Raw genomic sequence first — 53,692 nt, 5'->3', positions numbered from 1 at the left:
TTAAATTCCCTACACAAAAAAAAAAACAACCTCTACTATAATTGACGTTGTATTTTCTTAGCTTGATAGCGATGTGGTGCTACCCCTCAATGAACAAAAAAAATTAGCATAGTAAAATAGTATTCGTCGGATAGGAGTCCAATATATTATTAAAATTAAGATGGTTCAAGTTGAAGGAAGGCACTTTAGGGGGTCTTTTCGTTATTTTTAAAAGGACCTGCTCCATTCATTCTTAAAAACATAAAGTAAAGTGAACCCGTTAAAATACATGAATGAACCTTAGTTTTAATCCTCTTACCTAAAGGAGGAACTATTATGGGCTATGGTGGTAGTTGCGGAGAAGGCTGTGGTTTTGCTGGAGGATTTGCTTTGCTTGTTGTACTCTTTATACTATTAATCATTATCGGATGCAGTTGCTTCTGCTAAAAAACTATTAGAAAGGACACTCTTATATGGGTGTCTTTTCTTTATGAAAAATATCTAACTATCAACCTTTTCCTTATGACTTCTAACATCAACAAAGGGTGATACAAACTATTACATATGTTTGTACCACCCTTTATTGATGCGTTTAGACTTCACAGTTGTTAAAGTTTTAGACTTCTCCCTTAGTGTACCCATATTATTAGAACATCCTGTAATCTGTAGACAAAATGTAGCTAATAAAAACAATATTAATAATTTCTTCAATAAATCCTCCTACATGCATAAAACACCATATGTTACAAAACAAACATAACATCAACTCTTTATAAAAACAATATAATCCTCGGTCCTTAAGCTATCTCTTAACATAGGAGTACCGCTACATATTCATACAGCCAAAATTTTAAAATATCCTCTACTTAAGGAATTTGTAAGTATCAAGTAAGAAAAACGAGAGCTTTGCTTCGTATAATCAAAATATAAAGTGAAGGAAAAAAGATTATTTCTGGGATTAATATGCATGTAACAAGAGAAGAAATCTACATTTTTTTAGAATAATAATATTAGTATGTCCAAGCTTTGGAGATTGCTTGCAAATATTTTGAAGTTTTCGTACCAGAATTCTAATTACCATACCTGTTTTTTACCATCACATATTGGAGGTTAAAACATGAATAAAAAAAAGAAAATACAAAAATCAGTCCTTACATTTACCCTACTCTTTTCTTTAGGTGTTTCATCTTTCCCGCTTACAACAACTATTCACGCAGATACACATGAGGAACAATCTGCTGAAAAGAAACTAGTCTCTTTAACGGAGCGTACATCATTATTTTTTGAATATCTCCAGCAAGGTAAGTATGCAGAGGCAATACAGTTGACGTCTGCTGCTTTTCAATCCAAGTTTACAGCAACCACATTACAAAACTGGTGGACACAAAGTGGCTGGAGCAGGATAAAAAGCATGGGAACCCCCGTGATAAAAGAACGAAACTTGGTCCATCAGACGGTGGAAATTCCAGCAGCTACCGAAGGAACTACCATACCGCTACTCCTTAAATTCACACCTGGCGGGAAAGTAGATGAAGTTGGAGAAAGGTCACCCGAGGAATATTTTACCATCCCCCATCCTAGCTATGATCAACCTGATTCCTATCAAGAACGTGAAATCGTCATTGGAAATTCTACCTATCCGTTACCAGCCACATTAACAATTCCGAAACATAAGCGTGGTGAAAAGCTGCCCGTAGTTGTTCTTGTTCATGGTGCTGGCATCCATGATCGCGATAGCACATATATGGGAACAAAAATCTTACGAGACATTGCAGTGGGCCTTTCATCCAACGGAATTGCAGTGTTGCGCTATGAAAAACGCACCTTAGAACATGCATTAAAGATGAGTACAGAACCTGTTACGTTAGACCGTGATACTACAGATGATGCTATATTTGCAGCAAAATCAGCAGCGCAGCAGGAAGGCATTGATCCAAATAATATTTTCATTCTTGGACATAGCCTAGGAGCTGGCACAATGCCACGTATACTAAGCAAAGCACCTTCCTCACTTGTCCGAGGAAGCATCTTACTCGCACCACCTGCACGCCCTTTGACTGAAATTGCCATTGATCAGTATCAATACCTTGGGAAACCAAAGGAAGAAATCGATGAACTAAAAAGACAGGCTGCTTTTATTCAGGATCCTACTTTCAATCCTGACCATCCTCCAGCTGGCTACAATTTTGGGTCACCTCATTTTATGTATGATGTTTCTAGGTGGCGTCCAGTTGAAGAGGCAAAATTAAGAAAAGAGCCTTTACTCATTCTGCAAGGAGCACGTGATTATCAAGTAACAGTAAAAGATGAATATACAAAATGGCAGAAAGGACTTTCAAACCGCGGGAATGCTCAGTTCAAAAAATATCCGAAATTGAATCATTTCTTCACGGAGGGTGACGGGAAATTAAGCCTCCCTAGTGAATATGAAATCCCTGCTAACGTTCCCGAATACGTCATCCAGGACATTATTACATGGGTTAACGAGACAAAAAAATAAGCAAACATCAAAAGCCTTCATGCAATCATTATTGCGTGAAGGCTTTTTGAAACTAGTGATTCAGAGATAGCTATTATAATGCACCAAAACGAGAATTATATTTTTCTACGTACTAAATAAAACGCTAAGGAACCCATAATAACAGGTGCAACGAAGTCAAAGAAATGTGAAAAAGTAAAAGTAAAAAGAAAAAGAAATGGTATAAGTGTATAGATAACTGCTAGTCCTATAAATAAAGGAATTCCAAATTGAAACTCTCGACATCGTTTAATTTTCCTATATAAAACTTCCCCAAGTAAACAAACTATGAGAGCTGGTATACTACCATAAGTGACGATAGTTTTTATGAATCCATGTAAAACGTCCGGGTGAATAAAGCTAGGATTAAAAATATATGAAATTAAGAACCATCCAAAAATAAAAGCAAACAGACTTGCAACATAACTAACTACAAATTTTATCAAAGTAAGCAACGTAATCATCCCCATAATTCCCCAATATTATCTTCATTGTATCATTTTCTCTTAAAAAGATTCCAAAAGGATTACTTGCCCTTCAGCTTTCTTTTTTAACACTTGTTCAAGACGTATTTTTTGATGTTATTTTGTATAAAAAACTTTTGCTATCAACCTGTTCTGTTAGGTTGATAGCAATGGGATGCCGCCACATCGCCATCAACCTTAGGGCGCTAAGAGGTTATATGTGAGGATTATTCCTTTAAATTTCTACGACTGTTCTAAAGATAGGCATAACAAATAAACCTATTAACTAGGCATTTTAAAAAATATTATGCAACCTTGAAACTTTTTGACAATATATAATCATACACAACACCTAAAATATCAAAAACGGTTTTCTTTTCATACCGATGAGATTTTCTCCCGTTTTTCTCTAAAAGGTAAAACAAACGCAGCAAAACTTTTAATAATTCATGGATGCTCTTTTGTAGTCCCTCATAAAACAATTGATAATAATTCTTTATCATATAGATGGATTTGTATTCACTTAACTCTTTCTTTTTCTTATCCAAGAGTAACTGACGCATTTTGAACATCGTCGATGAACAGAGTAAAATACTAATGAGTTGCCCATATAAATGGCATTCTAAGCGTTCTTTCTTAATTTCTTTGCACCTGTCAATTTTAAAAAAAGATTTCCATGTTTTGAACAAAATTTCAATTTGCCAGCGTAATGAATACAAGTCATGGATATGTTCCGTTGGAACATTTTCTGTAGAAAGACTCGTAATATACACGTTGATCCCACTCAACCGTTTACTTCGTTCTTTGTAGGTAATACCTTTCTTCTTTTCTTTTTTTGCTTGTTCCTTCAACCTTTTCTCTGTTTGTTCTTTTGTTAATCGATGAATAATAACACGAGCTGGTAATTTTTGGCGCTGTCCAATGTGTGCCTCTGAAATCTCCATTGTTTGACCAGGGGACAATTGATTCATGAGTTCTTCCATATCTAACTGAATATAGAGTGTCCCTTTCTTCTTTCCAAAATCAAATCCACTCACATGTGCTGATTCACATAAAAATGCTGGTTAAATTCATTAATAAAACTTCATTAATAATGACTGTTACTGATATCGGAAGATTAATGGGTATCTTCCGTAAAGATAAAGCTACTGTATCTGAATAAAATAGGCACTCGAAAGAGTGCTTTTATTTTTTCTCAATGATCAATATTAATTAACGTAGTAAAATACTATTTTGATGGGATTCCAATACATATTATTAAAATTAAAGCGGTTCAAGTCGGAGGAAGGCACCTTTGGGTGTCTTTTTTATGATTAGCAATAAGTTTCAAATTTTGCAACGACATCCAACGAGCTTATGAGGGGCTAGACGGACGGCAGCAAGGCCGTTTTGCAAAACATTACCAATTTATCCAATGAGGGCTTCGGCTCTCTTTTTTTTTTACTCTTTTTAAACTAGAACCTTTTTATACAACCTTCATAATATAATATGGGACAACCTTAAACTCTTTTTTGAGAGGAATGATTAGATATGGCAGATTATTTCTGTAAAGATGGAAAGAAATATTACAAGAAAAAAGATAAATCATGTAACTCTTCAAACTCCAGTAACTGTTTCATAGAGACATTTACAATTTTCGGCTCTGAAACTACCCCTACAAGTCTTGAAATCCCACCCGGTTCTACAATTACCCTATTTGAAAATTTTACAACTAATCACAATAAAACTCTAATTCGTTTTAGTTTTAGCCCTGTATTTGCTGCGTTTGTTACATTGACTATTAGAACATTTAATTCCACAACCCCACAAATAATTACATTAACACCAGGAGATAGAAAAACTTTCTTATTTGAGGATGTTCAAAGTATTACTTTCTCAAATGCCACTACAGCTAACGCTGAACTTAGTCCATTATTTATCCAACAAACAACATGTATTTGTTGTGGTAAATCAAATTCATATTACTATGAGAGTAGTGACTATGGTTATTAGTAGTTATTATAGAGGGCTTCGGCTCTCTTTTTTTATTCACAATTTCTAGTACAATTAAAATAATTAAGAAACGTATAGGGTACCCCGTCCAATCTCAACCGCTGAAGAAAAAGAACTGATTGAGAACATGTTGTTATGTTCCTTATTATCTGAAGAAGAAATACTAATTACATATTATGAAGATGGCTATTTACTCTCTAGCTATATGACTGTTGTTGGTATTGACCAGCAAAATAGTGCTGTTATATGTACCGATGCCTTTTGTAATAAAATGAAACTGCAATTTTCTAATATAATAGATGTGAAATAACTTATCAAAAAAAGCCCCCCCTCTAAAGGAAGTGGCTTTTTATTTTCTTCTATATCCACAATTTAATTGATAAATAAAAATGAGAATATTAAAATAATTAAATTGTAATTATCTTGAAACTGCGGTTTTAAAGGGATTAATCATTGAATTCTATCATTTTTACACTTTCTGAAAGGTATATATTTTTATAGACTTATGTATTAAGATAGAAATGTTCTAGAAAATACCGGTAAAAAAGCATAAATAAGGAAAAAGGGATGGGATTAAAAATGAAGGCTATATTAAGAAATATTGTATCAATGGCTCTCGTACTCGCTTTGTTTACAACTTCTTTCGCTGGGATTTCCAAAGCTCAAGAGATTAATAGTGAAGAAGAAAAATTAGTACAAGAAGTAGCTGCTCAATTGAAGTTTGTTATGGAAGAGGCTGCAATTAAAGATAAACACGGAAGAGTAGTAGATATTAATATTGATATGATAGAAAACAAATATGGTAAAACTGAAGAATTAGAACAATTGAGACAAGAAATCCAACGTGTAAATACACCGCCTGGCTATGAGGATCCATTCAAACAAGAAACAGAAGCTGTAGATAGATGTATAGAAAGAAAACTTATAGCAAATTATGTAGAATTTCTATCAGTAGGTTTTTTAGGTTCTATTATTGCTAATATTACTAACAAAGAATATGAATTAGCAGCTAGAAAAATGATAAAATTAGGCGTCAAAGGTAATTTAGTTAGTTTAGCTGGTCAACTTGCATGTTATTTTGGTACATGTTTATATGAAGAAGAAGGCTAGACTGGAAAAACTTGGTGATTGATAAAAAACAACCTCTTATTTTCTAGAGGTTGTTTTTTTTGAAGAAAATAACCACATCATAATTTCAAAAAACACTACTATAAATAGTGTTTTTATAAGGTTTTCAAACCAATTAAATTGATTATGATTTGCATAGTTAAAAGCTAGCAATAGAATATACAGTAGGACTATAAAAATTAACGGTCTCTTATATGTGAAACTCAAATTATTCACCCCTTAAATACTTACTTAGGAAAGTTACCTTAATACTATGTTAACTCAAAGCACAATCATTTTCAGTGATTTTCTATATTTCTCCACATTTGTAACAGCCTCCCTTTTTTAATAACGCGTTCTCATAATAAATTCTAAAACACATTTATCGGAAGTTAAACTGAACATGGCTCCAATGAATTCTAATATTTAATTATAAATTTTTTTCTAAACCTTAAATCATTTCATACCTTAACACTTCAAAAGGTACACCTTTTGAAACACACTCCTTCCTCCCCACATTAAAACCACATCTCCCTATAGATTTGACAAAAACCATTACTCAATATTAGTAAAAAATAGAGGATATTTCTCTATTATCCATCGGTAAATTCTTATCATTTTCCCATTGAGAGTTATGACTCTCTCTTTTTTATTTTCATTTGACACAATATTACAATATATAGATGTTTGTTTTGATAAGATTGTCCAGAAATATTACATTTTATATATCTTGGAGGAATTAAATTATGAGCAAAAAATTATTAATGGCTTTAGCATGCAGCGTGTTACTTATGGGATTGGCTGCTTGTGGTTCAAATGATAAAGCAAGTACATCAGAAGAACCAAAACAAGAAACTAAAAAAGAAGATGAACAAAAGAAAATAGAAGAACAGAAAAAAGCCGAAGAACAAAAACAAGCTGAAGAGCAAAAGAAGTTAGAAGAACAGAAAAAGGCTGAAGAACAAAAGAAACAACAAGAAGTAGCTAGAGCAAAAGAACAGGAACAACAAAAAGCTGCAGCTAATACAGCACCTCAGCAACAAGCTGCACCTAAACAAGAGAAAGTTCACTTTGCAAACTGTACAGATGCAAATAATGCTGGTTACTACGATATAACTCCAGATAGCCCAGCTTATGCTTCGCATTTAGATCGTGATGGCGATGGTGTAGCTTGTGAACGAAATAAAGGACATAAAAAATCTAGTAAAAAACATTAGATTTAAGGATAAACACTCTTATGAGTGCTTTTTTGTTTCCGTTCGACATAATATGACAATATTAGAATTGATTGTTTGCTATGATAAGCTCGGAAATCTTACATTTTACATAATTAAAGAGATTATAATGAAACGAACAACTGAATTTGTATTAGGTCTTATTGATGGTATTTTTGGTCTTATTTTCGCGTTTATAGCTTTAATGATCGGTGGATTAATGGGTATCTTCCGTAAAGGTTAAGGTAAAGCTACTGTATCTGCTTAAAATAGGCACTCAAAAGAGTACTTTTATTTTTTTATTAAATTATCTAATACATCTAAGATTTACAGGAGGAATAGCTTTGACACTATTTAAAAGATTTTTAATTGTCGTCTTAATATTGACGATAATGTATGCTGCAATTTTGATGGTTACATATGGTGCGCTTTATGAAACAATTGGAGAATTCCCAAGCCTCACATCTAGAACGATTTTCCATACCATGTTTATGACGTTCACTTACACTATAATTATCGGGATTTATTATTTAATTAAAGGATTTATTAAACTCTTATTAAAAAAAACAGCAAAAAATCATTTCGTTTTTTCAGGATTACTAATGTTAATGGCAATTATTATAGTAGGTATATCACCAGAAAAAGAACCTATGAACCGACTAAACTTTAATGAACAAATCGTTGAAGAAAATGAGGTACTTCACAAAAACATAAAAACATTAGAAACAGAAAATAAAGCTCTTGATGATCAAGTGAAAAAGTTAGAAGAAGAGTTAACAAAGCAAAACAGGTCTAAAACAGAGGGATCTCCTGCATCTCAAGTTATAACACACGAGAACCCTAATAAATCTGTTCCGCCATCTACAAATGAGCCAAAAACTAACACAGCCGACTACGATAAAAACGGTAATTATAAACCAGTGGACCAGATGACACCTGAAGAAATTAGAAAAGAAGCTGAAGGAATGCTAAAAGAAGCATTAGAAGGAGATGGAGTAAAATAACAAAATATAGATTTTGTTCACTTTTACGATACATTTATGAAACATTCATACGTTACGTTATATAAGTCCTTTTTTGAATCATTTTCATTCTGTCAAAAAGTCCTAGCTCCTCTAGGGCTTTTTACGTTCAAATAAAGAGGTATACCAAATTTCTCAATGTACAATACAACTTAACATGGTAAAATAATATTTGGATTGGCGTCCAATACATATTATTAAAATTAAAGTGGTTCAAGTCGGAGAAAGGCACCTTTGGGTGTCTTTTCTTTATGCATAAAAAAGCCTTATCTTCCTATAAAAAAGATAAGACCTTTATATACTACCTATTATCCGGTTCATCAGTTTCATAACACATTTAGCTTCTCCAAAAAGACCACCAGTGTCCTATTCTCCACCATAATACGCATACTTCCCAGGTGAACCATTATCTCGTATACTTGGATATGATTTTAGTTTATATTCATAAACCTAAAACATAAAAATATAACCAGATTACCATGATTAGAATTCCCATAACAGTAACTAATAGGAGTTTACCATCCGCACCTGTAATAACTTCTTTTAGATTTTCTTTTGCTTGTTGTTTCTTTTCTCCACTTGAAAAAAGATAAATAATGAAATAAGTAACCACTAAGAAGAATGAGAATATTATATCTATCATTACTTATGTACCTCCCTAATGCGTGCTATTAATTTCCTTATACGTTTTAAACTAAGGTATCTGAAATCATAATGTTAATAAATATATCCCCCCGATTAAAAGTGCCGCAGCAAAGACTAATATTATTATTCCATCAGGACTATTAAGAATTTCTTTTATATGTTTTTTTGCTATTTGCTTAGTTTCTCCACTTGAAAAGAGATAAACAATGGAATGGAGAATTAGTAAGAAAAACGCCGTAACTAACTCTATCATGGTTTATGTACCTCCTAATATATATGTACCTTTAATTATCTAGTAATTTTCTTGCACCTTGTATCAGCCTGAGTAACTGGAATGTTTAGTTCAATAAAAACCAAATGATAAAAATTACTCCTATAACTGCTAAAGTTCCAAAAAAACCTACCAACATTTTTCCCTCAGGACCATTAATAAGCTCTTTTAAAACTTCTTTTGCTATTCACTGACCTTTACCACTTAAAGTTATTGAAAGAATAAAGAATATTACCACTAATACAAATGAAAAAATTATTAGTTCCATGACTTGTATACCTCCCTAATATATGTTCGTTATTAATTAACCAATAATTGCCTTATACATTATACCAACTAGGGTACATAGAAGTATAACAAATTATTTTTATAATTTAATTTATTAATTGGTACCGTAGTAATAAAGGATAGTCCAAGGAGGAGTAAAGCGCCTTAGGGTGTCCTTTCTTTATTTCCAAAAAGGGTATCGAGGGACTAGCCTTTTCTAATTTGAAAGTAAACTTTTGAATATAAATTCAAAAAAAAGTTTGAGTTCTATACTTCTTACCCCATAAATAATTTAGTTTTCTTCCAATCATTGACTTGAGATTCACTACTAATAGAACTAATTATTTTTAAATCTTTTCATATTGATTGTATAGTTTGAATATTCAATTAAATATTTATAAATAAATTCAAATGTTAGAAAATACAAATAATATGGTATTGTTATTTATGTAATATTCATTCCAAAAAAGGGGGATTTTTCATGTTCAAGAAAGTAATAATTGGAACATTAGCAACTGGAATTATGTTATCTGGTGCTGGAGGAGTATTTGCGGAAACACCTACTGATACAGGTGTAAAATTAAAAACGATTGATAATAAAAAAAGTTTTGTTAAGAAAAAAGAAAAACAAGACTTTCCTGGTTACAAATCAAAAGGGGAAATACCTACTGTAAAAGAGTGGGATGGAGTGACTTGGTATTTAAAAGGAGCAACTGAAGTAAGTAAAAATTCATGGACAGGACATTATGAAGGATGGCGAACAAGTAATAATTAAGAAACTTTAATTAAGTTTTCCAAGAAAACAAGTAAACAAATAAAAAGAAGACCATTATTAACATCCCTAATATAGTTATAAATAAAGAAATTCCTTCAATGCCATTTTTCAAAATTAAGATGGTTCAAGTCCCAGGAAGGCACCTTTAGGGGTCTTTTTTTATGAATTTAAAGCCCACCTATTTCCTTAGGTGGACTACTTGTGATTTTACACAATTAAGTTATAGCAAAAGCATTTATATCGAAAGTAATTAATATTAACTTTGTAACCCTAATACCCTAATAATCTCAATTGTTTTATTATCTTTTATTTTAAAATAAAGCCTTTTCCCTATACGTTCACTAATTACAATATTTCCAGAGGCTAATTTACGCAAATGTTGTACAATCAAATCTTCTGTAATTTTTGTTTGCTTACTTAAATCAGAAACTGACAACGATCCATATGTAGTCAATTTACAAACAATTGATAATCGAGTAGAATTCCCTAATAAGCCTAAAACTTTTATACTTTCGGTATAGAAACTAAAATCCATCTGAAAAACATGTAACAGATCTTCCAACCTCCTAAAATAAGATGAATATCAACCAAAATATCTTAACATAAAAATAGTAAAAAACACCCTAAAATATACCAATTATTCATTGAGAAAAATGATACTTGAATGGAAATCCAATACATATTATTAAAATTAAAGTGGTTCAAGTCGGAGGAAAGCACCTTAGGGTGTCTTCCTCCGACTTGAAATTCATAAAATTCCTATGTAATTAAAATGAAATTTTATACATTTCCATCAAACAAACTACTAATTATTTTCTTGATTTAATTCCATTTCCTTAGTTTCCAAATAATCCATGTACTCATGCCAATCATTAAAACTTAGCTTATCTTCTTTCCCTTCTAACAACTCCAACGTCTCTCTTGCCTTTTTTAAATCTTCTACGTACAAATAAGATACTCCTAATATATAAACAAAATCATTTTGTAAATTCCTCTTATCTTTTAAAATATTAATTATTTCATTGTATTTAGGATTTTCACTACTAAACTCTAAATATGCTATATATTCTTCAACATCTTTAACTTCAAATACATATGGATTTTCTTGCTGTTGTTTTTTTATTTCTTGAAGCAAATCAATACTTTTTTGAATGTTTTGCTCCTCACCAATATCCACTAACACTTGAGCTAATAAATATTTACAAAATGTATCATCTGGGTTATCGACTAAACTACTCTCAAAACATACTTTTGATTTTAATAAATCTCTTTTTGTACCTTTATAAAATACCATCCCCGCTAAAACCTTATCCTCAAAAATTTCTAAGTAATCATCATTATCCAAATTATGCTTAGTTCTTATCTTATCGTAATCTTTTTGTTCTAAATTTCTTAATGCAAATATCCATTCTTTCCCTTCATATATCTGTTCCTTATATTCCACAAGGATTGCAAATACTCTTTCAAATGTCAAAAATATAGTAACTGTTAAAAATAGCAAACTTATGGAACCTTGTGTTTTATTTTGTAAAATATTCGAAATTACAATAAGTATAAACACTATAAATACGACAAATCTTTTCGCTCTAATACTATCTTTATTAAAACTTGAATACGTAATTAAAATAACAAAAATAGCTGTCCAAAAAAACAAAATCTCCAATATATGGGCTACAAAGAAAGTATCTGGCACCATTGCATATGTAATAAATAATGTAACAAAAATAAAAATTGGCCCTATAATAACTAAAGATTTTTCTATTTTTAAATTTATAACTACTAAACGTAATATACTATTACTTATCGCTAAAATTTTCACCATTCTAAACTCATTATTATCTTTATTTAAATAAACTATAATAGCAGAAATAAATGCTATTAAAACTAACCATAAAAATATATCTTTAAAACTTATATATAGACTTGGTATTATAAGTAAGGAGGGTGATAAGAATTCTCTCTCTCCTGTAAAGATATATCCTAAATTTTTTACAAAAGATACAATAATGCTATTAAAAGATGGTAAGAAAGTAATAAAAATATATAGTAATGCCCCAAAAAAATACGAAAATAATAATAATGCCATTAAATCAATTGCATAAATACCAAATTTCTTTTTAAATTTATTCTCGGATTCATTCAATTCGTTTTCCAACTTATCAAAGTTTAATAGGGCATTATCGAGCCTCTTTATAATTAATAAAAATATTCTCAAAAAAACCATAAATTATATTCTCCTTCCTGCAAAATTTCCTATTAAATTTAATAAATAATAGATTATTTAACTATATAGAGAAAATATTATTCAATCTATATGTTAAATTTAAAATATAAATAATCCCATTTATTGATGGTATAATAAGCTTACTCGATAATTGTTGTATTTTTAGCAATACAATACCTTCTTAGCACCAAATGTCCAAGTAAAAGAGAACTCATAAAACGCCTTAAATTAGCAAATTTAAATATCACTATTTTATTATAAAATAATACATTAATATTAACACTGAAAATTTGTTATAATTAGTAAAGAATTCTATTAATTAGATAGAGAGGATACAATATTATGGGTTATAAATTTCGTAGAATTATCCAGTTTTCCCCGGGTGTGAAAATTAACTTTACATACACAGGTATGGGAGGGAACTCTATTTCACCTGAATCAAGAACAACAACTTATGTACCTGGAACTGGAATCTCGTATACACCACGAATAGCTGAGTCAAACAATTATTATATACAACGAGGATATCAAGGACCAAACACTTCCTATCCCACTATGGATGAACAAGATTACAATACGGTAAATGCATTTGAGCCAGTAAAAGAAACCCAAACTTACCTTGTTACTGCTTTTCGTAAAAAGGATAATCAAGTAAACTCCGTAGGTAGAAAACTAATGAAACCACTTTCCATAATTACAGGCGTTTTTGCGGGCCTATTCTTAATTATGATGCTTATTATACCTGCTCTAATCATGGCATTCTTTTCTTTCCTATGCTATAAAAATATAAAAACACCATTTGCAGTTGTATGCCCAGAATGTGATGCTGAAAATCTATTCATTTTTGAGGAAGAGAAGATTACTTGTCGTAAATGTGAGAGCACTCTTATAATCCAAAAATAAATAGTTCTCAAATTAACGGCTTTTTTAGTAGACAAAACAATAAAAATCTAATTATAAATATAAACAGATAATAGAGAGGCAAGTGAATATCATCATTAATTTTGAAGCGTTTAATCCAACTATAAACGACTTAGCTATTAAACTTGCTATGGTACTGTTTATACCATTATTCTTAGCATTGATTGTCAAAGTGATACTTATGAAATTTATGAAAGAATCGATTGCTGGCAGATTAGCAAGTCTATCTTTGTTATTTTTTATGTACTATGTATTTAAATTTGTTACAGCTTAAAAGGCACCTTATGGTGTGTTTTTATGTATTAAAAGACCTACCTATTTCCCTAGGTAGGCCTTTTGTGACTTTGTATTTACAAACGATGATATTATAACAAAACTCCTTAATCCTCAAACTCCCCGATTGTTCTTCTTTAATATACTTAAGATGATTCTATGTATATTAGTCTAAAGTACGAGCAGCTGCATAGAATGATCCAGAACCACCATTTCTGTGAGTAACTTTAAGCTTATATTTACCTTTTGGAAGAGTATTGTACGTATTTGTAAAACCCTTTCCTGCTGCTAACGATCCAGAACCAATAACATTACCTTTTGAGTCTTTTAAAGACCAATCAAGTGTACCTTTAGTATTGTTTGTCATATGAACTCTCATATCTGCTTTTTTTACATGCTCGAACGATACTTCTCTTTCACCATTTATCAGACTGAAATCATCTTTAAGTATTTGGGTACGTTGGATAATTGGTGCTGAATTTTTAGTATTATCTACACCTTCTGTACTTGCTGATGTTGCTCCAATCCCTCCAGTTAATACGATACCAGTTGTTAATGTTCCTACTACTAATTTCTTAAACATAATAAATCCCCCTTAAATATTTTTTATAACTTGCACCTTAAATGTATCACTTTTGTATCTTTTGTAAATATTTTCAATTTGTAGAAATATTTATTTAATTATTAACAATATTGGGATTGTATTTTATCAAATGGAAAATAGAGGGATTTACAATGATATGTAATAATGCATAATAAATCAAGCAAATATCATGATATACTCTCAAAGAGCTGATACAAAATTTCTTTAGATTGGAAAACTAAAGTCTTATCTACCTAAAAGGAAGGCGCCTTATGGCGTCTTTTTTCTATTTTCAAAAGGACCTGCTCAATTAATTCTTAAAAACATAAGGTAAAGTGAACCCATTAAAATCCATGGAATGAACCCTAGTTTTACCCTCTAATCTAAAGGAGGCACTATTGTTATGGGATATGGTGGTAGTTGCGGCGAAGGCTGCGGTTTCGCTGGAGGATTCGCTTTATTAGTTGTATTGTTTATTTTATTAATCATTATCGGATGCAGTTGCTTCTGCTAAAAAACTATTGGAAAAGGCACCCTTATATGGGCGCCTTTTTGTATATTAAAAACCTCCCTATTTCCGTAGGCGGGCTAAATGTGATTTTGCACAATTGAGTTATAGCAAAATCATTTATATTGAAAGTAATGAAAATTAACTTAGTAATCCTAATACCTTAATAATCTCAATTATTTTATTATCTTTTATTTTGAAATAAAGCCTTTTCCCTATACGTTCACTAATTACAATATTTCCAAAGGCTAATTTACGCAAATGTTGTACAATCAAATCCTCTGTAATTCTTGTTTGCTTACTTAAATCAGAAACTGACAACGATCCATATGTAATCAATTTACAAACAATTGATAAGCGAGTAGAATTCCCTAATAACCCCAAAACTTTTATACTTTCGGTATAGAAACTAAAATCCATATGAAAAGCATGTAACAGATCTTCCAACCTCCTAAAATAAGATGAATATCAACCAAAATATCTTAACATAAAAATAGTAAAAAGCACCCTAAAATATACCAAATATTCATTGAGAAAAATGATACTTGAATGGGAGTCCAATACATATTATTAAAATTAATGTGTATTGGACTTTCCATCCTCAATGAATGGAAAGTAGAGATGCTTCAATTATGTACCGATCTGGAGCGTCTCCTATATAGTCAAAAGGATAACAAGTTGTTAATGTTAATGTTGGCTCACTTTTTTCTACAATAACTGTTCGATCTTCTGAATCTGTTATCCAATGCTTGTTAATTTCATATGTATATGTTTTATTTTCATATTCCACGATAAGTTGGTCATTTTCCTTTAATTGACCAAGCTCGGTAAAAACAGTATCTCTATGTCCACTTAAAACTGTATGACCATTTCCAGATGGTGTAGTAGTTAAGTCACTAACAAACATACCTACACCCTTTTTTAGTACTTTATCATCAGCTCCCCAATATATAGAGTATTTCTTTTGTATTTTAGGGATAATTAAATATGCTACTTTATCTCCTAACTGATGGTTTACCTTTGAAGCAGGAATTTGTACAGGTTTTTCTTGTAATGAAGTGTCAGTCTTTATCTCTGTCTCTGTTTGATTGATGTTTTGCGTTTCATTTTCTTTAGAAGGTGTGGAGGTCTCATATTGTTTAGCCTCGTTAGTTGTTAACGACTCTGCTGATTGTCTAGCACTATACCATTCTAGAAAATAATAGGAAAAGATAGTAAGTCCAATAACAGTTAAACATAAGCCTATCCATTGTTTTTTATTCACTTTTATCACTCCATTTGAAAACGACAGGATTTCTCCTGCCGTTTTAAGGAACTATTTTATGCGTTTGTTTTTTTACGACGGAACATTAATACAGAACCAGCTAATGCTAATCCTAAACTTGCTAACATCATTGTAACACCGTTTGATGCTGTATTAGGTAATTTTTCACCTTGTTTTTTCGTTTCTTTTTTCACAACTGTATTAGTATTTTTCTTTGTTTCTTTTGCAGTTGTTTGAGGCTTAGTTTGTTCTTGTTTATTATTTGTTGTTTGGTTATTTTGTTTTGAATTCTCTTGCTTAGTGTTTTCTTGTTTAACAGGTTCTTGTTTAGTGTTTTCCTGTTTAGTATTTTCTTGTTTAGGTTGTTCTTGAGGTTTAGTAGTTTCTTTATTTTCTGTTGTAGTATTTGTGCTCTTTGGATATTTATAATCTTCACATGGAATGCCGTCTTTATCATTATCTAAACGGTGTGGATCATTTCCAACACCATATCCATTTTGATCCCAGAATGCTTGAGCATCTTGTTGACTTTTAAAATGACCACAGTTTTTTGTATCATTAGGACTCTTAGCTGCAAATGCAGAAGAACTGTACCCCACTGTTAATAGTGTTACCGCTATTGCTGAAGCTAATAATTTTTTCATAAATTTCTTTATCCCCCTAAATGGTATGTATTTACATTGAAATATTTTACATTTAAAAATCTAAAAATACAATAATAATTTGTAGATAAATGTAAGATTTCTAGATAATAATACCAAACTGTTAATTCATATATTGTTATATTATGTCGAAAGAAAATAAAAAAAGAGCCAAAGCTCTCTTTAATAACTAATACTAACCATAGTCACTATTCTCACAGTAATATGAATTTGATTTATCACAACAAATATATGTTGTTTGTTGGATAAATAATGGCCTTGATGAGGCGTTAACTGAAGTGGCATTTAACATCCTCAAATAAGAAAGTTCTTGTATCTCCCTGGTGTTAATCTAATTGTTTGTGGAGTTGTGGATTTAAATGGTCTACTAGTCAATGTGACGAACGCAGCAAATACAAAGCTAAAACTAAAACGAATAAGAGTCTTAGTGTGGTTAGTTGTAAAATTTTCAAATAGAGTAATTGTAGAGTTAGGTGGAATTTCAAGACTTGTAAGGTTAGTTTCTGATCCGAAAATTGTAAAGGTCTCTATAAAACTGTTGGTAGAGTTTGAAGAGTTACATGATTATCTTTATTGGAATCAAAATAAGCTTACACATCCAAACTATTGATAATAGCTAATATTTGATGATCTGTCCATTTGCCATTAATCCTTATATTTTCTTTCGCTATACCTTCTTTTTTAAACCCCACTTTTTCTAATACACGAATAGATGCTATATTATCAAGCATCGCTCCTGCTTCAATTCTATGTAGCTTTAATTCCCTAAAAGCAAAATCTACAACAAGTTGAAGAGCCTCTGTTGCATAGCCCTTTGCATTATGCTCCTTATCTAAAGTGAATCCCGTATAACAGCTTTGGAGGTCCCCCCTAACAATTTGAGTTAATGAAATGTCTCCGATAAGTTTATCATTTTCTCTTAAAAAGATTCCAAAAGGGTATACTTGTCCTTCAACTGTCTTTTTTAGAGCTTGTTCAAGACGTATTTTTTGATGTTCTTCTGTATAAAAAACTTCTGGGAGCAACGGGCAAACTCGTTGAAAAAATTCGCGATTTCTAATATGTAAGTTAGCTAACTCGTTAGCATCAGCAGTTTTATAAAGCCGAATATAAATGTGCTTCCCTACTAGTTTCATAACATCCCTCCAACATTTTTATATGTCTAATGAGGCAAAAGTATACCGTATACCGTATACTTTATACAGTTGGCTATTGTCAGGAATCATTTTGCACGAAAGAAAAGACACTCTATATGAGTGTCTTTTCCAATAGTTTTTAGCAGAAGCAAGAAGCTCCAACGATGATTAATAAAATGAATAACACAACTAATAAAGCAAAGCCTCCAGAAAAGCCACAACCGCCACAACTACCACCATAACCCATAATAGTTCCTCCTTTAGATAAGAGGGGAAAACTAAGGTTCACTCATGTATTTTAATGGATTCGTTTCATCTTATGTTTTTCCGCATTGATTGAGCAGGTCCTTTCGAAAACTATTCACATATTAACTATATTTTTAAAAATAAATAATTTAATTATATCAATAGATAGATAAATTAATATAATGTATTAATCCTAAAAGAAGGGAGGAATAGCCATGCAATTAGTTTGTTTTAAAATAGTAAGTGGTCAATATTTCTTATTTGTAGAAGGTATTCAAATTCCTGTACCAATTCCAGCAGTTGCTGCAGCTTTATTAATTGGTTTAGGAGTAATTCCACTTTGTTCTTAATGTAAAGAATTCGGACCATTCCTATCTTTCCATTGGAAAAGCCTCAAGTATATGAATACTTGAGGCTTTCTTTATATCAGAGAAAAAACACCTTACAGCGCTTGAAGATCTCCTGATTTAATTAATGCGGCCGTTACATCATCACCGAAAGTATTGAGACAGAATACTTGCTCGTCTACCTTATCCATCACTGTAGCTTCACCTATCACGCCACCTTGAAGTTTAATAAAATAGTTATGTTCTTCTACAATTTTACTAAAATCTCTATTTGCCCATCTTTCAGTAATTGCTAATAGCTCTTCTTTGTTCTTGAAATTGTTTCCGTTTAGAATATTTCTTACTTTCTCTGCATTCTTTTTGGACATAGGGGTTGCTCCCTTTCCTTCACACGCTTTTACTTTTTGATGAGTCATGCTATGCATAGCTGAAATAACTTCTTCTTCAGTAGAAGTTACTGTAATGTGAAGTTGTGCATTTGAACCTTTCACTTCTGCTTCATTCGATAGTATGTCTTCTTTATTAACCCCTGCAAAAACATGGTCCTCCCCCTTAAGCGGGACTTCAGCAAACTGTAATATTCCATAAGTCATACCAGTTGCAAGTACTACTCCCCCTATAATAGATGCTAGCCAATACTTTAGCTTCTTATCCATCTTCATTCCCCCGTCTTCGTTTACATATCTTAACTAAAGAATACCATATTTAATTCCTTTTTATTGAAAAGTCTCTAATTTCTACTATTTAAAAATGATTATATCGTCTAATGTAATACGATATAATCATTTTATAATACAAAAAAAATCATATTCTCATTCCCTATTTTTTTGGAGGTGATTGTCTTGAATAAAAACATCAATCTACTTCTTCAAATAATAATTGGAATTATAATTATGATTGCACCTATTCTCATAACAGGATCTATATACGATGTCACTAAATCATTTGGTGAACTATTAGTGGCAGAACTTATTATAAGAACACTTTCTCTCATTATTGGACTTTTAGTTATTAGCACGGCTTTGCATCGTTATTCTCAATAATTATTCATGTTCAAAAAATACAAATATTTTACATACCAATTCTTATGTATTAAGACATCAAAAACAAGTGTTACGAAAAAAATATAAAAAAGACATCTTTTTTAGGGAAAGATGTCTTTTTTATATAAACCTTAATGTTCGTTCTGTAAAACCCTCGCTGCCTTTACTCCCTCTTTCTCTTCTTTTAAAAACAACGATACGATAAAAGCAACAATGATAAAGACTAACCCTAGTGCAAATGCACCTTGGAATCCAGACGTTAAACCGTTTAACTTCTCTACTGGATCCAGTGGATTTGCGGAGCTTTCCATATAGCTAGTTGTTCCTGAAGACATTTTCGATATGAATATAGCTGTACCAATTGCGCCAGCTACTTGTTGCAGTGTACTAAACAGTGCTGTTCCGTGCGGATATAAATCTGGTGTTAATTGATTTAAACCGTATGTTTGTGCTGTCATAACAAACATGAGTCCAACCATTAATACGCTATGCATAACAATAATTTGTACCATTGATGTATCAGGAGTAATGCCTTTAAATAAGAACATTGCTATCCCCACTAACACAATACCGGGAACGATAATAACTTTCGGACTAAATTTATCAAATAGTTTACCTGCGATTGGTCCCATTATGGCGCTAATAACACTTCCCGGAAGCATGATGATTCCTGATTTAAAAGCTGTAACGAGTAAAACTGTTTGCAGGAACATCGGTAATAAAGTCATCGTTGAAAATAACGACATCATCACAATGACGATTAATCCAACTGATAATGTAAACATCGGGACTTTAAATGCGCGTAATTCTAAAATTGGATTCTCAATTTTTAATTGTCGGACGACAAAAATACATAATGAGATAAATCCAACAAGTAAAGCGCCATACACTTTCGTATCAGACCATCCTAAATCACCTGATGCACTAAAGCTATACACAAGTCCGCCAAATCCGAGTGTCGATAAAAGGATTGATGGGTAATCTACTTTTGGCCTTGTTAACTCTGAAACATTTTGAATGTACTTCATTCCAATTATAATGGAAATGATCACGACAGGAATAACAATGTAGAATAACCAGCGCCAATTTAATGAATCCACAATTACTCCAGATAATGTAGGACCAATTGCCGGAGCTGCCATCATCACAAGTGCGATTAATCCCATTGTTGCACCGCGTTTTTCAGGCGGACAAATAATTAAAATCGTATTCATTAATAACGGTGAAATTAACCCCGTCGCTACAGCTTGGACGATACGGCCGACTAATAAAACGGAAAATGCCGGCGCAAATCCCGCAATTAATGTACCAGCTAAAAACGTTACCATAGCGATCAAAAACATTTGTCTCGTTGTGAGCCATTGCTGAAGTAACGCTGTAATTGGGACTAAAACCCCAACTACTAACATGTAAGCTGTAGAAAGCCATTGAATCGTTGAAGCTGTTACATCAAATTCTTTCATTAATACGGTTAACGCATTACCAAGTAACGTTTCGTTTAATAATGCAACCATTGCCCCTAGAAGTAATGCAATTAAAATGGGGGTATGTTTCAAATTAGAAGTATCAACTTTGCCACTTGCAGGGCTCTTAGTTGTCATATTCATTTACAAATTCTCCTCCTGTTTCTTGCTAAAAAAACGATAAATATACCTAAACACATGTAATATAATATACATATGTAGATTAAAAAGGGAGAATCAATTTTCAGCCACTGTATATTTAATCTACAAAAAAGGAGAATTGTAGATGAACGATAATGAAAAACAAATTGATTTACGTATTAGACGTACACATAAATTACTATGGGATTCCTTATTTGAATTAATGACACAATCAAAGCAGAAATATAGTACGATCACAATTAACCAAATATGTGACCGCGCGATGGTACACCGAACAACCTTTTATAAACACTTTGAAGATAAAGATGCTTTATTAGCATTTGGATTTAAACGATACAGCAAGATGATTGCTGAAATACCCGTTTCAGATCGATTAAGTAAACCATTTCAAGTAATGGAACAATTTCTACACCATGAAGAAATCGGTAAAATATTAGAGACACAAATGTCTGATGAACAATTTATTAACCGGACACAGTATTTAAGTCACGAAACGAGAAAACAAGAAATAGAAGCGTTACATCAACTGCGCAAAAATCATACGATGCCAAATGATCTAATCATTGAATTTTATTCAGGGGCAATCACCTCATTAAGCGCATGGTGGTTTAAAAATGAAAGAAGCGTTTCTGCGGCTGAAATGGATAAGTATCTCCACCAACTTATTAACAGGGATATTTTTCAGTTTGAAGAGGAATAAGACTACACCTTTTCAATCATGCAATAAAGTGAAACTTTAATCAGTGGGGGGTTTTGTTCATCCCCCACTGATTATTAGTTGAACCAATCGGACTTTTACGGACAGTTGATCCCCCACCTAACTTCTTTGCTTCCACTGAATTTTGAGGTGGGGGTCTTACTGCCCGTTAAAGCGGGATCAAATTGACCACAAAATAGGAATATGATATATTTTCCGTAGAATACTATATAAGTATGACATCAAATAAAATGGCATATAATAAAAAGAAGAGATGCGCTAACATCTCTTCCTTAACTGCTACCGTATAGGGTGGTGGTTATTACACGTTACTATTTTTTACGAAACCCACCCTTTTGCTTCCTACGGCGCGGAGTGGGTTTTTTGTTGTCCTTACCCAGAAGTTGCTTCCGCAAAAAATACGCTGAAACTTCACGTACAGTCGCTTTTACAAATTCTTTTACAAGGTCAAACAAAAACTCCATATTATCACCCCCTTTCCTTCCAAATGGAAAGAAGGGATAACCACCCACCCTCACAATATGCAGTTACATATATTTTATCAAATGATTGTAAAGATATTATGTAAACAAAACAAATGAAATTTTACATAGAAAAAAAGCCCTTCTAAACCGGGCTTTTCTATCATCATTATTTAGCGATCTTCTTCAAATCCGAACTTTCTATAATTGAAAGCATATCCACCTTTTATTAAGACGGACCATAACCAATAAGATGAGCAATTATAACTGCTATTAGACCGATTGAGTATTCAATTAGAATTAAAGGAAGAATCCACCTTGCCCACCTTGTCCATGAAATTCCTGCAATTGCTAATCCAGCCATTAGCGTACCACCTGTGGGAAAAATAATGTTTCCAATACCATCCGCGAATGAAAAGGATAATACAGCTGTTTGGCGTGTAATGTCCAATAAATCTGCAAGTGGCGCCATGATAGGCATTGTCAACATTGCATGACCACTACCTGATGCTAAAATAAAATGAATCGCTACTTGGAAGTTGTACATTCCAGCAACACTTAAAAAAGGAGAAATATGTTCCATTCCTTCCGACACTTGATACAGTAGTGGGTCTATAATATGCCCTTGATTCAAGACAACTAAAATAGCGCGTGATACACCAATGATTAAAGCTCCCCCGATTAAAGATGCCGATCCTTGTGTAAAAGATTCTACAGTATCATCAAGAGATATCTTGCCGAGAATTGCAATGATTATAGTTAAAATAATAAATAAGGCTGCAATTTCTTTTATATACCACTCGTACTTAATAACACCAAATACAAGAATAATATAATTGATTAAAAAGGCCGTTAATATCCATTTATGTCTTTTTGTTAACTCTACTTTCGCTGTTAGTAGGCTGTCTTGCTTGTTTGTATCGAATTTTCCGTAAATTCCGCTTGCAGGATCCCTCTTTACTTTCATCGCATGACGATAAACGAATGTAACAGCAATTACATATATGACTACGAATAAAACGAGGCGGAACCCCATCCCCGAATACATAGGAAGACCCGCTATCCCTTGAGCCAGCCCAACTGTAAACGGATTCATAATTGCCGTTGTAAATCCGACGGACGCTCCTACTAGTACCATCGCAGTTCCTGTTATCGTATCAAATCCAACCGCAAGAGCTAGCGGAATAAATAGAGGTACATACACTAAAGCTTCCTCAGCCATCCCCATTAATGACCCGCCAAGTGCAAAGAACAGCATGATAATAGGAATCATTAACTTTTCACGGTTAGCGAGTTTTTTTGCCATCGTTGAAACAAGAGCCTCAACTGTACCGGATGCCTTTAATACACCAAAAAAACCTCCAATAATAAGAATAAAAAAGATAATATTAGCAGCTTCTACCATCCCTGTAGGAATAGATTTTACCGTATCAAAAAATCCAAGTGGCGTTGATTCAATCCATTTAAATGAATTTGGATCTACTGTTGTATACCCATTTTTTTCAATCTGTTCATATTTTCCGGCCGGCAATATATGTGTAATAACAGCCGCAATAACTAGCAAGACAAGTAACATTGCAAATACGTTTATTTTCCATTCTTTTCTTTCCTTTTTTTCTTCTGGCTCGAATGAAACTGCCTTCTCTGATACTTGACTCATATACCAATCCCCTTTGCAATAGAGTGAAACTTTAATCATTGGGGGATTTGTTCATCCCCCAATGATTATTACTTTTACAAGCAGCCGGCAGTCTGGTTTCCCCACTACCATGACGTACCAAGCTATCCACCAATTCTTTTATTTATAACACGCTAGGATTTAACTACCTTTTTACTAATTTCATTTACAAATTGGTTAAATAAACGCTGCTGCAAGACATCCTTTTCCGACATCATTTCTGGATGCCATTGAACGGCTGCTACATAACGATGAGCTTTCGATTCAATAGCCTCTATTACACCATCAAAGGACCATGCGCTCGCCTCGAAATCTTTTCCTAATGTTTTCACTGCTTGATGGTGAAAAGAATTAACCATTAAAGATTTTTGGCCAATGGCCTCATAAACTTTTCCCTCTTCCAGAAGATCTACAGAATGAGAGCCTTGCCATTTACGGAACTGTTCTCGAACATGGAAATATTCTGGCCCCATCTCGTGCTCTAAGTCTTGATAAAGAGATCCACCAGCTGCAACATTTAACACCTGTAATCCTCGGCAAATTCCTAGAATAGGAATATCTTTTTCTAAAGCCTGCTTTGCCAAATTTAATTCAAAATTATCTCGTTCTTCCTCTACAGTACCTATATATGATTTTGGAGTATCACCGTAATAAATTGGATTGATGTCCGCGCCACCAGCCAATAACAATCCATCTAATTGATTAAGTGTGGACTCAATTTGATCAACTTCCTCAATTGGAAGTAGAACAACCGTTGCACCTGCTCGTTGAATTGAACGAATGTAGTCATAAGAAAAGATAGCCATATCTTGACCTGGTAGCCCTCGTAAGCCCTCCTTCCCTATTTCACTATGATCAATATAATACCCCGTAACACCAATTAGTGGTTTCATTTTCTCTCACCTCATAATTTAAATGGTTTCGTTGTCTTTCTCTGCTGAAATTGTATACTCTTAACCTCCCTTTTCTAGCAAGTGGTAAAGAATTAAATATGTAAATTATGACTCTACTCATTTCATTATTTCTTTACACACCATTGATATAAGCAAATATCGTGCCAACATTAAAATTAAAGTGATTATTTACATATTTTTAAATATTTTGTCGTTTTATCGGTGTTTACTATGTTGAAATGTATTATAATTGGTTATTAATTGGTTACATAATGACCAATTAATAACCAACTTTAGACCAATTACATTCAACTAAAGAGGTGCTCTATGAACAAATTTGAAACTAACCACATTGTATTGATCACCGTTTTAAAAGAAACACGAAAAGCCCTACATCAACAACTAACGGAGATGATAGGTGACCTCATAGATATTGAAAGTTTTTCTGTAGAAGAAAGTATTCCAAAAGTATTTCATTCTACATTAATCTTGTTACCTAATACATTTACGATAGAAACGGTGAAAGACTTTATTGGGGAAAACTGCGAAGTAATAATAGCAAAACGAACATTAAATTATGAAAACGTAGACCAGCTTTTATTTTTACCAGAAGGAACACAAGCCCTATATGTGAATGATAATCATGAAACAGTATACGAATCAATTGAAACGATGCGTCAATTGGGGCTGAACCACATTGAATATGTCCCATACTATCCTGGAAAAACGAATATACAAATGATTAAGCTCGCAATCACACCTGGCGAACTTGAAATTATCCCTGACTTTGTAGAAAAAGTAATTAATATCGGTCATAGATTAATAGATATTACGACAATCATGTCCATTCTAGATCGATTTCATTTAATGGAGGAATCAGGTAACCACGTTTCTGAGAGATACTATCGAAAAATAGTAGATTTAACAAAGAATTTAGCTAAAGCTCATCGACAACTGCATCAAGTTATTGATGGTGTTGGTGATGGCATACTAGCTATTGATTATGAAGGAAGAATTGTTGTCTTTAATGAATTTCTGGAAAGCATGCTGAAAATAAAAAGTAAAAACGCTATTGGTCATCCGATTGATGCCATTATTGATAATATCGATTTAGTGAACTTCATCCTTTCAGATAAGCAACAAGAAAGCGGAATATTTGTTGTAAACGGCTTGGATGTAATAGTGGAACGCCTACATATAAATGATCAATCGATTATTGTTACTTTCAGAAATGCCCTTAAGACCATCGGATTTGAACGGAAATTGAGAAAAGAATTTGTCAAAAAAGGTTATGTAGCAAAATACAATTTTCATAACATCGTTGGGATTAGCTCTACGATCCAAGACACGAAACAAATTGCCAAAAGGTTAGCTAAGACTGATTTAACTGTATTAATTGAGGGTGAGAGTGGTACCGGAAAAGAGTTGTTTGCAAGTGCTATTCATAATGCTTCCCAGCGAAATAGCGGCCCTTTTCTTGCTGTTAACTTCAGTGCTTTATCGGATGATTTAGTCGAGAGTGAATTATTTGGTTATGAAGACGGAGCGTTTACCGGAGCAAAAAAGGGCGGGAAAATGGGACTATTTGAACAAGCAAATGGTGGCACTATTTTTTTAGATGAGATTGGAGATATTAGCCTGAAACTTCAAGCACGACTACTTCGAGTATTGCAGGAAAAAGAGATTATGCGCGTTGGCGGAAGCCAAATTATCCCGATAGACGTCCGGATTATTGCAGCAACCAATAAGGATCTACTGAAAATGATTCAAGAAAATATGTTTAGAGAAGATTTATACCATAGGCTTAAAGTACTCTTTATACACCTCCCCGAATTAAGGGCACGCCGAAATGACATTGAATTATTAGCTAAACATTTTGTCGCACTATCGGACCCTAAAGTCAAAATTGAACAAGAATTGATTGAAGAACTTCACGGATATCCATGGTACGGAAATGTAAGAGAACTTAAAAATACGATAGATTACATGCTTGCTGTCCGTACCGGAAACCAAATAACAAAAAATGATTTGCCTAATCAACATTATTTCCAAAAGCCTCCTCATAAGAAAACAAATAGTGATCAGGCAGAAAATATTAAACCCTTTTCTTCAAGTTCAAACGCTCTTGATCAAGAATCACTTTTCATCCTTACCCTTATCATGAATTATGAAGAAAAAGGAAAGGCAATCGGACGAAGAATTATTTCTGAAAAGAGCCAAGAAGTCGAAATAAATTTATCTGAAGCACAAGTGAGACACCGGTTGAACTTCCTGAAAATGAAAGGTTATGTGGAAATAAAAAGAGGTAGAGCAGGGATTCATTTAGCAAGAAAAGGGTTGGAGATTGTACGTAGTCTTTAGTTAAGGTTCGGATTTTCAGATACATAGAGGCTGTTTTATAAACAGCCTCTTTTTTTATGGAATAAAACGTCGATAAATTTAAGTTACAAATATTCAGAATTAATATTAAAATGAATAATGGGGATAGGGGTATGGGATTATAAAATTTATACATAACGAGGGAATAGAAATGAAACTACAATTAAAAGCGGATTTAATGTTACTACTAGTTACATTTTTTTGGGGTGCATCCATCCTACTTACAAAACTTGGACTTGATGGCATAGAAGAATATAATTTAATCGCATTACGATTTATTATCGCTTTTCTTTTATCAGGTTTAATATTTTACAAACATTTATTTAAGATCGATTTTAAAACTGTAAAATATGCATTTATACTCGCTTCTGTCTTATTTATCGTTTACATTTTCGCGACTTTCGGTACAAAGTATACGAGTGTTTCTAATGCTGGTTTCCTACTATGTCTCACAGTCATTTTCATTCCAATATTATCAGCTATATTTTTAAAACACATTCCGGAAAAGAAAGTTATAGTAGGGATCATTTTAACGATAATAGGAATCGGCTTATTAACATTAACGAGCGAATTCAAAATCGGTAACGGCGATATATTTTGCATACTGTCTGCCCTGTTTTATGCGATCCACGTCATCATTACTGGAAGTGTAACGAAACATGTGAATTCCATTGCACTTGGAGTAGTGCAACTAGGCTTCGTCGGCCTATTTAGTCTTATTTTTTCATTCATTATCGAAACGCCAAAACTGCCTAGCACAACCAACTCATGGCTAATCATCCTAGCCTTAAGTATATTTTGCACCGCAGTCGCATTCATCGTGCAAGTTATCGCCCAGCAATACACTACACCTACCCATACAGGTCTTATTTTTTCATTAGAACCTGTCTTTTCCGCAGGCTTTGCTTTCGTTTTCACAGGTGAAACGCTGACAGGAAAAGGATACTTAGGGGCTACGCTTATATTATTGAGTGTGTTAATTGCTGAGTTGGATTTTAAGAGTTTGTTGAGGCCTAATTATAAGAAGAATATAGAGTAAACATTTCAATAGAATCAATAAACATACCCCAGAAAAATATGAGTTTATATTATTTTCATTCTCTTCACTTAGATTTTCTTTTTAGATGCTATCTTCAAACAAGGTAGCATCTAAAAAATGTTAAAAGGAATCTCTCCTTAGTATCTTCTTATACTCGATGTAGTTTGCATACTTGACCTTTTCTACGTTCTTTAATTACTTACTGAATATAGTCATACAGATTTTTCGCTAACAATAAACAAGTTACTGTAATGAAAAGGGCACGAACATACCCGCTCCCTTTTTTTATAGCGAATTTGGAGCCAACAATCCCTCCAGCAATTTGAGCAATCCCCATTATAAAACCATATGCATAGTTTACTTGCCCTACATACATAAACATCAACAATGCACCAACATTACTTCCTAAATTAAGAAGCTTCGCATTACCTGCTGCTTTTAAAAAATCATACCCAATAAATAAAAGAGAAAACATTAAAAATGAACCTGTTCCAGGACCTAGAAATCCATCATAAAAACCAATAGCAAAAACAAAAAAAGTAAAAATAATGACGTGTCGACCAGACAATTTTTTATGAGTGGAAATACTACCCCAATCCTTTTTGAATATCGTATAAATAGCGACCGCACCAAGCATGATCAGCATTAATGGCTTCAATACTTCTGGATTCATTAAATGAACAGTCCATGCCCCTATTATGGAACCTATGAAAGTGAGCGGAACTAATTTAAACGCCGATTTCAAATCAAGATTACCAGAACGATAAAACACAATATTACTAGTTGCACTTCCCATTGTCGATGCTAGTTTATTCGTAGCTACTGCACTTGCTGGATTCAGTCCTGTAAATAATAAAGCTGGTAAAGCAATGAGTCCACCACCACCTACAACTGAATCAATAAATGCAGCTAAAAATCCAAAAGCAATCAAAATCATCAATACAGATGGGTCTAAATAAAAATCCATACTATTAACCTCCCCTTTAGTCACTATTGTAATAGTAACTACCAATTTGCTAAATGTAAATAGTTATTGTAACGTTAAAATATAAAAGCAAACATCGGAGGACGAAAAAAGTGGACTACATAGTGCAACAGCTTAAAAAAATTGGTTTCAATGAATATGAAGCTAAATCTTATGTATCTCTTGTTAAACAGGGGCCTGTCACAGCCTATCAAGTGAGTAAAGATTCGGGTGTCCCAAGAGCGCGAATTTATGAGATTTTAGGTAACCTTGTAGAAAAAGGAATTGTCATGAAAGAAGAAATAAATGACACCACCCGCTATTCACCTCTACCTGTTGAAATCTTTTTACAGAAGGCGCAAACAGAATGGCAATCTACTTACGAAGGAATAAGTGATTCATTAAAAAAACTAGAAACTTCCGAGGAAAAAACGGATAATCGAGTAATTACTTTAAAAGACAATCAAACAATCATTAGCTACTGTCAGACATTAATAAAAAAAGCAGAACGACGTATTGTCATTTCAATGTGGGATGAGATGTATGAAGCGTTAAAAGAAGATCTATCTGAAGTAGCTGATAAAGTTACAATACAAGGTATTACCCTACATGTTGAAGATCCCATTAAAAATCTAGAAGCCCATCGCATAACACCTTATACAGAAACCTTGTCTACAGAACATTGGTTTATTGTATCGATAGATTCTAAAGAGATGATTTATGGACCATCACTCGAAGAGCGTAATATTGCTTTTTATACAGATGACCCCGTTCATATATACTTATTAGAGGATTATGTATGGCATGATGTTTTAGTAAATCGACTTGTCCGACGTAGCCAAGATGACTTGCAGCAATGGATTACGGCAGAGAGAAAGTCTTTCTTTATGGGGAAATGAGAAGCATATTGAAAGAATCAAAAAATAAAGCATAAGTGAATGAAATAGAACACTTATGCTTTATTTTATTTGCAAAGTGATGCTCCAGCCTTTTCACTATTTCCCCTCCACAAACCGCCCAAACTCCTTCAAAAATCTCAATTTAAAACTCCCCACAGGCCCATTCCGATGCTTTGCCACATGAATCTCCGTCATCTCTTTCTGCATCGTTTCCTTATCGTAATAATCTTCACGATACATAAGCATAATGACATCCGCATCTTGCTCAATTTGTCCGGTCTCTCTTAAATCAGATAAAAGAGGTCGCTTATCTTGACGTGCTTCTACCGAACGAGACAATTGCGACAACGCGACTACACAAACATTTAATTCACGTGCTAATACCTTAAGCTTACGAGAAATTTCACTAATCTCTTGAAATCGATTGCCCTTATGCTTCGGATCACCCGTAATAAGCTGCAAGTAATCTACAATGACTAAAATCTTTTTATCACCGTGCTTCCGCTTTAACTTACGAGTTTGCATCCAAATATCTTGCACTGTAACGCCTGCATTGTCGTAAATCTCAAATGGCAACTCACCAATCTCCGCAAACGCCTTACTTACCTTCTCCCAATCTTCCATCGCAAAACGATGCTTCGGATTTTTCAGCCTACCTCCTGACACTTCACCTACGCAAGAAGCCATCCTTTTTAACAATTGCTTACTACTCATCTCTAACGAAAACAATCCAACCGCCACTCCAGACTTCGCCGCATGCAATCCAACATTAAGCGCAAACGCAGTCTTCCCCATAGAAGGACGCGCACCAAGAACGACAAAATCACCTTCCTGCAATCCGCACGTCATTTTATTTAACGATGTATAACCAGTCTCAATACCAGTAATCTCTTTCACATCTTGATGAAGCTCCTCATACAAATCAACTAACGCATCCTTCAAATCAAACTCACATACAGAGTCTTTCTCCTCTAATTCACAAAGTGCCGTAATCGTCTCACCGATAACTTTCTCACTCTTCTCCGCAATAAGACGCTCTCCCATCTTGTGCCCAAGAACACCCGCCTGATACATTTTCCAGGCACCTCGAACAAGCCCCTCATAATAAGAGAAGTTGGCAGTTGTAGGCACACCATCCATTAACCCTATAAAATACTCCATTCCCCCGATCCCCTCTAAAAACTTCGGATCTACCCTAGAAATGAACGTCACAAGATCAATCGGTTGTCCCTCTTCTTCCATTTTCCGCATTAACTGAAATATAGACTTGTGCACTGACAGAGAAAAATACTGCTCCGTCAAACGGCACTCCTTAATAAGCTCTCCATCAATTAATAGAGAACCTAACACCGTCTTCTCCGCCTCCACATTTTGAATACTCATGGCCGCCACCCGCGCTCCGCTAAAAAGCGCTGCAACTCTTCCTCAGACGGCGCATTCTTCTCCCACTCCTCACACCTCGCCAAAAACTCCTCCGTCTCCCCCGTACTAACAGACGAATCCTTCTTCCTAAACTTAACCGTATCCGCCTCAACCTCACACACTTTCGTAAATCCCTTCCCGTGCCACCCTCTCAAAATCCCCTTCACATAAGCAACCGTTCGCTTATTATTCTCAAACGCAATTTGAAGAGCCTTCAGCACAAGCTCCTCTGACAAATCTTCCATCCACGCACTCAATTCCTCTACAGTATGAGGTGACAAACTACCGAAATGCTGCTCATAAAAAGAAAACACGCGACTTCCCGTTTCTTCCTCTACAACCTCTTCTTCCTCTGTCTCCTCACAAATCGGCTCAACATCATCCACAGTCAAATCATCAGGCATACCGAAATGTGCTAAAAGCATCGGAACATTCAGCTCTTCCTCAGTGCACTTCTGAAGAAACATATGTACAAACTCCTTATTCTTCACACCCTTAAGCTCACGAAGCACACACTTCTCCACATTCGTATTCGTCACCGGATTATAACGAAGCCAATTTAAAACGAATAACTCTCTGGTATCCGCATCATAAAGAATCTTCCCATAATCAATGAAGCGCTGCACAAGCTTATCCACAGTCTCCCGATTATAACCCGTCTCCATCTCAGCTAACCGCTTCGGAAAAGGAAAAATCCCGCACTGCGTCGTCTTCGAACAAGTTAATAAATAAACATAAAAATACCGCTCCTCCGGCGTCAAATCCAAAACAAAATCATCCTGCCAAAAATTCACCTGCACATTACGATACACCGCCATCAAAGTTCCTCCCGTCTCCGTTCAAAAGTAAAAGCCCCTTCATAATATATATGGGAGGATGGCAGGGTTTTTGGCGTGTTATTTCAAATTTTTTTTGACTACTACTACGGTGTTTGTTGTTGTAGTTGTTTTTGTTGTGTTTTTTCTTAGTGATTTATTACTTGGTAGGGGCTTGTAAGGGGCTTATAAGGGGCTAGTTATCGGTTACTTCGATTAGAAAGACTCGATTTGAAAAGCCGCCTCGTTCTTCTGCTTTCTTTTTTCGGATGTTGTTGATTTCTTCTAATGTTGCGCCTTCGTGTTCGGCTAGGGCGTTTATTAGTTCTAGTAGGTCGGATAGTTCTTCGAGTTTATCGGGTTTTGTTTTTGCTTTGATGTATTCTGTTAGTTCTTCTTGTGTTTTCTTGCATAGTTCCTCTATGTATTCATCTTCGGGTAGGATTCTTGTTGTGGGTGTTTTTCCGTTGGATTTTATTATTTGTGGAATTTTGTTTCGGATTAGTTTGTTGTAGGTTGGCATGTGGGTTTCCCTCCGTTTGATTTTTCTTCTATTATAATGGAAAAGCAGTTTAACTAGGTGTTAAACTGCTTCATTGCTTCTTTTATATATTTTTCTTCTTCGGTTGTGAAGAGGGTTGGAAATTCGGATAGTGGGAGGTTTGATTTTTGGATTATATCTTCTATATCACTTTGAGGTGTATCAAGATAGTTCGTTACCTCTTCTATTAAATTGAAAAAATCCTTCAAGGTAACTTGAACATCATGATGACTTGGATCCTTCTCTTCTTCCTTATAGTTTTTCAACTTCCCTATTACATCCATAAAACGTTGCTCAAATTCTTCTTTTAAATCCTTATTGTTATAAAACGCTCGAACACTATCCTTTGAAAAGTGTTCCTCTAACCATTCCTTATTTTCTTTCTCCCATATGAAGGTTTGCAGAAATGAAGAAAACAAAGCAACATCCACTCGTTCTTCCTTTTGAAACTTCTTCATCATCTCATCCATATGCGAAAGCACCTTCGCAATTCTTTCTTGCTCTGCCAAAAGCAATTCCCTTTGAAAATGCATTTGCCTTAAAAATTCTTCTGTCTCTATATCACGCTGCAATATAATATTTTGAATCTCACCAAGCGAAAAACCAAGATGCTTAAACGATTGAATTTGCTGCAGCACATACAAATCATCTTTCGTATATAACCGATGCCCGCCCTCAGTATAATCGCTCGGCTTTAATAAATTAATCTTGTCATAATAACGAAGCGTCCGCACCGTAACATCCCCAACACTTGCAAACTCACTAATCATCCACGCCATATCATCACCTACTCCGCTAACTTCTCTCTCACATACTGAAGCATATGAGAAAAACTCATCTCATTCTGCCGACAATATTGAAACAAACCTACAACAAGCAATACAAAAGGAACATTCTCTCTATAACGGTTTTCATACTCGCTAATACCATCATAAAAGTACTCATACTTTCTTTTTCGTAAAACGATATAAATCGCAATAAACAACACTGCAATCATAATAAAAATTCGCTTTCCCCTTATCTCCACTTCTTGTTTCATCATCTATTCTCCTTCCACTGCATACTTATCTTCTTTAAATAAAGGAATTCGAATGAAATAACGATATGGCTCTTCGCGTATTACTTTCCACGCAACAATGATCACTTGAACGACCTCAAAGGCAAACACAATCCAAAACAAAACATCACTAATACCCGAACTAATATTAAATAGAAGAAAGATTAACAAATGAAAATTGAACGCCTTTCGGCAATGGTATTTGTACACTCCATTTTTACGTGCCAGTGTGATGTACATGAGTAGTGGCGAAAAGATTCCTATTGCGGCTGAGAGTAGTAGCATGATGATGGTGTTTCTTTTTTCTTTTGTGGTGGTTTTCATGAGTTGTTTGGTCCCCCCTTTTTGATTTGTCTTCTTTAGGTTAGGGGGTGACGTTGGGGGAGGTGCAAGGGGAATTTTAATTTAAAAACAGCAACACTTATTCCAGCGTTGCTGTCCTTCTTTCAAAATATGTATGAAGACGATATTCACATATCTCCTTCGTCCATTCAAATAAGATCTCTTCATCTTCTTTTCTAACATCCATATTTAGAGAAAATAATTTGCCATCAAATGATAGTAAACCTTTCGAGCTACCACTCCATTTTGTCATTGGCATTGTAGCAATTAATTTACTAACTTTTTCTTCATCATATTCCCACATACGTTGTGCTTGCTTGTCACTAAAATCGATTCGCTTGCGGTATTCTTGTTCCATTAAAAACTGATGGAAGAATGGTGCAACTTCTTGTGGTGAGATAGGATGGTACCATTCCTCTTTTCCGCGTTGTAACATCGCTAACAATAGTAGCATTTTATAGCTTTTTGCCATTCCTGTTTTTTCAACTTCTTGCAACCACGCTTCACAATGTAAAAACACTGTTTTTTCAAGTTCTGTTAATTCATCATTCCATGCTAAAAAGCCAACATATGATTTAAACTCTTGGCGATATTCTTTACTCTCTTCTATACCAAGTTTATGTAATTCTAAATATGTAGGTCGACGTCCAAGATCCATTTTTACAGTTTGATAGCTATGTTGCAATTTTTCTTTTCTCGGCATTTTCTTTTTCAGTAATTCATCTAATAACTGCTTTGCTTCTAATTCAAATTCTACTGTACATCCATCTGGCAATATATTTTGTGTACCATTTCCTTTCGTCTTTCCATCATCAACTCGAAGCATTTGCATTTTTATATCTGCATTTCGATAATTTGCAATTAAATCAATTACAACACAATACTCCTTATGCTCATGCAATCGTAAACCACGACCAATTTGTTGCGTGAAAATTGTTAATGATTCTGTTGGGCGAACAAATAAAAGTGTATCAACAGATGGAATATCAACACCTTCGTTAAATAAATCTACTGTGAAAATAGCATCTAGTTCATTATTATCCAGCTGTTTAATCGCATCTTCTCTCGAAATATGTTTTGTTTCCGAATGAAGTGAAATTGTACTATAACCGTTCTCATTAAAATATGTAGACAAAAAGACTGCTTGCCTAATACTAGAGCAAAAGACAATTGTTCTAGTTTTCTTATATTTCTTCCAAGCTTCTAAAATATTTAAGGCAAGTTCCTCTCTTAACTGAATTTGCATAAGTTCCTCACGATCATACTTATTGCCTATCCAACGTATTTGTGAGTAATCGGTATCATCATGTACTCCATAATAGTGAAAAGGAGATAACCATCCACGCTGAATCGCCTCCATAAAATCAATTCGATATGCAACGTTCCCATCACAAATCGAATAAATATCACGAAAATCATTTCGATCTGGTGTTGCCGTTATTCCCAATAAGAAATCAGGGTTAAAATAATCTAGCACTCTTTTATAACTGTTAGCTGCAGCATGATGGAACTCGTCTACAATAATAAGGTCAAAATCATTAGGTGAGAAGTTTTCTAAGTGACGCTTTCTACTCAACGTTTGAATAGATGCAAAAACAACATCCTTCTCGCCTTCCTTTTTCTTTCCATTATAAATCCCCGTAGTCTTATTATCGATTACACGTAGAAAAGATTTTTCTGCTTGATTTAATATTTCTTCTAAATGCGCAATAAATAAAACTCGCTTAAAACGTTTTGCAAAAAAAGCAGCTAAATAAGTCTTACCAAGTCCTGTTGCCATAACAACCATCGCTTTGTTGTATCCTTCTTCCAGTACACCCTCTAATTGTTCCAATGCAGGTAATTGTGCAAAGCGTGGTGCAATCTTTGTTTCATATATAGCTGATTCTTCTAATTCAATTTCTACTCCTGATCTCGCAGTATAATCCTCTTGTCCCGAGGGAATCATCATTTCAATCTCTTCTTGCTTTGTCCAAGTTCGGACTAAACTCGAATGAGTTGTATGAAATTCTTCATACTCTTTACGATATTGTTTAATTGTTTCTATATTGATAGGCTGAGTTGCTTCATTCATATGAATATGTAAAAATTGATCAATCGCCTCCGAAAAAGCTTCCTCTCCAACACTCTCTTTCACAAGCAAGCTCCATTCCACGCCACTTGTTAACGCGGAACGAGACATGTTAGAAGAACCAACAATCATAACTCCGTCGCTCTCACGCTCAACTAAATAAGCCTTCGGATGAAATGATTTCCCAGCACTCCTCCACAGTCGAACCTCAATATCAGGATGAATTTTATACAATTTCTCTAAAGCATCTGGTTGCGTAATATACAAATAATCTCCTGTACAAACCTTAATATCTACATTCTTTTCGGCTGCTTTTCGCAAAAGAGGGGCTAAGACATCTACCCCCGATTTCATAACAAACGAAGTTAAAATATATATTGATTTTGCATCATCCATATAGCGCTCTAGCTTATGGATCAAATTATTCGTAACGAGCTGTACATTAGTCATCATGTACCTCAACTAAAAAAATTCTCTCCTGAAAACCACCACGTTTTTCAGCCTTCTGTTTACGCACCTGCTCAACAGCCTCTAACGTTACACCTTCATATTGTGCTAATGCATTCACTAGCTCTAATAAATCAGCTAATTCTTCTACTTTATGTTCTTTACTTTCAGCCTCTAAATACTCAGCTAACTCCTCTTGTGTTTTCTTACTCACTTCTTCTATATATTCTTTTTCATCTAGTATTCTAGTTGTGAATGTTCTTCCATTATTCTCGATAATTTCTGGTATGCGATCTCTTACTAATTTGTTGTAGGTTGGCATTTGAATTCCTCCATGGCTAATATTGTAACTTTTTGATTATATTATACAAGATTTAGTACTTTTCTTTCTATTTGCATACAATAACTATTTAAACAATATATTATAATTCAATAAATAAGGCCATATCTAAAACATTCTCTGATGTTAGTTTGATACAGCCTTATCTTGCATATAGATATTACTTTAAAAACTTAAACTTCTTTTTATTATTGTAAAGTAATAATATTATTGAACTTTTAATCTACCTACAAAACATTACTATCTTTTAAATAATCATAAAGCTTATTATCAACCGATTTCTCCATAATCATATTCATCGTAACGACCGGCAATTCTTTTCCATTTTTATCTTGCATTTCAGTTTGTTCTACACTTGCTTTATCAGGTTTCGCTTTTCCTAAATAGTAAAAGTCGCTTCCCTCGTCATCATCTTTTTTCACAAAAATATGGACATCAATATTATTTTGTTTAGCATCAATAATTGTTTGAACTTCCTTTGATTTTAATGTTCTATTACTTCTTGTATACCACTTAAGAACATCTTGATTAAGGAATTCATCACCATAATTCACACTCGATTCTACCTCATCATTTTTATGATATGTGACAAATATTGGGCAAGTACCGTATTTGGTTTTATAGCCATACATAGTTGAAGTCTCATCAATGTGCCAATTTAAAAGTTTACATGCATCTTTTCTTGAGTATTTTTTATATATAGTAAGGTTACTATCACACTCATAGTTTTTGTTCTTTTCTTTCGCACTTTTAATGATGTCCATTACCATGTACTTGAAGTATTCATTCTGTTCTAAACTTTCTCGGATTAGATCATTAAACATGTACTTATTATCTTCTTGTAACGCGAGAATTGGCTTTTCACCATATTTTTTCTGGTTATTCTGTGTGAAAAACGATAACTCAAACACCCGCTGCACAGAAGTAATCGTAGCATCATCTGTTAGGCAATTAGATTCTTCAAGTTGTTTTATATACTCATCCTTATCAACTTTTTCTTGCTTTAATAATAAGTCTAACAAAACGATTTCGTTTTTACGTTTTCCATTCAATACTTCCAATGAAAACATCGTTAAAACTTTATTTTCGTACTCTGTTAATGCAGGGACATCTTCTTTCATTTTCAATAAGAACTGATGATAGTTCGCATATCCTTCTGCAAGTACAACTGGATCAATAGAGTGGTTTACTATAAAGTCATATAGATATGGAGTTCTTCCTATTCTATTTTTCAACTCAGCAAAAGCTTCCTTCAATACTTTCATAGCTGTTAAATTGCTATTATTAATCGCTCTAAAGATCTGCTTTTTCGCTATCTCTTCAAAGTTAACTGTTGAAATACCTTTAATATAACTCGTGTCATTTGTATATCTACGTATATTATCTTTATTTTGTGATCTATCTCCTGAAAGGGCAATCGGAATTAAATAGTTATTTTTATAGTTTCCAATAAAATCAATAATCGTAACAAAATCTTTCGAATCGTGTTTTCGAAGTCCACGCCCCAGTTGCTGTATAAAGATAATACTTGATTGAGTTTGTCTTAACATGACAACTTGATTAACACTTGGAATATCAATTCCTTCATTAAAAATATCTACTGTTAAAATATAATCCAGTATGCCATTTTCTAATTGATTCACCCGCAGTTCTCTTTCCTCTTGGGAATGATCGCCGGTTAATGCAAATGTGCGAAAACCTCTATTATTTAAGGCATATGATAATTGTTCTGCCTCATCTTTTCGGCTGCAAAACATTAATCCTGTTACTTTCTCACCAGAATAACCATAGTATTTTACTTTTTCAACTATATGATCCACTCGCTCTTCCGTAACAAGTTTAGATAAAGCAGTAGTGTCATCTATCTTTTTACCATTATACTCAAAATCAGTTACTCCAAAATAATGAAAAGGACAAAGCATATCTTCTTCAAGTGCTTCTTGCAATCGAATTTCATAAGCAATATTGTAATCAAATAGCTCATAAATATTAAAATTGTCTGTACGTTCAGGCGTAGCAGTCATTCCCATTAAAAATTTCGGTTTAAAATAATCACTAACTCTATGATAAGAACTAGCACCAGCTTTATGAACTTCATCTATTAAAATATAATCAAATAGCCCAGGATCAAATTGATGTAAATTTTCTTCCTTTGAAATAGTCTGGATTGTCGCAAATAAATATTTAGCATTCATTTGCTTATTTGATCCTGATAAAATTCCAAAATCCTCATCGGCTCCACCAAGAACTTTTTGAAAATCTGCTTTCGCTTTATTTAATATTTGCTCTCGGTGAACAATAAATAACATCCGTTTAGGCGCAAAATTTCTGACATCAAATGCTGAAAGATATGTCTTACCCGTTCCTGTTGCGGAAATAACTAAGCCTTTTGCTTTTCCAGCGTCTCGAATAGCTTGTATTTCTTTTAACGCAGCTTGTTGCATTTTATTTGGGGTAATTTTCAAAGCTTCTTCAATTGAATTATGATATTGACCAGGTAATTCTATAACTCGATCTAGTAACTTATTTTCTGCAGCTTGCTCATATATTGTTTCGTAATTTGCAATCAACTCTTCGGTTAATACTTGAGAATGCTCCCAAACTTCTTCAAATTGGTTTTTGAAATGCTGAACAATCTCTCCATCTTCATGCGATGTTAACTTAACGTTCCATTCATAGTTTACCTTCAAAGCATGTGCAGTCAGATTTGAACTACCGACAATTAATGAACAATGTGTTTTGTTATCAAATATGTATCCCTTTGAATGAAAACCAGATAAATTTGTTAATCTTACTTCTACATTTTCAAGTTTCATTAACTCTCTAAACACTTTTGGTGTATTAAAGTTTAAGAATGTAGATGTTAATATACGTCCTTTAACCCCTTTTTGTTTAAGATCAAGGAAATGTGATTTTAAAGTCGCTAGCCCGCTTTCTGTAATAAAAGCTACTGAGAAAATAAAAGATGTACTATTTTCTAGCTCCTCCAATAATGAGCTTAAAACATTTTCATTTTTTTTCGTATTGTTTACTAATAATTTCGGCTTATATATTCCAGGATGATTATGTTTTTGATCAATAAACCCTTTATATAAAGACCCCTCTAATTTTTGAATAAAATTCTCCATATGATCACCATTTATGACAATTTTTTATATTAATTGTATTACTCACTGATTTAAAGTGCAAATTTATTACAAATATAAAAAACTATCCGTATAAAACGAATAGTTTTTTTCAAATTACTTTACAATCGATTCTTTTGATAATTTCTCAATAGTCGGGATATCCGCAGGTGCCCACTCTAAAGCTGCTAGTTCATTCGGATATAACCATTTAATTGCTACGTGCTCAGTTAGAACCGGACTTCCTTCAACAAGTTTACAATAGAAAGTTTTCAAATGAACAATACCAAAATCATACTCATAGGCTGTATAATCAATTTGCTCACCAATCTGCACGCTACAATGCATTTCTTCATCAATTTCACGCTTTAACGCCTCTTGAGGTGTTTCTCCCTCTTCTATTTTCCCACCTGGAAATTCCCACATAAGAGGTAGCGATTTAGATGGTCCTCTTTGTGCACATAAAATTTTCTCATCTTGAACAATTACTGCTCCAACAACATAAATATTTTTCTTCATTATGTCCTCCTTAAATCTCACAGAAACTCTATACTTTATGTTTCCACACTTTATAGACTGAAAAATGCCTTTTATATCTTTTAACGACTAATATATTTTTAATCAGTAAGCTAGATTTTATCTATCCCTATCTAGCCCTTTTAATACAATTAGCCTAACACTCTCATCTCTTTTATATTATATAGAAGTAACTACAAAAATAAAGCCTGATTGAATACTTCCCTCTTAAGCCTCTTTTTTCACCATTTCCTCATACCTAAAATGACTCTCCTCCAAAAACCCCCTACTCTCCCCACTCCCCTTATAAAAACTCTCCCAACCCCACTCCCTCAAAATCCCCTTCCAACTATCACTCTCAACCATCCTCTTAATAACACCATCCCAATAAGCAACCTCTTCCTCTGTCATATCTTTCGGGCCCATAATTCCTTTCCAGTGCTGGAAGATGACGTTGATTCCTTGTTCTTTCCATGTTGGGATTTCTGGTAGTCGGTCTAGGCGTTTTGGTGCGGATACGGCTAGTATTTTTATTTTGCCAGCTTTGTATTGTTTTTCGGCTTCGGATAGGGTCATGGTTGCGGCGCCTATTTGTTTGTTCGTTAGGGCGTTTATGATTTTTTCTTTGTTTTCGTAGACGAAGAATTGTAGTTCGGCTGGGTTTATGCCGAATGCTTTGCTTACTTGTACGAATGATAGGTGATCGTCGTTTCCTAGGCCTGGAGCGACGCCGATTTTGAAGTTTTTCTTGTTTTGTTTTAGTTGTTCCATTAGTTCATTTGCGTTTTCTATGTTTGAGTCTTTTGATACGACAACAACTTCCCAGTCCGATGCGAGTGTCGCGAGTGTTGTGAAGTCTTTATATGTTAGTTTACTGTGGCCCAGTAGGTTGTTCGTTATGAGTAAGCTTGAGTTAATCGCCAGTACATGACCGCCTTTTTGTTTCGTATATTTCCATCCGACATCACCGCTGCCACCTACTTTGTTTGTGACAGTGATTGGTTTTGTGAAGATTTTTTCTTCTGTTAGCGTTTTTTGCATCGCTCGTGCTGTTAAGTCCCATCCTGCTCCTTGAACGTTTGGCGCAACGATTTCTACTTTGTCGATGTTCACTTTATTCGTATGGGATTTTTCCGAGGAACAACCAGCTATTACTCCTATCATGATCCATATACATAGTAATAATCGTTTTTTCATAGTCCTTGTCCTATGCGATATTTTCGTTCTGGTCGTCCGATAATGCCGTATGTGTACTCTACTGTGCATTCGCCGGTCGCTACTAAGTATTCTAAATATCTTCTTGCAGTTGTTCTGGAGGCCCCCATTTGTTCTCCCATTTCTTCTATTGTAATGCCCTCGTCGAATCCTTTTATAATTCCTTTCACTTTTTGCAGTGTTAACGGATCCACACCTGTCGGTAAGTTTTTTATGTCTTGTGTTTGCGAAGTCCCGAAGAAATTATCGATAAGTGCTTGATTTACTTCATTGTTACTATGTAATAATTGCTTCTTTCTTTTATAGTCTTCAATTGTGCGAACGAATTTTTCTAACGTGACCGGTTTTATAAGGTAGTTACTTACGCCGTTTCGAATTGCTTTTTCTAGCATATGGTTTTCATTCGCCGCTGTTACCATAATGACGTCAACGTTTGGAAAGTCAGCATGAATTTGTGGTAATAAGTCAGTTCCAATTCCATCTGGTAAGTAATTATCTAATAGAAGTAAATCGATTTCTTCCTTTTGTAGTAGTTCTATCGTTTCTTTCGCGTTCAATGCTTTTCCAATCACTTTTACGTCCTTTATTTTTGATAAAAACTCTTCCTGAATTTGCGCGACGCGGAAATCATCTTCTGCAATTGCAACCTTCAACATATGCCCATCCCCCTGTTTGTCATGTACTTTCTCTCAATATTTTCGGAAGGTAAATTGTAAAAATAGCTCCCCCATTTTTCTCGTTTTGAATTTCAATTGTTCCCCCTAGTAGTTCTACCATTTCTTTCACGTTTGCTAGTCCGTAACCACGATTATTTCCTTTCGTTGAAAATCCTTTTTGAAAAATGGACGTGATTTTTTGTGCCGGTATCCCTGCTCCACTATCTATCACTTCAAACACAATATCGTGTCCAATATCCGTAACGAAGAAGGAAACACTCTTTTCCTCTCGTTCACTCACCGCATCAAATGCATTGTCGATTATGTTTCCAAGAATCGTAATAAGGTGCGAAACTTTTATATGGTCTGGTAACGGATGCAGCGCACTATCTCCTTCAATATGAAAATCGATTTTCTTCTCAGATGCTGTTCCGATTTTCCCTAATAAAATAGCTTGTACTTTCGCATCATGAATTTGATGGAATAAAATATGGTTTTGGCTTTGATGAATATTAGATTCTTGCTGGATAAATTCAATTGCTTCTTTGTAGTGCCCTAACTGAAGTAATCCTGATAAGACGAACAGCTTATTTGTAAACTCATGTGTTTGAGCGCGTAAGTCCTCAGAATACTTTCTTACCTCAGATATCGTATTCACAAGGTTTTGCAGTTCTGTTTTATCCCTAAAACTACATACAACTCCTACCGTACTGTTATTTTCGAGTATCGGCGTCATATTTAAAATAAACACCTTATCTTGAAACGCGATTTCTTGATCGTTTTCTAGCACTCTTTCCATATTAAATTCTGGTAAAACTTTTGAAATGTGTTGCTGCATATAATCATCATTCACATGTAGCATCTCTTCTGCCGACGTATTCATCATCGTAATAAACCCGTTTTGATCAATAGCGATAATTCCTTCTTTTATAGATAGTAATATTGCACTTCGTTCCCGGTATAGCGCTGCAATTTCATTCGGCTCTAAACCGAGTGTATCTTTCCGAATGCTACGTGCTAAAAGAATGCCACCAACAATTCCAGCTAGTAATACAGCTAAGGAAAAGAGGATAATTTCTTTCGTTCTGCTTAATATGTTAGATTCGATACCTTTTATTAAAAACTCTACTGTCACAACACCTACTACTTGATCGTAGTCTCCGTTATGAACAATAATAGGTGCCTTCGCCATTAAAGCTGGACCACTTGTACCATTTCCTTCGAGTGTATAATAACCACCAAAAGTAAGTGCCTCATAGTTATACGGGTTGTTACTCTTTGTACCAATCAACTCCGAGTTAGAATGTGAATACATAACCCCATAGCGATCTTCTACAATGACGTAATCTGCACCAGCTTGCTCACGAACTTGTTCCGCAATGGATTGAATCGTATTTTTATGCTCGTTATTTTGAAAAGCATCTTTTATAGCTGGCATAAAAGAAAGAGATTTAGCCGTTTGCAGCGCTAACTGTTCCACTTGGCGCTTCGTATCAACGGACTGAATGTAAACAAATATTCCTGCTAATAGGAGAACAACAAATAAAATTAACGTAATAATTAAGCTTACTATTTTCGTTTGCAATGACACTTTGCGTGATTTCTTCATACTTCATATCCTTTGATAAAATATTCTAAACTATCAATCTCCTTTTTCTATTATTATGACAAAACGAATAAGGAAGCAACTATTAAAACTCTCCATGTACATAAAGTACAAAAAGAATAAAATTGTCATAATATTGAGATTTCGTTCTACAGACAGTACAATTCAACTACAATGAACACGCTTTCATAATTATCATTTTATTTATAAGCAAGAGGAGGAATTATTATGGCTCAAGCAAAATCTAATCGAGTCGCCGGCAATATTTTCAAAGGTTCTGTCGGCAATTTAATTGAATGGTACGATTGGTACGTTTACTCTGCTTTCGCTGTTTACTTCTCAGCAGAGTTCTTTCCTAAAGGAGATCCAACGAGTCAGTTACTCAACACAGCAGCTATTTTCGCAGTTGGGTTTTTAATGCGCCCTATCGGAAGTTTATTAATGGGACGCTATGCAGATCGGCACGGACGCCGGGCAGCATTAACACTTTCGATTACGGTTATGGCCGGTGGTTCTTTAATTATCGCCTGTACACCTAGTTACGAAAGTATCGGTATTATGGCACCAATTATTTTAGTTCTTGCCCGTTTACTACAAGGATTATCACTTGGCGGAGAGTACGGAACTTCTGCCACATATTTATCTGAAATGGCTAGTAGTGGTCGCCGCGGCTTTTATTCAAGTTTCCAATATGTAACGCTCGTTGCTGGGCAAATGGTTGCGTTAGGCGTTCAAATTGTTCTTCAGCAATTGCTAAGCGAACCCGATATGAAAGCTTGGGGCTGGCGCATTCCGTTCATTATTGGAGCGATGGGCGCAGTAGCTGTATTATGGCTTCGCCGCACGATGGATGAATCGGAGCAGTTCGCAAACATAAAATCACAAAAACGCGAAAGTGCAGGAACTGTTCGCGCTCTTATGAAACACCCGAAAGCAGTATTAACAGTAGTCGGCCTAACATTAGGAGGCACTGTCGCATTCTATACGTACACAACATATTTACAAAAGTTCATGGTAAACACAGTCGGTCTTCCGAAAGAAGTTGTAAGCTGGATTAACTTTGTCGCACTACTTATTTTCGTCGTACTTCAACCAATTGCAGGACTACTATCCGATAAAATCGGACGCCGCCCACTATTAATGGCATTCGGTATTCTCGGAACATTACTAACAGCACCGATCTTCTTCTTCATGGAAAAAACGACAGAACCAATCGTAGCATTTTTACTCATGATGGTCGGTCTCATTATCGTTACTGGTTACACTTCGATTAACGCAATTGTAAAAGCAGAACTCTTCCCAACTGAAATTCGCGCACTTGGCGTAGGTTTACCATATGCACTAACAGTTGCGATATTTGGCGGAACAGCTGAGTTCATCGCATTATGGCTAAAAAGTATCGGAATGGAATCACTATTCTACTTCTACGTAGCTGGATGTATCGCGATCAGCTTTATTACGTATTGGCGTATGGATGAGTCATCGAAGACTTCGCAGATTGAGGCAGAGCTTGGTGGTGGGGACAATTTAGTTAATAATAAATCTAGTTAAAATGATGTATTCTATAATCTTCGTTTATCTGAACTCGATTTACTTTATCTAAGAAGGCATAATTCATTAAGATATAATTTAAAAACCTCTACTTATATGTAGGGGTTTTTGTATGACGAAAAAACACGTATTATCGACAATTGCAAAAAGCCGGAGATTTTGCCAATGTAGAATCCATTGGTACTCACACCATGCGAAAAACCTTCGGCTATTGGTTCTATAAACAAACAAAAGATGTTGCTATGTTACAAGAAATTCTTAACCATAGCACACCACACATCCCCCTGAAATATATTGGAATTAATAAAGAAGAAAAAGATAATATTCTTGATACATTTCAAATTTAATTCACTTAAAATTACTATTTCAATCATCATAAAAAAGACCTTTTATTTTAAAATAAAAGGTCTTTTTTATAAACATATATGTATTAAGATTTATATTTTTTTACTGTACAAGGAATAGTTACAATGTACAAATCTATAGCATAGATTGTAACCCAGATACCTTTACCTTCAGCTTCTAACTTTTTATCTAGTTGAGACAAATGCTCTGAAACTTTTCTTTTTCCCCATCTTCTAGGAAACCATTGAAAAACCTTAGGAACATTATATTTTTTATTATACCAAGTATTCAATCTCCAAAAAATGAAAAAAAACAAAACAATAATTATGATACGAAAAATATCAGAATATGAAATTCCTAAAACCATATTATATTTTCTCCATTTTCACTAAAACTCAGATAATTTACTTCTTAATTCTAATTCATCCTCTGTTTCGAAACCCTTAAATAATAAATGAATTATTTGATTATGATTAAAAAACACATTATATTCTTTTGATAAATTACCATGAGGATATGGACAAGAAACATAATCGCATAATTTATTATCCGCTTGTTGTTGCTTTCTTCCATAAATCATAAGAGGTTGATTAATTTCTTCTATAAGAGCTACAGAACCAATTGGTAATAATTAGCCTCCAATTGGAAAATAAGAGACGAACAAAGACAATCTACTCAGCTCTCCTAAGGTTTTAATAGTTTAATATTTGATTTTCAAGTTTGCCTTCACAAATTCCTGTTAACACTGATAATAAGAAAAACAGGCCGTAAAACGGGCGATTAATTTGATCATATAGGTCATACGCTTCGCCAAGTAGAACATCCGAATCATGTGGTTGTTCACCCTGTAACAATTACTAACAGCGCGTAGAAAACATTTGGATAAATAAGAAGCAAATAAATGATTAAAAAGTTGTAACCCCTACTATAAGAAATACTATTATTACTAAAGGAAGAATGATAATCATAAAGGATATTATTATTGTTAATAATGCTTTCCATGCTGAAAATTGGTGTGCTTCTCCTAAACATTTTAAGGAAATAATGATTGTCCAAATTCCAATAACTATATCAATTATGGCAAAAATAAGAAACAAAATCGTTAAAGTTATGCTACTCTCCATTTTCGGTGTCTCACTCGTAAAGTTTTCTATCCCAAACAAGAAAAATGAAGGCACCCAAACTAATATAAGAGAATAAACGTAAGGGATATAAGAATAGGCAACTGAGTAACGTGTTTTCTCAAAGGTACCTTGTCCACCAAGTTTTTTTGCCACCCAATTAAATAACGCTGGTAGCAAAAAATAATAAATTAAGAAGGCAACGAAGGTACCGAATATAACCATTGAGATTAATGAAACTGGACTACTTATTGAATCCGCCATATTTTTAGAAGATGCTCGATCTAAAGTCTGTACGAATGAGCCTAATAAAATGAGTAAAAACACATTCTTAGGTTTGGATATAAAAATTTCTTTCATTGTATCACGTGGTTTTGTCCAAATGGAAAACCAAGGATTGAGTGCACGTTTAAATTGATTTTCTGGAGTTTCCATATAAAAAACATTCCCCTTTCTTAAAACATATTAAATATAATTTCCTAATAATTCCAGTTATGTACATATAAATATTAAAGCATAAATAGTCGATTATTTAAATGTAAATATTCAATCATTTGATTTCATCTGAAACTTAGGGGGATTGCTTCTTAACAATCCCCTCCATATTGCCTTGCATTTTTAACTATGGGCTGAGTAGTTACTTTCATTTTTGAGTACCTCACATTCTTTAATACATTGGATAAACAGCTATAATCTTATCATCAATAAGAACAAACCTAATTTCCATTCCTTCAGATGTTTTACCACAATATAATCTTCCACTTATACATCTTTTATTGCTATAAGCCTCGTAAATGGCTTCCATAAGAAGAATGCAATTATACACTTGAAATGCAACAAATCCTCTTTAAAAGCCTATACGTATTTTCCCTCCATCTTCTATATGCTTACGTAAATAATAATACTTATGGAGTTCTATAATCATATAAAACAAACCAAACGAAAACACTGTGCATGCACACATAAATACAATCGCACCCATCTGTTGTGTTGCAATGCTAAGAATTATATTAGCAATTAACTGCCCCAATCCCGCTGCAATAGCTGCTACTTTTACACCACCAGTTCCTTTCGATGATTTTGATTTTTTTCTTGGTTCCTGAAGTTTTTCAATATGATTTTTATAAAAATGATACAAAGCAAAACTATACAAACCAAATGAAAGAATACAATAGATAGGAGTTTGTAATTGTAACACTTCATAAGCATATTTTTGAGTTATAACTAATAATCCGACTGAACATATGGTGCCATATACTCCTCGAAATAGAGTGTATTGTAATTGTCGTTTCCGAGGATTGATAGCAATCCATATCGCCCACAAATTTAAAAAAATAACTGGAGGAGTTACTATATATACATAGAGTAATCGAAAAGGATTCGCAAAAGCAGGCAAAAGAACAAACACATCCGCCCCCAAAAGGACAAGACCAATTACGTGGACTCTTATTTCATTTACAGGATAAAGAGCCATATAATGTGCAAAAGCTTTCTTATTAAAATCTAGACTTTTTTTCATGTTAATTAACCCCCCCCGCTACCGTTGACCAAGTTTTTTTCGCGCTCGTTTTCACCATATCCTTAATACTATCATCTTCACCATCACCATCTAAATCAACATCCCATTTTACACCTTCTGTGAAATATTATTCCCTTCTCGAAAAGAAGATCACCCCATTAATAAGATCTAGGCTTATCAAAAATTTCAAAAAGCCGGAGATTTTGCCGGTATCGAATCTATTAGGACTCACACCATGCGCAAAACCTTCGGCTATTGGTTCTATAAATAAACAAAAGATGTCGCTATGTTGTAAGAAATACTCAATCATAGCACCTCACAAATTACACTTAAATATATTGGCATCAGTAAGGAAGAAAAAGATAGTGTACTAGATACGTTTTGTATTTAATTCAATTGTAATAAAAAACTATATTTTCAACAATTTCTCACGTAATATCAATTCATTTTCAGTCATGTAACCTCTGTGTAATTCTTCTACAATCTTATCGCAATTAAAGCATAATACTTTTTCATCACCTAAATAACCAACTGGATAAGGAACACCTACATAGTCAAAATCACGTTTATCTGCTGAAATAACCATTCTTCCGATAATCATAATGATTGGTTCTACACCTTTTAGTTTAACAACTGAGCCAATAGGTAATAGTTTCATTTATTTGCTCTCCTTTTTCTTTTTATATCTGAATATAAATTCTAAAATAATTATAAAAGCAAATCCAATAGATAATTGAATGACTGTAAAAAGGATTTTTTCTTTTGAAGAAGCTTCAGGTAAATTACATATTACTACAAGGGGAATAAGTACCCCAACAATGGTAAGAATCCTTAACAATTTATTCATATTTTGAATTCCCCTATCACATAGGTAATATCATTTCTTGTTAAATTTACTATGTACCAGTTCAAAAAATTTATTTGCACCAAGTGAAATTGCACCAATAATAAGAACCCCAATAATAAAATAAATCTTTTTAAATAAACTGTAAGGAGATAAAATAGCAACTACAAGAAGTATTATAATTGCAACGAATGTGACTAATTTTCCAACTTTAAATGCTTGCATATCAGCTTTCCTCTTTCTTTGGTTTTTCAAATTTGATAAATCCTCCAAGGCCAAACTCTTCCCCGAAGTATCCCCCGGTTTCAGCTCCAAGCTTTACTTTATAACCGAATGTACCTAATCCTAATTCCCCTTTTGCTATTACATCATGGTCTCCTATAAATGGAACGAAATCTGGGATATGAAAAAGATTTAACTCTGCTTCATATTTGTTAGCAGTAAGTTCCGATGCAATTTTTAATGTATATTGATCCACACCTGTTGTAAAGTTTGCTTCGCCAAACTTTTGAGTAATGGTTAACTCTTGCGGAGTAAACCTAATAGGTCCAATGGGCCCAATAAAAGTAGTAATTGGAACCTTTATTTTTGTTATTTTAAAGGAGTTTTCTAAAGCAGATCCCTCTATTTTTGCTCCAATAATATTTCCAGCCATTAAATCATCTTTAGCAGCATCAAAAGAAAAAGGCACATTTACATCTATTTTTCCAGATAAAGCTTTCATGTTCCACTCGCTGTTATTACCAAGAGGCTCCTTACCATCAATCACAGAACCTTCTAAAACTCCTCCAACACGATCTCCATCTTTCCATTCTGCTTTACCTGTAAAATATTTAATGTTATCCTTATCATCTTTTTTAGTTCCTGCCTGTGCTATTTTATCAGCTTCATGAGTTTTCTTTTCTGTAATTTTTTGAATAGATGTTGTCCATCCCATGTTCAATACTTGCGTACTAAATGTACCGCTGACAACACTAAACCCTTTCCCACTTTGGACTTCCGCAAGACCTGCAGCAATACTCGCTGCTAATTGAATTGCTGTACTATAATTATTACTAGAGGTCTGATTGAATTGATACAAATGATCCAGCTTTTCTTGCAGTTTTTGCCTCATAACAATAAAAAGATTTACCATGGCATCCATACCCGGAATTGGCATAGCTTGATTGACAGCTTCCATACTTGTTTTCATTCGGTCAATTTCTCGAATTTGTTCTAACACTTCTTGTTCAATAACATCAGTTGAAGCTACCTGTGATTGAAATTGACTTGGAAAGGCATTATTCTGACGGATTAGTTCTTCACATAAGTAAATAATTCCTTGTGCTAGAGGACGAAAAGTTTGTACAAAAAATGATTTTGCACTGCTATACGTTTGCCCTTGTAACACAGTATCAATTGCAAAGGCATCAATTGACTGAATGACTTGTTCCATACCTTGAATAGTAGCGTTACATACAGCATTCATACTTTGAGTTTGGCCTTGTACTTCTCCTAAATACATATTTAAGCTCATGCATTGACCTCCCTCGCTAATTGTTGTTGTTGATAGGAAAGGTCGTTTTCTAAATCACTAAGGTTTCGTCTTTCTTTAAGCAACGTTTCTTTTTGGTTTTCTAATTCAAATGTGACTTTTCGTTCAATATGTTGTGCCTCTTGATATGTATTCATAAAAAACTGAGACATTTCTCTATCACCATGCCAAGTTCCTAAAATTCGATCAAACAAACGATGGTTTCGACCTCTCCATTCATAAAAATCTGCTTCCGCTTGCTCCTGAATGTGAATCGCGAATTGATTTCGGTCCTGTTCTTCAAATACATTTCGTAACTTTTGATTTACTTGATTAATTTGTTTTTCAATATCTTGGCTCATCTTTTTCCTCCTACTATTTTACTTTACGTAGGTTGTCACATTAGCGAAAAGTGTTGTGAAGTGCGTTATCCATTCTCTCAAATTCATTAGATACCGAATGAATATTATCAACCGCTTGTTGAAAGGCAGCGGAAAATTGTTTCGTCAAGTCTAAAACTTGCTGATTCGCTTCTTGTGCTTTGAAGTTAACAGATAATGTTGTACGCGTCGCTTTTGTTATAGAACGACTTGTTGCACTTTGAATCCTATCAGAGGCTGATCCCATTTTCGTAGCAATTTGCGTTGCTGTTTGTAAATTACTTTGAAATTGTCCCATTCTTTCAAACCCTTTCTATAAGTTTTCCAGACGCACCAAAGAAATCTCATTAAATATATATCCCTATCAATATCACTCGCTAGGCATGCAATCAAATGAGCCATACAATATAAGCTGTATGGCTCATTTGAAATACTTGTTATATAGAGTAAAACAATTTTTATTTCAAACCGAAATTACGTGATAATTCTTCATCATGAGAAGCAACAGCCTCTGCAGTTTTATTAAGCTGCATATTAATTTCTTGTAATAGCTGTGCAAAGTTTTGTACCTTTGGCTTTAATTGATTGAACTGTTGGTCAAAACCTTCAAAAGCACGTCCTTCCCATTCTCCTCTTAATTCATTTTGCAAGTTTTGTAGTTGACTTAAAATGTCCTCAATTTGATTTGCACCTTGTCCATATCGAGCCGCTTTCGATTTAAGCTCCTCTGGTGACATACGAATTTGTCCAGCCATTTTCATTTCCCCTTTAATACATAATGAGCAAAATATTTATTGGTTAATTTTACTAAACACATTATAATCTATTATTCTGAACTTTTAAACGTTTTATCTTTCTATTGAATATTAGAATATGAATATTCAATTCTAATCGTTAAATATCCTACTTTTTCTAGCTTTACAAGATTTCATGCAAAAAAGACCACCAAAAGGCAGTCCCTCAAAACTCAATCCCATCCCACGCTCCACTACTTTCTCATACAAATAATTCGCAACGATAGTATCTACTACAGCCAAACCAACTGATTTGAAAATAGTAATCTCTTCATCATTTTCGTGACCAGCTTTTCCCCCTTATAATTTAACCAATTTCGGCGTGGAGATTGCTAGTTTTATCAAAATTTGAAGATTACCTGTTTCTAGATCCTATTCAATTAAGCAATCCTACAAATGCCTCTTCTTCCTCATCTATAAAACCTACAAATATAATTCCTTCAATATCCTCATGATTAAATACAAATGTATAATCAGGATTCATGTATCCTTCTGGATAAAAACAGCCAATATAGTCATACATCACAAGTTCTTTAATCCCAAGTTTTTGTTTTCTTCCATAGTTATTTATGTGAATTCAGCTCGTTTTTTTGTTTTGGGTGAAAAAATTTTTAACTTGATAGCAATGTGGTGCTGCCCCTATTAGGCAAATTCGACAAAGAAAAGATACCCAAAGGTGCCTTCCTCCCACTTGAACCATCTTAATTTTATTGTGTTGTTATTATATAAGAAAAGAAGACATCACTTAAGATGTCTTCTTTTCTTGTACACTTGGTGTTAAGAAGGTATTTATTGCTTAAAAACCATAAAAAAATATAACAATCATCGAGTAAACCTATTATAGCATCAATAAATAGAGTTTTTATATTCATTTTTACATATATATAGATTTATTTACGTTTTATCTATATAGTTAAATTGTCTGTTTCTTGTTTTAATTCGTTTGTTTATTTTGAGTGCTCCAGCAATGGAGCCTTTTTTATGCAATAAAACATTTTCTTAGCATTACTTAGTTGATCTATATTAACTTTACCCTCTTAAATTATATCTATATTTTACCAAACAATTATGTAGATAACCAGTTTTTTCTAATAATCTAGTGGATTGATAATTTTAATGGTAGTTATTAATACTTACAGGAAAATTCAGTATGCAATGGAAATTGAGAAATCAAGAATTATAAAAAACTTATAGTATCTTTTGTAAAATTATATTTATAATTTGTATATTAATATGTTATAATTTAATTTCTAAAACTACCAAAAAAGGACTGCCAGTAATGAACTGAACCCAAAAAATTAGACAAATATATTAAGCAGCTACTAAGGATTGAACTCTGTATTGCACAGGGGACA

At 33.8% G+C, this 53,692-nt stretch carries 61 protein-coding genes and 8 pseudogenes; 21 read left to right on the top strand and 48 right to left on the bottom strand.

Annotated elements, in window-relative coordinates; all coding sequences use genetic code 11:
* Positions 1-315 precede the first annotated feature (315 nt).
* On the top strand, positions 316-426 hold the full coding sequence (locus AB6801_RS30150) for a YjcZ family sporulation protein (RefSeq protein ID WP_000540371.1): 111 nt from the start codon (positions 316-318) through the stop codon (positions 424-426).
* A gap of 111 nt (positions 427-537) precedes the next feature.
* Here the strand turns inward: AB6801_RS30150 and AB6801_RS30145 are convergent, their stop codons facing one another.
* Positions 538-690, bottom strand: a complete 153-nt coding sequence (locus tag AB6801_RS30145; RefSeq protein ID WP_000734749.1) for a hypothetical protein — start codon at positions 688-690, stop codon at positions 538-540.
* 406 nt (positions 691-1,096) lie between these two features.
* Here AB6801_RS30145 and AB6801_RS30140 point away from each other — a divergent pair, with 406 nt between their 5' ends.
* Positions 1,097-2,479 carry an alpha/beta hydrolase gene (locus AB6801_RS30140; protein WP_097999304.1) on the top strand — a complete coding sequence of 461 codons (1,383 nt, stop codon included), beginning with the start codon at positions 1,097-1,099 and terminating at the stop codon, positions 2,477-2,479.
* A gap of 95 nt (positions 2,480-2,574) precedes the next feature.
* On the opposite strand, the gene AB6801_RS30135 is transcribed toward AB6801_RS30140, so the two are convergent.
* From AB6801_RS30135 to AB6801_RS30125, 3 genes and pseudogenes are all read right to left on the bottom strand, one after another.
* On the bottom strand, positions 2,575-2,961 hold the full coding sequence (locus AB6801_RS30135; RefSeq protein ID WP_000631597.1) for a hypothetical protein: 387 nt from the start codon (positions 2,959-2,961) through the stop codon (positions 2,575-2,577).
* A 25-nt stretch (positions 2,962-2,986) separates the two neighbouring features.
* A pseudogene (locus AB6801_RS30130) lies at positions 2,987-3,108 on the bottom strand (GNAT family N-acetyltransferase); the annotation flags it as partial.
* 158 nt (positions 3,109-3,266) lie between these two features.
* Positions 3,267-3,974, bottom strand: a pseudogene (locus AB6801_RS30125) (transposase); the annotation flags it as partial.
* A 517-nt stretch (positions 3,975-4,491) separates the two neighbouring features.
* On the opposite strand from AB6801_RS30125, the gene AB6801_RS30120 reads away from it, so the two are divergent.
* The 5 genes and pseudogenes from AB6801_RS30120 (at position 4,492) to AB6801_RS30100 (ending at position 8,278) form a co-directional block, all read left to right on the top strand.
* The gene (locus AB6801_RS30120; RefSeq protein ID WP_097999305.1) at positions 4,492-4,953 is read left to right on the top strand and encodes a hypothetical protein; all 462 of its coding nucleotides are present in this window, start codon (positions 4,492-4,494) and stop codon (positions 4,951-4,953) included.
* A 67-nt stretch (positions 4,954-5,020) separates the two neighbouring features.
* Positions 5,021-5,263 (top strand): annotated as a pseudogene (locus AB6801_RS30115) (YolD-like family protein); the annotation flags it as partial.
* A 257-nt stretch (positions 5,264-5,520) separates the two neighbouring features.
* Positions 5,521-6,063 carry a hypothetical protein gene (locus tag AB6801_RS30110; RefSeq protein WP_097999306.1) on the top strand — a complete coding sequence of 181 codons (543 nt, stop codon included), beginning with the start codon at positions 5,521-5,523 and terminating at the stop codon, positions 6,061-6,063.
* Between the two features lie 743 nt (positions 6,064-6,806).
* Positions 6,807-7,277 carry an excalibur calcium-binding domain-containing protein gene (locus AB6801_RS30105; protein ID WP_097999307.1) on the top strand — a complete coding sequence of 157 codons (471 nt, stop codon included), beginning with the start codon at positions 6,807-6,809 and terminating at the stop codon, positions 7,275-7,277.
* 341 nt (positions 7,278-7,618) lie between these two features.
* Positions 7,619-8,278: a hypothetical protein gene (locus AB6801_RS30100; RefSeq protein ID WP_097999308.1), complete on the top strand. Its 660-nt coding sequence runs from the start codon at positions 7,619-7,621 to the stop codon at positions 8,276-8,278.
* Positions 8,279-8,738: 460 nt separating this feature from the next.
* On the opposite strand, the gene AB6801_RS30095 is transcribed toward AB6801_RS30100, so the two are convergent.
* The 3 genes and pseudogenes from AB6801_RS30095 to AB6801_RS30085 form a co-directional block, all read right to left on the bottom strand.
* Positions 8,739-8,939 carry a hypothetical protein gene (locus AB6801_RS30095; RefSeq protein WP_000565400.1) on the bottom strand — a complete coding sequence of 67 codons (201 nt, stop codon included), beginning with the start codon at positions 8,937-8,939 and terminating at the stop codon, positions 8,739-8,741.
* Positions 8,940-9,005: 66 nt separating this feature from the next.
* Positions 9,006-9,194, bottom strand: coding sequence for a hypothetical protein (locus AB6801_RS30090; RefSeq protein WP_000571721.1), 189 nt, complete (start codon positions 9,192-9,194; stop codon positions 9,006-9,008).
* A gap of 85 nt (positions 9,195-9,279) precedes the next feature.
* Positions 9,280-9,480: pseudogene (locus AB6801_RS30085) on the bottom strand (hypothetical protein).
* A 480-nt stretch (positions 9,481-9,960) separates the two neighbouring features.
* Between AB6801_RS30085 and AB6801_RS30080 the strand changes: the two are divergent.
* Positions 9,961-10,254, top strand: coding sequence for an LCI fold-containing protein (locus tag AB6801_RS30080; protein WP_000475232.1), 294 nt, complete (start codon positions 9,961-9,963; stop codon positions 10,252-10,254).
* 256 nt (positions 10,255-10,510) lie between these two features.
* On the opposite strand, the gene AB6801_RS30075 is transcribed toward AB6801_RS30080, so the two are convergent.
* Complete coding sequence (locus tag AB6801_RS30075; protein WP_016109355.1) at positions 10,511-10,789, bottom strand: ArsR/SmtB family transcription factor; 279 nt, start codon at positions 10,787-10,789, stop codon at positions 10,511-10,513.
* Between the two features lie 270 nt (positions 10,790-11,059).
* Entirely contained in the window at positions 11,060-12,478 is a 1,419-nt protein-coding gene (locus AB6801_RS30070) for a hypothetical protein (RefSeq protein WP_097999309.1), read from the bottom strand.
* A 342-nt stretch (positions 12,479-12,820) separates the two neighbouring features.
* Between AB6801_RS30070 and AB6801_RS30065 the strand changes: the two genes are divergently transcribed.
* Together AB6801_RS30065 and AB6801_RS30060 are read left to right on the top strand one after the other, a co-directional pair.
* Positions 12,821-13,381 (top strand): DUF4236 domain-containing protein, encoded by a 561-nt coding sequence (locus AB6801_RS30065; protein ID WP_000540755.1) that lies wholly within the window; start codon positions 12,821-12,823, stop codon positions 13,379-13,381.
* An 82-nt stretch (positions 13,382-13,463) separates the two neighbouring features.
* Entirely contained in the window at positions 13,464-13,673 is a 210-nt protein-coding gene (locus tag AB6801_RS30060) for a hypothetical protein (protein ID WP_001021326.1), read from the top strand.
* 165 nt (positions 13,674-13,838) lie between these two features.
* On the opposite strand, the gene AB6801_RS30055 is transcribed toward AB6801_RS30060, so the two are convergent.
* On the bottom strand, positions 13,839-14,255 hold the full coding sequence (locus tag AB6801_RS30055; protein WP_000473854.1) for a hypothetical protein: 417 nt from the start codon (positions 14,253-14,255) through the stop codon (positions 13,839-13,841).
* Positions 14,256-14,658: 403 nt separating this feature from the next.
* Here AB6801_RS30055 and AB6801_RS30050 point away from each other — a divergent pair, with 403 nt between their 5' ends.
* A complete protein-coding gene (locus AB6801_RS30050) occupies positions 14,659-14,769 on the top strand; it encodes a YjcZ family sporulation protein (RefSeq protein WP_000540371.1) in 111 nt (36 codons plus the stop codon).
* Positions 14,770-14,904: 135 nt separating this feature from the next.
* Here the strand turns inward: AB6801_RS30050 and AB6801_RS30045 are convergent, their stop codons facing one another.
* From AB6801_RS30045 to AB6801_RS30035, 3 genes are all read right to left on the bottom strand, one after another.
* Positions 14,905-15,183 carry an ArsR/SmtB family transcription factor gene (locus tag AB6801_RS30045; RefSeq protein WP_070757265.1) on the bottom strand — a complete coding sequence of 93 codons (279 nt, stop codon included), beginning with the start codon at positions 15,181-15,183 and terminating at the stop codon, positions 14,905-14,907.
* 181 nt (positions 15,184-15,364) lie between these two features.
* Positions 15,365-16,027 carry a class D sortase gene (locus AB6801_RS30040; RefSeq protein ID WP_001036101.1) on the bottom strand — a complete coding sequence of 221 codons (663 nt, stop codon included), beginning with the start codon at positions 16,025-16,027 and terminating at the stop codon, positions 15,365-15,367.
* A gap of 56 nt (positions 16,028-16,083) precedes the next feature.
* Positions 16,084-16,671, bottom strand: coding sequence for an excalibur calcium-binding domain-containing protein (locus AB6801_RS30035; RefSeq protein WP_370941349.1), 588 nt, complete (start codon positions 16,669-16,671; stop codon positions 16,084-16,086).
* 367 nt (positions 16,672-17,038) lie between these two features.
* Between AB6801_RS30035 and AB6801_RS30030 the strand changes: the two genes are divergently transcribed.
* Entirely contained in the window at positions 17,039-17,299 is a 261-nt protein-coding gene (locus tag AB6801_RS30030) for a hypothetical protein (RefSeq protein ID WP_176520363.1), read from the top strand.
* Here AB6801_RS30030 and AB6801_RS30025 read toward each other — a convergent pair.
* Together AB6801_RS30025 and AB6801_RS30020 are read right to left on the bottom strand one after the other, a co-directional pair.
* Positions 17,280-17,825 (bottom strand): GNAT family N-acetyltransferase, encoded by a 546-nt coding sequence (locus tag AB6801_RS30025; protein ID WP_097999424.1) that lies wholly within the window; start codon positions 17,823-17,825, stop codon positions 17,280-17,282. The genes AB6801_RS30030 and AB6801_RS30025 overlap by 20 nt on opposite strands.
* 139 nt (positions 17,826-17,964) lie before the next feature.
* On the bottom strand, positions 17,965-18,072 hold the full coding sequence (locus tag AB6801_RS30020) for a YjcZ family sporulation protein (RefSeq protein ID WP_000540375.1): 108 nt from the start codon (positions 18,070-18,072) through the stop codon (positions 17,965-17,967).
* A 214-nt stretch (positions 18,073-18,286) separates the two neighbouring features.
* On the opposite strand from AB6801_RS30020, the gene AB6801_RS30015 reads away from it, so the two are divergent.
* A complete protein-coding gene (locus tag AB6801_RS30015) occupies positions 18,287-18,421 on the top strand; it encodes a hypothetical protein (RefSeq protein ID WP_001177693.1) in 135 nt (44 codons plus the stop codon).
* Between the two features lie 92 nt (positions 18,422-18,513).
* Here AB6801_RS30015 and AB6801_RS30010 read toward each other — a convergent pair whose 3' ends face one another.
* Positions 18,514-19,074 carry a PRK06770 family protein gene (locus AB6801_RS30010; protein WP_097999425.1) on the bottom strand — a complete coding sequence of 187 codons (561 nt, stop codon included), beginning with the start codon at positions 19,072-19,074 and terminating at the stop codon, positions 18,514-18,516.
* 186 nt (positions 19,075-19,260) lie between these two features.
* Here AB6801_RS30010 and AB6801_RS30005 point away from each other — a divergent pair, with 186 nt between their 5' ends.
* The gene (locus tag AB6801_RS30005; protein WP_001038824.1) at positions 19,261-19,461 is read left to right on the top strand and encodes a hypothetical protein; all 201 of its coding nucleotides are present in this window, start codon (positions 19,261-19,263) and stop codon (positions 19,459-19,461) included.
* A gap of 131 nt (positions 19,462-19,592) precedes the next feature.
* On the opposite strand, the gene AB6801_RS30000 is transcribed toward AB6801_RS30005, so the two are convergent.
* Entirely contained in the window at positions 19,593-21,068 is a 1,476-nt protein-coding gene (locus tag AB6801_RS30000; protein ID WP_097999426.1) for an MDR family MFS transporter, read from the bottom strand.
* 142 nt (positions 21,069-21,210) lie between these two features.
* On the opposite strand from AB6801_RS30000, the gene AB6801_RS29995 reads away from it, so the two are divergent.
* Entirely contained in the window at positions 21,211-21,786 is a 576-nt protein-coding gene (locus tag AB6801_RS29995; protein WP_000999274.1) for a TetR/AcrR family transcriptional regulator, read from the top strand.
* A 329-nt stretch (positions 21,787-22,115) separates the two neighbouring features.
* Here AB6801_RS29995 and AB6801_RS29990 read toward each other — a convergent pair whose 3' ends face one another.
* The 3 genes from AB6801_RS29990 to AB6801_RS29980 form a co-directional block, all read right to left on the bottom strand.
* Entirely contained in the window at positions 22,116-22,268 is a 153-nt protein-coding gene (locus AB6801_RS29990) for a hypothetical protein (protein WP_000394757.1), read from the bottom strand.
* 226 nt (positions 22,269-22,494) lie between these two features.
* Positions 22,495-23,925: a YfcC family protein gene (locus AB6801_RS29985; RefSeq protein ID WP_097999427.1), complete on the bottom strand. Its 1,431-nt coding sequence runs from the start codon at positions 23,923-23,925 to the stop codon at positions 22,495-22,497.
* Positions 23,926-24,077: 152 nt separating this feature from the next.
* Complete coding sequence (locus tag AB6801_RS29980; RefSeq protein WP_097999428.1) at positions 24,078-24,836, bottom strand: gamma-glutamyl-gamma-aminobutyrate hydrolase family protein; 759 nt, start codon at positions 24,834-24,836, stop codon at positions 24,078-24,080.
* 327 nt (positions 24,837-25,163) lie between these two features.
* Here AB6801_RS29980 and AB6801_RS29975 point away from each other — a divergent pair, with 327 nt between their 5' ends.
* A complete protein-coding gene (locus tag AB6801_RS29975) occupies positions 25,164-27,197 on the top strand; it encodes a sigma 54-interacting transcriptional regulator (RefSeq protein ID WP_097999429.1) in 2,034 nt (677 codons plus the stop codon).
* A 169-nt stretch (positions 27,198-27,366) separates the two neighbouring features.
* The gene (locus AB6801_RS29970; protein ID WP_000776060.1) at positions 27,367-28,254 is read left to right on the top strand and encodes a DMT family transporter; all 888 of its coding nucleotides are present in this window, start codon (positions 27,367-27,369) and stop codon (positions 28,252-28,254) included.
* Positions 28,255-28,453: 199 nt separating this feature from the next.
* On the opposite strand, the gene AB6801_RS29965 is transcribed toward AB6801_RS29970, so the two are convergent.
* Positions 28,454-29,221, bottom strand: a complete 768-nt coding sequence (locus tag AB6801_RS29965) for a TSUP family transporter (RefSeq protein ID WP_000348425.1) — start codon at positions 29,219-29,221, stop codon at positions 28,454-28,456.
* A 110-nt stretch (positions 29,222-29,331) separates the two neighbouring features.
* Between AB6801_RS29965 and AB6801_RS29960 the strand changes: the two genes are divergently transcribed.
* Positions 29,332-30,117: a TrmB family transcriptional regulator gene (locus tag AB6801_RS29960; RefSeq protein ID WP_000384621.1), complete on the top strand. Its 786-nt coding sequence runs from the start codon at positions 29,332-29,334 to the stop codon at positions 30,115-30,117.
* 96 nt (positions 30,118-30,213) lie between these two features.
* Here the strand turns inward: AB6801_RS29960 and dnaB are convergent, their stop codons facing one another.
* From dnaB to AB6801_RS29895, 13 genes are all read right to left on the bottom strand, one after another.
* Positions 30,214-31,500 (bottom strand): replicative DNA helicase, encoded by a 1,287-nt coding sequence (gene dnaB / locus AB6801_RS29955; RefSeq protein ID WP_139016286.1) that lies wholly within the window; start codon positions 31,498-31,500, stop codon positions 30,214-30,216.
* Entirely contained in the window at positions 31,497-32,357 is an 861-nt protein-coding gene (locus AB6801_RS29950) for a DnaD domain-containing protein (RefSeq protein WP_097999431.1), read from the bottom strand. Before AB6801_RS29950 ends, dnaB begins: the two co-directional genes overlap by 4 nt.
* A 193-nt stretch (positions 32,358-32,550) precedes the next feature.
* Positions 32,551-32,877, bottom strand: coding sequence for a nucleoside triphosphate pyrophosphohydrolase (locus AB6801_RS29945; protein ID WP_097999432.1), 327 nt, complete (start codon positions 32,875-32,877; stop codon positions 32,551-32,553).
* Between the two features lie 53 nt (positions 32,878-32,930).
* On the bottom strand, positions 32,931-33,674 hold the full coding sequence (locus tag AB6801_RS29940) for a MerR family transcriptional regulator (RefSeq protein WP_000312434.1): 744 nt from the start codon (positions 33,672-33,674) through the stop codon (positions 32,931-32,933).
* A gap of 8 nt (positions 33,675-33,682) precedes the next feature.
* Positions 33,683-33,934: a hypothetical protein gene (locus tag AB6801_RS29935; protein WP_000808317.1), complete on the bottom strand. Its 252-nt coding sequence runs from the start codon at positions 33,932-33,934 to the stop codon at positions 33,683-33,685.
* A 3-nt stretch (positions 33,935-33,937) separates the two neighbouring features.
* Entirely contained in the window at positions 33,938-34,276 is a 339-nt protein-coding gene (locus AB6801_RS29930; protein ID WP_000859132.1) for a magnetosome magnetite crystal formation protein family, read from the bottom strand.
* Positions 34,277-34,373: 97 nt separating this feature from the next.
* Positions 34,374-36,815, bottom strand: a complete 2,442-nt coding sequence (locus AB6801_RS29925) for a DEAD/DEAH box helicase family protein (protein WP_097999451.1) — start codon at positions 36,813-36,815, stop codon at positions 34,374-34,376.
* Entirely contained in the window at positions 36,808-37,134 is a 327-nt protein-coding gene (locus AB6801_RS29920) for a nucleoside triphosphate pyrophosphohydrolase (RefSeq protein ID WP_001143695.1), read from the bottom strand. The genes AB6801_RS29925 and AB6801_RS29920 overlap by 8 nt, the downstream gene beginning before the upstream one ends.
* Positions 37,135-37,379: 245 nt before the next feature.
* Entirely contained in the window at positions 37,380-40,280 is a 2,901-nt protein-coding gene (locus tag AB6801_RS29915) for a DEAD/DEAH box helicase (protein ID WP_097999433.1), read from the bottom strand.
* A 114-nt stretch (positions 40,281-40,394) separates the two neighbouring features.
* Positions 40,395-40,796: a (deoxy)nucleoside triphosphate pyrophosphohydrolase gene (locus tag AB6801_RS29910; RefSeq protein WP_000739608.1), complete on the bottom strand. Its 402-nt coding sequence runs from the start codon at positions 40,794-40,796 to the stop codon at positions 40,395-40,397.
* Positions 40,797-41,021: 225 nt separating this feature from the next.
* The gene (locus tag AB6801_RS29905; protein ID WP_370941348.1) at positions 41,022-41,990 is read right to left on the bottom strand and encodes a tripartite tricarboxylate transporter substrate binding protein; all 969 of its coding nucleotides are present in this window, start codon (positions 41,988-41,990) and stop codon (positions 41,022-41,024) included.
* Positions 41,987-42,664: a response regulator gene (locus tag AB6801_RS29900; protein ID WP_097999435.1), complete on the bottom strand. Its 678-nt coding sequence runs from the start codon at positions 42,662-42,664 to the stop codon at positions 41,987-41,989. The genes AB6801_RS29905 and AB6801_RS29900 overlap by 4 nt, the downstream gene beginning before the upstream one ends.
* Before the next feature lie 19 nt (positions 42,665-42,683).
* A complete protein-coding gene (locus AB6801_RS29895; protein ID WP_097999436.1) occupies positions 42,684-44,273 on the bottom strand; it encodes an ATP-binding protein in 1,590 nt (529 codons plus the stop codon).
* 225 nt (positions 44,274-44,498) lie between these two features.
* On the opposite strand from AB6801_RS29895, the gene AB6801_RS29890 reads away from it, so the two are divergent.
* Positions 44,499-45,821: an MFS transporter gene (locus AB6801_RS29890; protein ID WP_097999437.1), complete on the top strand. Its 1,323-nt coding sequence runs from the start codon at positions 44,499-44,501 to the stop codon at positions 45,819-45,821.
* A 131-nt stretch (positions 45,822-45,952) separates the two neighbouring features.
* Positions 45,953-46,168: pseudogene (locus tag AB6801_RS29885) on the top strand (tyrosine-type recombinase/integrase); the annotation flags it as partial.
* Positions 46,169-46,251: 83 nt separating this feature from the next.
* Here AB6801_RS29885 and AB6801_RS29880 read toward each other — a convergent pair.
* From AB6801_RS29880 to AB6801_RS29860, 5 genes are all read right to left on the bottom strand, one after another.
* Positions 46,252-46,533, bottom strand: coding sequence for a hypothetical protein (locus AB6801_RS29880; RefSeq protein ID WP_046945335.1), 282 nt, complete (start codon positions 46,531-46,533; stop codon positions 46,252-46,254).
* 21 nt (positions 46,534-46,554) lie between these two features.
* Positions 46,555-46,746: a DUF4176 domain-containing protein gene (locus AB6801_RS29875; RefSeq protein WP_000639126.1), complete on the bottom strand. Its 192-nt coding sequence runs from the start codon at positions 46,744-46,746 to the stop codon at positions 46,555-46,557.
* A gap of 112 nt (positions 46,747-46,858) precedes the next feature.
* The gene (locus AB6801_RS29870) at positions 46,859-47,020 is read right to left on the bottom strand and encodes a hypothetical protein (protein ID WP_088361389.1); all 162 of its coding nucleotides are present in this window, start codon (positions 47,018-47,020) and stop codon (positions 46,859-46,861) included.
* A 51-nt stretch (positions 47,021-47,071) separates the two neighbouring features.
* Positions 47,072-47,722 (bottom strand): Yip1 family protein, encoded by a 651-nt coding sequence (locus AB6801_RS29865; protein WP_000449722.1) that lies wholly within the window; start codon positions 47,720-47,722, stop codon positions 47,072-47,074.
* Positions 47,723-48,134: 412 nt separating this feature from the next.
* The gene (locus tag AB6801_RS29860) at positions 48,135-48,806 is read right to left on the bottom strand and encodes a hypothetical protein (protein ID WP_097999438.1); all 672 of its coding nucleotides are present in this window, start codon (positions 48,804-48,806) and stop codon (positions 48,135-48,137) included.
* Positions 48,807-48,933: 127 nt separating this feature from the next.
* Between AB6801_RS29860 and AB6801_RS29855 the strand changes: the two are divergent.
* Positions 48,934-49,197 (top strand): annotated as a pseudogene (locus AB6801_RS29855) (tyrosine-type recombinase/integrase); the annotation flags it as partial.
* An 18-nt stretch (positions 49,198-49,215) separates the two neighbouring features.
* On the opposite strand, the gene AB6801_RS29850 reads toward AB6801_RS29855, so the two are convergent.
* The 9 genes and pseudogenes from AB6801_RS29850 to AB6801_RS29810 form a co-directional block, all read right to left on the bottom strand.
* Positions 49,216-49,464, bottom strand: coding sequence for a DUF4176 domain-containing protein (locus AB6801_RS29850; RefSeq protein WP_000771613.1), 249 nt, complete (start codon positions 49,462-49,464; stop codon positions 49,216-49,218).
* Positions 49,465-49,653: a hypothetical protein gene (locus AB6801_RS29845; protein ID WP_097999439.1), complete on the bottom strand. Its 189-nt coding sequence runs from the start codon at positions 49,651-49,653 to the stop codon at positions 49,465-49,467.
* A gap of 30 nt (positions 49,654-49,683) precedes the next feature.
* Positions 49,684-49,875: a hypothetical protein gene (locus AB6801_RS29840; RefSeq protein ID WP_001147556.1), complete on the bottom strand. Its 192-nt coding sequence runs from the start codon at positions 49,873-49,875 to the stop codon at positions 49,684-49,686.
* A 1-nt stretch (position 49,876) separates the two neighbouring features.
* Positions 49,877-51,166 carry a T7SS effector LXG polymorphic toxin gene (locus AB6801_RS29835; RefSeq protein ID WP_087966284.1) on the bottom strand — a complete coding sequence of 430 codons (1,290 nt, stop codon included), beginning with the start codon at positions 51,164-51,166 and terminating at the stop codon, positions 49,877-49,879.
* Positions 51,163-51,525, bottom strand: a complete 363-nt coding sequence (locus AB6801_RS29830) for a DUF3958 family protein (RefSeq protein ID WP_000076114.1) — start codon at positions 51,523-51,525, stop codon at positions 51,163-51,165. Before AB6801_RS29830 ends, AB6801_RS29835 begins: the two co-directional genes overlap by 4 nt.
* A gap of 40 nt (positions 51,526-51,565) precedes the next feature.
* Positions 51,566-51,841, bottom strand: coding sequence for a TIGR04197 family type VII secretion effector (locus AB6801_RS29825; protein ID WP_000529666.1), 276 nt, complete (start codon positions 51,839-51,841; stop codon positions 51,566-51,568).
* A gap of 160 nt (positions 51,842-52,001) precedes the next feature.
* On the bottom strand, positions 52,002-52,298 hold the full coding sequence (locus tag AB6801_RS29820) for a WXG100 family type VII secretion target (RefSeq protein WP_000918591.1): 297 nt from the start codon (positions 52,296-52,298) through the stop codon (positions 52,002-52,004).
* 216 nt (positions 52,299-52,514) lie between these two features.
* Positions 52,515-52,637: pseudogene (locus AB6801_RS29815) on the bottom strand (ornithine cyclodeaminase family protein); the annotation flags it as partial.
* A gap of 76 nt (positions 52,638-52,713) precedes the next feature.
* Positions 52,714-52,899 (bottom strand): annotated as a pseudogene (locus tag AB6801_RS29810) (DUF4176 domain-containing protein); the annotation flags it as partial.
* Positions 52,900-53,692 lie beyond the last annotated feature (793 nt).

The sequence above is a fragment of the Bacillus sp. RCC_6_1 genome, assembly GCF_041360755.1.
GTDB classification, from domain to species: Bacteria; Bacillota; Bacilli; order Bacillales; family Bacillaceae_G; genus Bacillus_A; species Bacillus_A cereus.
This window is presented reverse-complemented; position numbering and strand designations above follow the sequence as displayed.

Excerpts from the sequence above, each read along its gene's own strand:
- AB6801_RS30150 (WP_000540371.1), top strand. The coding sequence starts at position 316 with ATGGGCTATGGTGGTAGTTGCGGAGAAGGCTGTGGTTTTGCTGGAGGA.
- AB6801_RS30140 (WP_097999304.1), top strand. The coding sequence starts at position 1,097 with ATGAATAAAAAAAAGAAAATACAAAAATCAGTCCTTACATTTACCCTA.
- AB6801_RS30135 (WP_000631597.1), bottom strand. The coding sequence starts at position 2,961 with ATGATTACGTTGCTTACTTTGATAAAATTTGTAGTTAGTTATGTTGCA.
- AB6801_RS30120 (WP_097999305.1), top strand. The coding sequence starts at position 4,492 with ATGGCAGATTATTTCTGTAAAGATGGAAAGAAATATTACAAGAAAAAA.
- AB6801_RS30110 (WP_097999306.1), top strand. The coding sequence starts at position 5,521 with ATGGGATTAAAAATGAAGGCTATATTAAGAAATATTGTATCAATGGCT.
- AB6801_RS30105 (WP_097999307.1), top strand. The coding sequence starts at position 6,807 with ATGAGCAAAAAATTATTAATGGCTTTAGCATGCAGCGTGTTACTTATG.
- AB6801_RS30095 (WP_000565400.1), bottom strand. The coding sequence starts at position 8,939 with ATGATAGATATAATATTCTCATTCTTCTTAGTGGTTACTTATTTCATT.
- AB6801_RS30090 (WP_000571721.1), bottom strand. The coding sequence starts at position 9,194 with ATGATAGAGTTAGTTACGGCGTTTTTCTTACTAATTCTCCATTCCATT.
- AB6801_RS30080 (WP_000475232.1), top strand. The coding sequence starts at position 9,961 with ATGTTCAAGAAAGTAATAATTGGAACATTAGCAACTGGAATTATGTTA.
- AB6801_RS30075 (WP_016109355.1), bottom strand. The coding sequence starts at position 10,789 with ATGGATTTTAGTTTCTATACCGAAAGTATAAAAGTTTTAGGCTTATTA.
- AB6801_RS30070 (WP_097999309.1), bottom strand. The coding sequence starts at position 12,478 with ATGGTTTTTTTGAGAATATTTTTATTAATTATAAAGAGGCTCGATAAT.
- AB6801_RS30065 (WP_000540755.1), top strand. The coding sequence starts at position 12,821 with ATGGGTTATAAATTTCGTAGAATTATCCAGTTTTCCCCGGGTGTGAAA.
- AB6801_RS30055 (WP_000473854.1), bottom strand. The coding sequence starts at position 14,255 with ATGTTTAAGAAATTAGTAGTAGGAACATTAACAACTGGTATCGTATTA.
- AB6801_RS30050 (WP_000540371.1), top strand. The coding sequence starts at position 14,659 with ATGGGATATGGTGGTAGTTGCGGCGAAGGCTGCGGTTTCGCTGGAGGA.
- AB6801_RS30045 (WP_070757265.1), bottom strand. The coding sequence starts at position 15,183 with ATGGATTTTAGTTTCTATACCGAAAGTATAAAAGTTTTGGGGTTATTA.
- AB6801_RS30035 (WP_370941349.1), bottom strand. The coding sequence starts at position 16,671 with ATGAAAAAATTATTAGCTTCAGCAATAGCGGTAACACTATTAACAGTG.
- AB6801_RS30025 (WP_097999424.1), bottom strand. The coding sequence starts at position 17,825 with ATGAAACTAGTAGGGAAGCACATTTATATTCGGCTTTATAAAACTGCT.
- AB6801_RS30020 (WP_000540375.1), bottom strand. The coding sequence starts at position 18,072 with ATGGGTTATGGTGGTAGTTGTGGCGGTTGTGGCTTTTCTGGAGGCTTT.
- AB6801_RS30015 (WP_001177693.1), top strand. The coding sequence starts at position 18,287 with ATGCAATTAGTTTGTTTTAAAATAGTAAGTGGTCAATATTTCTTATTT.
- AB6801_RS30010 (WP_097999425.1), bottom strand. The coding sequence starts at position 19,074 with ATGGATAAGAAGCTAAAGTATTGGCTAGCATCTATTATAGGGGGAGTA.
- AB6801_RS30000 (WP_097999426.1), bottom strand. The coding sequence starts at position 21,068 with ATGAATATGACAACTAAGAGCCCTGCAAGTGGCAAAGTTGATACTTCT.
- AB6801_RS29995 (WP_000999274.1), top strand. The coding sequence starts at position 21,211 with ATGAACGATAATGAAAAACAAATTGATTTACGTATTAGACGTACACAT.
- AB6801_RS29990 (WP_000394757.1), bottom strand. The coding sequence starts at position 22,268 with ATGGAGTTTTTGTTTGACCTTGTAAAAGAATTTGTAAAAGCGACTGTA.
- AB6801_RS29985 (WP_097999427.1), bottom strand. The coding sequence starts at position 23,925 with ATGAGTCAAGTATCAGAGAAGGCAGTTTCATTCGAGCCAGAAGAAAAA.
- AB6801_RS29980 (WP_097999428.1), bottom strand. The coding sequence starts at position 24,836 with ATGAAACCACTAATTGGTGTTACGGGGTATTATATTGATCATAGTGAA.
- AB6801_RS29975 (WP_097999429.1), top strand. The coding sequence starts at position 25,164 with ATGAACAAATTTGAAACTAACCACATTGTATTGATCACCGTTTTAAAA.
- AB6801_RS29970 (WP_000776060.1), top strand. The coding sequence starts at position 27,367 with ATGAAACTACAATTAAAAGCGGATTTAATGTTACTACTAGTTACATTT.
- AB6801_RS29965 (WP_000348425.1), bottom strand. The coding sequence starts at position 29,221 with ATGGATTTTTATTTAGACCCATCTGTATTGATGATTTTGATTGCTTTT.
- dnaB (WP_139016286.1), bottom strand. The coding sequence starts at position 31,500 with ATGAGTATTCAAAATGTGGAGGCGGAGAAGACGGTGTTAGGTTCTCTA.
- AB6801_RS29950 (WP_097999431.1), bottom strand. The coding sequence starts at position 32,357 with ATGGCGGTGTATCGTAATGTGCAGGTGAATTTTTGGCAGGATGATTTT.
- AB6801_RS29945 (WP_097999432.1), bottom strand. The coding sequence starts at position 32,877 with ATGCCAACCTACAACAAACTAATCCGAAACAAAATTCCACAAATAATA.
- AB6801_RS29940 (WP_000312434.1), bottom strand. The coding sequence starts at position 33,674 with ATGGCGTGGATGATTAGTGAGTTTGCAAGTGTTGGGGATGTTACGGTG.
- AB6801_RS29935 (WP_000808317.1), bottom strand. The coding sequence starts at position 33,934 with ATGAAACAAGAAGTGGAGATAAGGGGAAAGCGAATTTTTATTATGATT.
- AB6801_RS29930 (WP_000859132.1), bottom strand. The coding sequence starts at position 34,276 with ATGAAAACCACCACAAAAGAAAAAAGAAACACCATCATCATGCTACTA.
- AB6801_RS29925 (WP_097999451.1), bottom strand. The coding sequence starts at position 36,815 with ATGACTAATGTACAGCTCGTTACGAATAATTTGATCCATAAGCTAGAG.
- AB6801_RS29920 (WP_001143695.1), bottom strand. The coding sequence starts at position 37,134 with ATGCCAACCTACAACAAATTAGTAAGAGATCGCATACCAGAAATTATC.
- AB6801_RS29915 (WP_097999433.1), bottom strand. The coding sequence starts at position 40,280 with ATGGAGAATTTTATTCAAAAATTAGAGGGGTCTTTATATAAAGGGTTT.
- AB6801_RS29910 (WP_000739608.1), bottom strand. The coding sequence starts at position 40,796 with ATGAAGAAAAATATTTATGTTGTTGGAGCAGTAATTGTTCAAGATGAG.
- AB6801_RS29905 (WP_370941348.1), bottom strand. The coding sequence starts at position 41,990 with ATGAAAAAACGATTATTACTATGTATATGGATCATGATAGGAGTAATA.
- AB6801_RS29900 (WP_097999435.1), bottom strand. The coding sequence starts at position 42,664 with ATGTTGAAGGTTGCAATTGCAGAAGATGATTTCCGCGTCGCGCAAATT.
- AB6801_RS29895 (WP_097999436.1), bottom strand. The coding sequence starts at position 44,273 with ATGAAGAAATCACGCAAAGTGTCATTGCAAACGAAAATAGTAAGCTTA.
- AB6801_RS29890 (WP_097999437.1), top strand. The coding sequence starts at position 44,499 with ATGGCTCAAGCAAAATCTAATCGAGTCGCCGGCAATATTTTCAAAGGT.
- AB6801_RS29880 (WP_046945335.1), bottom strand. The coding sequence starts at position 46,533 with ATGGTTTTAGGAATTTCATATTCTGATATTTTTCGTATCATAATTATT.
- AB6801_RS29875 (WP_000639126.1), bottom strand. The coding sequence starts at position 46,746 with ATGATTTATGGAAGAAAGCAACAACAAGCGGATAATAAATTATGCGAT.
- AB6801_RS29865 (WP_000449722.1), bottom strand. The coding sequence starts at position 47,722 with ATGGAAACTCCAGAAAATCAATTTAAACGTGCACTCAATCCTTGGTTT.
- AB6801_RS29860 (WP_097999438.1), bottom strand. The coding sequence starts at position 48,806 with ATGAAAAAAAGTCTAGATTTTAATAAGAAAGCTTTTGCACATTATATG.
- AB6801_RS29850 (WP_000771613.1), bottom strand. The coding sequence starts at position 49,464 with ATGAAACTATTACCTATTGGCTCAGTTGTTAAACTAAAAGGTGTAGAA.
- AB6801_RS29845 (WP_097999439.1), bottom strand. The coding sequence starts at position 49,653 with ATGAATAAATTGTTAAGGATTCTTACCATTGTTGGGGTACTTATTCCC.
- AB6801_RS29840 (WP_001147556.1), bottom strand. The coding sequence starts at position 49,875 with ATGCAAGCATTTAAAGTTGGAAAATTAGTCACATTCGTTGCAATTATA.
- AB6801_RS29835 (WP_087966284.1), bottom strand. The coding sequence starts at position 51,166 with ATGAGCTTAAATATGTATTTAGGAGAAGTACAAGGCCAAACTCAAAGT.
- AB6801_RS29830 (WP_000076114.1), bottom strand. The coding sequence starts at position 51,525 with ATGAGCCAAGATATTGAAAAACAAATTAATCAAGTAAATCAAAAGTTA.
- AB6801_RS29825 (WP_000529666.1), bottom strand. The coding sequence starts at position 51,841 with ATGGGACAATTTCAAAGTAATTTACAAACAGCAACGCAAATTGCTACG.
- AB6801_RS29820 (WP_000918591.1), bottom strand. The coding sequence starts at position 52,298 with ATGGCTGGACAAATTCGTATGTCACCAGAGGAGCTTAAATCGAAAGCG.